This window comes from Nocardia sp. NPDC050630 (assembly GCF_044457245.1).
In the GTDB taxonomy this organism is placed as follows: domain Bacteria; phylum Actinomycetota; class Actinomycetes; order Mycobacteriales; family Mycobacteriaceae; genus Nocardia.
In genome coordinates this window covers 1-57,671 of sequence record NZ_JBITGN010000020.1, presented here as the reverse complement: position 1 = coordinate 57,671, position 57,671 = coordinate 1, and the positions used below count along the sequence as shown (strand labels likewise).

The following is a 57,671-nucleotide window of genomic DNA, read 5'->3' as shown; positions in this document are numbered from 1 at the left end:
TGAACCCCTCGGACCGCAGTCGCGCCGCCACCGATTCGGCGATGGTCACCTCGTCGTCGACCACCAGAATCCGTCGCGCCGCCTGCCCGAAGCCCGCCGCCTGCTGTTCCATGAACCGAAACCCTAGCCACCGGCTGTGGAGAGAACCCGCATCAATTGTGGAGATTCCGTGTGCACCGCCGACGGCCGCAGCTCGACAGGGCCGCGTCGACGACATCAAACCGTGTCCCACCTGCAACTCCAGCGCATACCGAGAAGCGGCGACCACGGCGGAAAGTTAGCGACATGGTTGCCATGGGAAGGATCGGGATACGCTTGCTCGTCGCCGCGGTCATCGCGGTCATCGCCCCCTCTGTACTCTCCGGTACCGCGATGGCCGCACAGATGGCGACAATGGGCGGCGGCTCGGGCATTGTGCTCGACGGCCGCGCGGTATGCACCCTCACTACGGTCGGCTACGACAGCGCCGATCGGATGGTCGGACTCACCGCCGGACACTGCGCCGAGATCGGTATGCCTGTCCAGTCCGAGACACAGCAAGCGGGCGTCATCGGCACCGTCGCCGCGGTCGACCACAACAACGACTTCGCCGTTATCGAATTCGACCGCACCAAGGTCACGCCGGTTCGCCAAGTGGCGCAGACCTATATCGGTGGCATCGGCGTACCGCCGCGACCGGGCGATATCGTCTGCAAGAACGGCCGCACCTCCGGCTTCGACTGCGGCGTGGTGTGGGATACGCGCGAGTGGTGGTTCCAGAGCCAGCTCTGCTCCAGACCGGGCGATTCGGGCGGTCCGGTCACGCTCGGCGACCGCCTGGTCGGGATGAATATCGGGCATATCGGGGTCATGGTGCTCGGCGTGACCCTCTTCGACATGGCCTGCGGCACGGCGGCGGTGCACGATCCGGCCGTGGCGATCGAGATCGGCGTCATCCTGGGTGAGATGGATCGGTCGGGTGGCGTCGGCGCCGGTTTCCGGACGCTGTGAGATCACGGCTGCAATTCCGGCCCGTCCGTTCCTGCACTCGATGCCGAAATGCGCCGACTGTCAAGCGAATACGGAATCACCCTGATCGGCTCGAACCCGTTGTCGCCACCACACCTGCGCGCGTATCGGCAGGCGTTATCCGTTCAGCTCGGCAAGTAGGAAGTCGCGGGCAACGCTGGATGCTCGTTCGAACTGCTCCTCGTAGACGGCGAAGTGAGGGCCGGGGACAAGCGCCAGTCGTTTGGGCTCCAGAGCTTCGGCGTAGCTCTGCAGCGCGATATCGCTGGGGGTCAGAGTGTCTTGATCGGCGATCACCATCAGCAGTGGTGTCGGAGAAACGCGCTGCAGGAACGCTTCTGGGGCGTAGGACTGGAATTTGTCGACGCTGGAAAGTGTGACCTCGTTGCGCCACGTGGGTATCTGCGGGCCGTTGGCCATCAACCAGTTGTAGACCTCGAGACCGGGCATGGCGACGAGTTCGGTGGGGTCATCGGATGCCGCCTTGATCATCTGATGTGGTTTGCCCGACGCGCGGGCCTGGCGGTCAGCGGCGATGGCCGCATGGACCGCCGGCAGCATGATGGATGGCACCAAACTGCGGAAGTTGGCCCAGCCGTTGGTCAATGGCACCTGCGACACGACCGCTCGCACGCGTCGATCGGTCGCCGCGACGACCAACACGTGTCCGCCCGCGAAACTGGTCCCCCAGATGCCGATGCGTTCCGGATCGATGCCCTCGAGGGTCTGGGCGAAGGTGATCGCATCGCGGTAGCCCTCGATCTGGGCGAACGGATCGACTTCGTAGCGAGGTTCACCATCGGAAGTCCCGAATCCAGGATGGTCGTACACCAGACACGCCAGGCCTGCTCTGCTGAACACCTCGGCGAAGGGGGCCACCCATTCCTTGACGCCCGCGAAGCCGTGCGTCATCACCACCAGCGGGACAGGACCCGACGCCGCTTCCGGCCGGTAGAGCCATCCACGTAACGTCACTGCGCCACTGGTGAATTCGATATCGACCCGCATGCGATGCCCTCCATTACTTCCGTCCTGTAACGAAGGTACGGCGCGAGTGGCACAATGTCGAAGGCCCAGTCGATGATCTCCGGATACCGCGCGGCAGGCTGGCTACCATGACGAGGATGCTGAGCAACGCACACATCGAAGCCCGCATACCCACCCAGGATCTGGCCCGAGCCCGCCGCTGGTACGCCGAGAAACTGGGCCTCGAACCGGTCGAAGAACGCGAGGGCGGCCTGCGCTACGAAGGTGCGTCGGGCGTCTTCTGCCTGTTCGCCTCCGCCGGGGCGTCCGACGGCTCGTTCACCCAGCTGGGTTTCTACGTCGATGACATCGAGGCAACCGTCGCGAGCCTACGGGCCCGCGGCGTGGTTTTCGAGGAATACGACGGCACGGTGAACGGGATCATGGATATCGAAGGCAACTATCCGAGCAAGGGGCGAGCCGAGCGGGGCGCATGGTTCCGCGACAGTGAAGGCAATATGCTCGGTATCGGTCAGGTCATTCCCTAGCGCACCGATCCGCCTCCGAGGCGAAGGTCATCAAGGCAGCGCAGGTAGGAGCCACCGGCGAAATCCGGTTCCCACCCGGTCCGGTGTAGCGGCTCAGCCAGTCCTGCGGCAGGGCGACCACGCGGAGAACGCGTCCCCGCGTGCGGCATGCTGCGCGGTCATGCCCATCATCGCGAAAACATAAGTCCCCCACCGGAATACGCCTGCGGTCGCCGCGGAGCGCAACGCCGCGGGAACTCGAAATATCTCAGATTCGAGCGAGCTTGCGCGCATCCTTGCGGACACCGAAAGAGGTGACGATCTCCATGATGCCGAGGATGATCAGCCACCACCCGGCGACCAAGGCGAGCGTCGCCACCGATGCGACCGGCCATGCGATCAGCACCACACCGCCGATCGCGGTGATGATTCCGAAGAGACCCTCCCAGCCCCGACCGGGCAGCGTCGGCTCGGAGATCGCCGCCATCAGCAGCGCGACACCACGGAACAGCCAGCCGATACCGATCCACAGGCCGAGCAACAGAATCGATTCCAACTCGTCACGAAAGCAGAAGACACCGATGATGATCGACAACACACCACTGATGAACGCGAGAACCCGGATTCCGGGGCTGGTGTGTGTGCCGAATGCGGCCACCAACTGCAGGAAGCCACTCACCACCAGGTAGATGCCGAAGATGATGCCCGCGGCGAGCAGCGTCACACCGGGCCATACCAGGATCATTACACCGAGGATCACCGACAGGATGCCGGTGACCAGAACCGTTTGCCACGCACTGCGCGCAAGCGACTGCAGAGGACCCTCTAGCACGCTGTTTGTCGTCATGACGTGATGTTAGGCCGCGAAACAGCAGTTTTCTGGGAATTTGCTAGACGAACGCAATGAGGGCCGTCAGGCGGGTGTCGCGATGTTCACCATCCACGCGATACCGAAACGATCCAGGCACATGCCGAATTCGTCGCCCCACATCTGCTTCTCCAACGGCACGGTCACCGTGCCACCGGCGCACAGCTTGTCCCAGTAGCCGCGCAGTTCGTCGGCGTCGTCACCGGAGAGACTGATCGAAATACTGCTTCCGGGTTTGTACTCCATACCTGGCGGGGTATCCGAGGCCATCAGCGTGAATCCACTCGGCGTCTCCAGCATGCCGTGCATGATCAGCTGCGCGCCGGGCGCGTCCTTATCCCCCATATCCCCGAAAGTCTGCATCGTCAGCGTGCCGTCGAACACATCGCGATAGAACTCCAACGCCGTGCGCGCCGAGTCGGAAAAACTGATGTACGGGTTCAGCCTGGAGGTCATAGGAACGCTCCTTGGTGGTAGTTGGCCGCCATCGCCGAGGTTAGTCCTCCGACTCGGACAGTGGGCTCGATAACGGGGTACTCGCTCACGTTTATCGCCGAGAGGGCTCGGGTAGTCATCCCTAAGTGGCTCTCGTCGTGTGCACCCATGGGGTGAAGCGGGTGGGTCGGGTTCGCGATCTCGGGTGGCTAGGAGAAGAGGGTGGCGGTTGTTCTCGTGCTGCAGGCACGTGGCCTCGGTGATCTGCTCACCGCGGTTCCCGCGTTGCGCGCGCTGCGACGGGCGAAACCGCGTGATCAGATCGTCCTCGCCGCTCCGCACCGTCTGAAGCCCATCGTCGACCTGATCGCCTCCGTCGACTCCATGATCCCGACCGCCGACCTGAGCGACCTGCGCTGGGATGCACCCCAACCCACGCTTGCGGTGAATCTGCACGGACCGAGCGCCGAAAGCATCGTCGCGCTCACCAAGACCGATCCCGGACGCATCCTCTCCTATCGCAATCCGGCGTTTCCGGAGCTGGAGGGCCCGGAATGGCATGCGGATATGCATCACGTCGAGCGCTGGTGTCATCTGCTCGAATCCGACGGCATCGTCGCCGATCGCCGCAATCTCGGACTCGTCCCCCCGGTCGCCACCACTAGTCGCCGCGATTGCGTCGTGGTCCATGTGGGAGCCGGGGCACCGGCTCGCCGTTGGCCGCCGGACCGATTCGCCGCGGTCGTGCGGCATCTGCTCGTGCTCGGTCGCGAAGTGGTGCTCACCGGTGACCCGTCCGAGCGCGACACCGCGCTGAATATTGCCGCACGCGCGGGCCTACCCGTGGGCCGGGTGCTCGCGGGTGAGCAGAACCTCATCGAACTCGCTGCCACGGTCGCCGAGGCCGCACTCGTCATCTGCGGTGATACCGGCGTCGCGCATCTGGCCACCGCCTTCGGAACCCGCACCGTGTTGTTGTTCGGTCCGACACCGCCGCGCTGGGGTGGGCCGCCACCGCATCTTCTCGGTAGGCACGCGGTGCTGTGGGCCGGCCAGCTCGGCGATCCGATGGCCGATACCCCCGACCCCGGATTACTGCGGATCGGTGTCACCGAGGTGATCAGCGCGATCGACAAGCAGCTCGCCAAGCGGGCGTGGCCGGGCGGCGGAAACAATCGCGGACGCACGACGTATCGCCGCGTGGGTTGACCACCATTCAGGCGTTGCCCTCGGCGCGGGCGTTGCTCAAGGCTGCGGCATAGGCCGCTAGCGCGCTGGGCCAGAACTGCTCCAGATAGTCACGCGCGTCGCCCAGTCCGCGGGGGTCGAGGAAGTACAGCCGCCGATTACCGTCCGGGCGCATCATCACCAGTCGGGCCGCGCGCAGTACACGCAGATGCTGCGATGCTGCCGAGCTGGTTACGCCGACGAGTTTCGCGAGATCACCGACCGACATCGGCGCGGTCGGCAGTGCTTCGAAAATGGCCCGACGGGTCGGGTCAGCGAGCGCCTCGATGGCCAGAACTCCATTAGTCGGCACTGAAACAGTGTGGGCGACTTACCTCGGGTTGGTCAATTTCGCGCAATACGGGTTTCTCCAGGTAGATAACACAGTAACGCCATATCGTTACCTAGCCGTAACCAGCCAACTGGGCTTTCCCGAGCCTGTGGCGGTTGCCACAGGATTACGAAACCCCAATGCCGGTCCCGTACGTTCGATCCATGCCCGTGACCGTACCGTTACCTTATCGTCTCGGCTCGACCCGTTCACGCCGCAACCGCGCCGCAACCAGGGTGGTTGCCGCGGCGGCGGCCGTCAGCGCCTCGCTCGGCGTTTCGGCCGCCGTTGAGCCCGACGCACTGGCCGGAAAGACCGAGCTGTCGGCCGACCGAACCAGTGATGCCGTCGCCTTCACCGCATTCACCCCGCGCGAGGCCCAGATGCCACAGACCGTACCCGAGGCCGTGAGCTGGGAGCAGCACCGCATCGCCGCCGAGGCGGCCCGGCCGCGCACCGTTCGTCCCATCGCGGGCGTGCTGACCTCCAACTTCGGCATGCGCTGGGGTGCGCTGCACGCGGGTCTCGATTTCGCCGATCCGATCGGGACCCCGATCGGTGCGGTCACCGACGGCACCGTCATCGAGGCGGGTCCGGCCTCCGGCTTCGGCATGTGGGTTCGGGTGCAGCAGGATGACGGCACCATCGGCATCTACGGCCACGTGAACGATATTCTGGCCACCGTCGGTCAGCAGGTGCGCGCTGGCGATGTCATCGCCACCGTCGGCAACCGCGGCTTCTCCACCGGCCCGCACCTGCACTACGAAGTCCACCCGGGCGAGGGCACCCCGATCGATCCGATGCCCTGGCTCGGCGCGCGCGGTATCGCCGTCGGCTTGGCCGCAGAGTAAGCGCTCCCTATCCGATTCGGCCACCGGCGCATTCGCGATTCGATGAGGGGATGGCGAATGCATCCGGTGGTCGATTTCTAGTACCGCGGTATCACCCCCGAATGGCGCTGCAGCGTGACGTGGTCGTGCGTCGTCGATTCCTACCGTCGGCTCATGTCGACGATCGATAGTGTTTCCGCCCCTGGCGATTCCGCGCGCGACCATCGCCCCGCCGTCGGCGCGGACCTGCCGCGTGACCCTCGCCTGCATCGCCCGCTGCTGTGGATGGCGGCCGCGATGGCTGCGCTGGTCCTGTTCTCGGCCGGTGGCATGGCATTCGACGACCGGATGCTGCTCGATGAATCCGTATGGCTCAAACCGCTCGAGTTCGGGCTCGCATTCGTGCTCTACGGGATCACGCTGGCATGGCTGCTGTCGTTGCCGCACAAGGGAAGTCGGGTTACCTGGTGGATGGGGGCAGTCTTCGCGGTCACCGGATTCGTGGACGTCGGGTTCATCGTGGTGCAGGCCGCGCGCGGCACCTACAGCCATTTCAACAGCGAGACCGATGCGGTGAACTCGGTCGGTCAGATGGTGTTCGCGTCCGGTGTTCCCGGCTTGTTCTTCGCCAATCTCGTAATCGTGCTGATCCTTTCGTGGCAGCGTTTGGTGGACCGGCCGACCGCGCGGGCCGTTCACGCCGGACTCGGCCTCGCTGTCGTGGGGATGGCGCTCGGGTACCTGATGGGGTTCACCGGAAAACAGTTGGTGCGCGATACCAACGGCAATGTGGTCGAGTTGGTGGCCGGCCATACCGTGCTGGAGAACCCGTCATTGGACGCACGTGACGGTGTCGCAGGTATGCCGATCACGCATTGGAGCACCACCGGCGGCGATCTGCGGATCCCGCATTTCCTCGGACTGCACGCCATTCAGGTCTTGCTACTCGCGGTCGTCGTGCTGGCCTGGTTGGCGCCGCGTTATCCGTGGCTGCGGGCCGAACGCACGCGCGCCGCGCTGATCAGTGTCCTCGCATCGGGTTATACCGGCCTACTCGCGATCGTGTTTTGGCAGGCGATGCGAGCCCAATCGCTCGTGCATCCGGACGGTCCGACGCTGTTCGCCGCCGGTGTATTGATCTGGATGGTTGCTTTGCTGACTTTCGGCGTCTACTGGCGGGCCCGCGCCGCGGCGAATCACAGCCGCAACGCTCCGAGTGCCGTGCGAATGTTCGCCGCGGGGAGGCACACCCGCGGATAGTAGCAACAGCGCTCGCTGCGTTCCTGCTCCTATGGCCCTCAGGCGGCGACATCTCCAGTACGGTGGTCGAGCGCGCTGAGTGTGACCAGACCCGGAACACTCGTTCGGAAGAGCCGAGAAAGGTTGTTCAATGGCCCTGACGAATACCTTCGCCGTCATCCAGACTGTCGTACTGGCAGCATGGTTCGGCGCCATGGTCTATTCGATCGTCGTGGTGCAGCAGTTCCAACTGCGCGCCGCCGATCCGGATGAGTTCGAGGACATCGGCCAACTGATGGCCAGCGGCTCGCGGCGCAGGATTTTACGGCTGGCTGTACTGATCGCGATCTCCGGAACCGGCCTCGCCATCAGCCGCGCCACCGACACCCCCCGACCGAGCACCGAGTGGATCGTCTTGATGTGTATCAAGCTGGTGCTGTTCGTTATCGCGTGCGGTGCGTTCGCGTATCAGTCGTGGTGGGTGTGGCCGAAGCGGATCTTCGCGCTCCCCGCGGAGATGCCTGGCGTGCGGCGGACGTTTCTGATCACGTCGCTGGTGATGACGGTGACACTCGGCTTGATACTCGCCATCGACGTGATCGCGGCGACCGCGTAGGGTCAGGCGCCGCCCGCCATCGCGGACAGAATGGTCACCGACGAGCCGTCCCGCACCGCCGTCGCCAGCCCCTGCTCGGTCCGCACGTCGTTGTCGTCGACGTAGACGTTCACGAACCGGTGCAACTTGCCGTCGGTGACGATGCGGCCCTGCAGACTGTCGTACCTGGATTCCAGGTCGGCGATGATCGCGCCCACCGTCTCCCCCGACGCCTCGACTCGCTTCTCGCCGCCGGTGTGCCGTCGCAACACCGCTGGAATACTGACCGTGACCGTCATCGGAACGCATCCTTCCTGCACCATTCGCAGATTCGCCTCGGATAGTACGCGGGCCCGCAATAATTCGGCATGGACTGCACGGTCGGCATAGAGTCGAGAAAGTGGCGTCGACCGGAGAGGAGCCGCTCGTGATCGACGAGTACGACGTTGTGATCGTCGGCGGCAGCCTCGCCGGATGCGCGGCCGCAATCAACTTCGGACGCAGGGGCTTTCGCGTCGCCGTACTCGAGGCGCATCGTGACCCCGCCTTCTATAAACGATTGTGCACGCACCTCATCCAGCCGACCTCATTACCTGCGGTTCAGCGCCTAGGGCTCGATAGCCCCATCGAGGCCGCGGGCGGCGTTCGGATGCACACATCGTTCTGGACGCCGGTCGGCTGGGCGCACGAGCACAGCGTCGCTGATCTCGATCGGCACGGATACATTCTTCGTCGATCGGTGCTCGATCCACTCATCCGTGAAATGGCTTCCGCGACAGCTGGTGTGGATCTCGTGCTCGGCGCCAAGGTGCGAGCACTACACCGGACAGGCAGCCGGATCGACGGCGTGGTGGCACACGTCGATGGTGCTGAGCGGACGGTGCGCGGACGTATGGTAATCGGTGCCGACGGTGTGAATTCCCGGATCGCCGAGGCGGCGGCGCTTCCCGCGCGCTTGTCCCCCAACCGGCGGGCGAGCTATTTCGCGTACTTCCGGAACGTGCCGATCCCGGAGGGCAACTTCCGGGTCTGGTTAATGCCCCCGGATGCGCTCGGCCTGATCAACTCCGATGACGGACTTACGCTCGTCTCGATGTTGGTGGACAAACAGCGCGTCCCCGACCTGTTGGAGGGCAAGGAGGACTATTTTCGGCGCCGCTTCGCCGAACTTCCCGATCCACCGGATCTGTCTCGGGCAGAACGGGTTTCCGACATCATCGGAACGAAAGACCGGCCGAATGTGACGCGGTTGCGGATCGTTCGCCCCGGCTTGGCGCTCCTCGGCGACGCCGCGCTCTCCGCGGATCCGCTGCGCGGGGTCGGCTGCGGCTGGGCGATCGAGAGCGCCGAGTGGTTGGCCGAGACCACCGCCGACGCATTGGCCACCGGTGATCCGGACCGTCTGGATTCGGCATTGCGGCGGTATCAGCGCACGCACCGACGCCAGTTGTGGCCGCAGCAACTGGTGTTCAACCGCAATAGCCGCCAGGCGGCGCCACCACCACCGGTGCGGAAGCTGCTGGCGACCGCGGCCGCGGATCCCTATGTGGCCGAGCGGTTCTGGCCCGTCATCCAGCGAACCGCGTCCGCCAAGACATTGCTGTCGCGGCGGGTGCTCGCGTCGGTGCGCCGCGTCGGGGGCGGCCGACTCGATGGCTGGCGCATCCCCGAGCCCATCGCGTCATCGCGTCCCGAACTCTTCATCGACCAGGTCGAATAGTTCGTCGTCGGTGACGGAGTCCAGTTCGGACCGCGATTGGTCGGTCTGAGGCGCGCGCATCCCGCTTTCGAGGCGAGTCAGCGTGCGGCGGACCGACTCTCGTTCCGTCTCGTCCGACAGGGATTCGAGCAGTGCTTCGATCTGCTGGAGCGCGCCGCTGATCTGGGTCATCGGCGACGGCGCCGACCGGGGCACCAGGTTGGCCGAAATGTACTGCGCCACTGCCTTCGGCGTGGGGTAGTCGAAGACGAGTGTGGACGGCAGGCGCAACCCGGTGGCCTGCGCGAGCCGGTTGCGCAGTTCGACGGCGGCGAGCGAGTCCAATCCGAGTCCGGTGAATGTTGTTGCCGGATCCACCCGGTTCGTACCGGCGACGATCGCAACATGTTCACCGACCACCGCCAGCACGGCGGCCGCACGCGCGGCGTCGGCCAAGCCCGCCACACGCGCTGCGAGTCCCGAACCGAGTTGCGGCGCTCGGGCTGTCAAGCTTCGGAGCATCTCGTGGCTCGATCCGGCCCGCAGCGCGGCCGGATTGATACGTGCTGCCACCAGTGCTGGTTGCTGCGCCGTCAGTGCGGTGTCGAATAGTGCGAGGGCAGCGTCGGTGTCGAGTGGGGTGATGCCGAGGCGCTGCCAACGCGCGTGATCTGCCGGAGACAGGCGAGCAGCCATACCCGCATCCGCCCACGGCCCCCACGCCAACGACAACGCGGGCAATCCCGCCGCATGCCGCTCCCGCGCCAACGCATCCAACTCCGCATTCGCCGCCGCGTAGTTGGCCTGCCCCGGCGTGCCGAGAGTCCCCGCGATCGAGGAAAACAACACGAACACCGACAAATTCAATCCGCGGGTCAGCTCGTCGAGAATCCTGGCACCATCAACCTTCGGTGCCCACACCCGCTCGAACCGCTCAACCGTCAACGATGCGACAGTCGCGTCATCGAGCACACCAGCAGCATGGATCACCGCCGTCACCGGCGGCTCCATACCAGCCAAAACCGCCGCCACCGCATCCCGATCAGTCACATCACAGACCACCACACGACCAACACCACCGACACCGACACCGACACCGACACCGACACCGACACCATCGACATCGACATCGACATCGACATCGACATCGACATCGACATCGCTACCACCACTACGACTCAGCAACACCAAATGCCGCACACCATGTGAGCGCACCAGATGCCGCGCCAACACCGCACCCACACCACCAGTACCACCGGTAATCAACACCGTGCCCCCACCCCAACCCGGCATCTCTCGTGTCGCTGCGGGCACACGCTGCAACTGTGGCACCGACGCCGCACCATGACGCCACTGCACCTGTGAATACCCGGACGCCACAATCGCATCCCAATCCGTACCCTCCGGATCATCGGTATCCACCAAAACAATCCGACCCGGAAACTCCGCCTGCACCGACCGCACCAAACCCCACACACCCCCGACACCGTCCCGCGTCCACACCACCAGAGACGCATCCGAGTCTCCCGCAACGAACTCGCGCACCTCACCCAACACCGCAATAACACCTGTACCGCCATCCAGCCGCCGCACCGGCGACGAGACCACCCCCGGCGGCAGATCCACACCGACCCAACCCAACTCGAACAGCGCGTCGTTGCGGGTGATACGGCGGCCGGTGAGCTGTGACGCGTCGACGGGGCGATAGACGAGTTTGTCGATCGACAGCACCGGAGCACCGAATTCGTCGACCGCAGTGATGGTCCATGCGGACTCGCCGGCCGCGGCGGCCCGTACCCGCAGCGCGGTCACTGCGCTGCGATAGCGGCGGACCCCGCTCCAGCTGAACAACATTCGGCCACTGCCGGTGCCGTCGATCGAGACCATCGCACCGCCGTGCAGTACGGCGTCGAAGAGGCCCGGATGCAGTCCGTATGCGGTGGCGTCGCTGTGTGTCCCGGGGTCGAGGGCGACCTCGACGTACAGGTCGCCATCCCGGAGCCATGCCGCTTGCACACATAGGAAGGTGGTGCCGTAGTCGAACCCGACTTGGGCTAATCGAGCATAGATCTCGTCTACGCCGATCGGTTGCGCGCCAGGCGGCGGCCAAGTGGTGAGGGCGCCGAACGCGGCAAGATCGGAATCGCGGGCGGGAGCGATCGAACCAGCGGCGTGGCGCGTCCAGTCGGCATCGCCGGCCTCGGGCCGAGAGTACACCGCGATCGGGCGTGCACCGGATTCCGCTGCGGCACCGACGGTAACCTGGATTTGCACCGCCTCACCAGCTTCGAAGGTCAGCGGCACCTCGAGCGTGAGCTCGTCCAGGTATTCGCACTCGACCTGTTCGCCAGCGCGCAGCACCATTTCCACGAACGCTGTTCCGGGCACGACTACTGTGTCGAGCAATACGTGATCGGCAATCCACGGATGGGTTTGTACAGACATCCGTCCGCCGAATATCTGCTCGGCCGTTCCCGCAACCACCAACGCGCTGGTGAGGATCGGGTGGTTGAGCGGATTGGCGGCTGCGGCGGGTTGTGGGTCGAGCCAGTAGCGTTGATGTTCGAACGGATAGCCGGGCAGATCGACCCGTTTCCCACCCTGACCAGCGAAGAACCGCGACCAATCCACATCGACACCCCCACAATGCGCGTCAGCAACAGCACGCACAAGAGTCTCGACCTGACCACGCCCACGACGCTGAACCGCGACCACCGCCTCCGCATCAATCAACCCCGCCAACACCGCATCCGGCCCCACCTCGACAAACCGAGTACCACCCACCCGCCGGACCGCGGCGACACCGTCAGCGAACCGCACCGGCTCACGCACCTGGCGCACCCAATAGCCCGGATTCGCCAACAACTCCGACTCCAGCCGACCCGTTACGTTCGACGCAATCGGGATAAGGGGCCGCTGCCACACGAGCCCCGCACACACTGCGGCGAATTCATCGAGCATGGGGTCCATCAACACCGAGTGGAAGGCGTGACTGACCGTCAGACGGCGGGTACGCCGGTCTGCCCAGCGTGCCTCGAGTTCGGCAATGCCCGCCTCCGGACCCGAGACCACCACCGCCCCTGGCGCATTGATCGCCGCGACCGAAACCCCCTCCGGCAAGTCACCGAGCACACCGACCACGCCGCTCTCGACCACCACGCCGACTTTGCCGACCACAGCGCTCTCATCGACCTTCCCTACCTCACCGGCCCTCCCAACCTCACCGGCCTTACCTGCCCTCCCGACCTCACCGACCTCACCGACCTGACCGGCCTTACTGACCTCACCGGCCCCACCGGCCCCACCGATCGCGTCGACTTCGCCGATCGCGCCGACCTCACCGATCTGGATTGCCAGCATCGCACCACCAGCCGGGAGTGCCGCCATCAAACGCCCACGAGCAGACACCAAACGCACCGCATCCGCGAGCGACAACACCCCCGCCACGTGTGCGGCGGTGATCTCACCAACCGAATGCCCGATTACTAAATCCGGTGTCACACCCCAGGATTCGAGCAGACGCACCAGTGCGACCTCGATCGCGAACACACCCAACTGCGTATTATCCGTACGATCCAGGTCTGTTTCCGGCGCGAAAAGCCATGCCGGATCGCAAATCTCACGCACCGCCTCGGCGAACACCGGGAATGTGTCAAACAGTTCGCGACCCATTCCCGTGTACTGCGCACCCTGCCCCGAGAACACGAACACTGTCTTCCCATCCACCACCCACCGCGCGACAACGTCATCGACACCGGTATCGGAGTCGGAGTTGGAAACCAAGACCGCTGCGCGCCAATTCAAGTGCGCCCGCGCGGTCGCCAGCTCGAACCCCACATCGACAGCCGACGCCCCCACCGCGCGCACCCGCTCCAACAATGTGCGCGCCGCCGCCTCGGACTTACCCGACACCAACCACGGCACCACCGGCAACGGATTCCCCCCGACATCAGGTGAATCCGGCGCCTCCTCCACGATGAGATGCGCATTCGTCCCACTGATCCCGAACGACGACACCCCAGCCCGCCGCCGCCCCCTCCGCCTCCACGGGCGCGATTCCATCAGTAGTTCGACTCGGCCTGAAGTCCAATCGACATGCGGGCTCGGCGCATCCACATGCAACGTCGCAGGCATCACCCCACGCCGCATCGCCTCCACCACCTTGATCACACCAGCTACACCCGCGGCGCCGACCGTATGGCCGATATTGGACTTGATCGACCCCAACCACACCGGCTCACTCCGACCCTGCCCATAGGTCGCCAACAACGCCTGCGCCTCGATCGGATCACCCAACCGCGTACCAGTCCCATGCCCTTCGACCACATCGACATCGGCCGCGGTCAAACCGGCGTTCGCCAATGCCGCCCGAATCACCCGCTCCTGCGACGGACCATTCGGCGCCGTCAAACCATTCGACGCACCATCCTGATTCACCGCACTCCCACGAACCACCCCAAGAATCCGATGACCCCTAGCCCGAGCATCCGAAAGACGCTCCAACACAACCAAACCCGCCCCCTCGGCAAACCCCACACCGTCGGCCGTCGCGCTGAACGACTTGCTTCGACCATCCGGTGACAATCCCCGCTGCCGCGCGAAATCCACGAATAGATACGGCGACCCCCATACCGATACGCCACCGGCCAGTGCCATGGAGCAGTCGCCGGCGCGCAGAGCTTGGCAGGCGAGGTGTAGGGCCACGAGCGACGACGAGCACGCCGTATCCACCGTCACCGCGGGACCTTCGAAGCCGAAGATGTAGGCGAGCCGTCCGGACAGGACGCTCTGGGTGGTACCGGTGAGCCGGAAGCCCTCGAAGTCGCCGGATATGCGTGCGTGGTAGTCAGAGATGCTTGATCCGGCGAAAACTCCGACGTCCGTGCCGCGCAGAGCTTTCGGGTCGAGTCCGGCGTCCTGCATCGCATCCCAGGCGACTTCGAGCAGGACCCGCTGCTGCGGATCCATCGCCGCCGCCTCACCCGGACCGATCCCGAAGAAACCCGCATCGAATCCAGCGGCATCGTCGAGGAACGCGCTTTCACGAATGTAGACGGTGCCCGCCACGTCCGGGTCCGGGTCGTAGAGTCGTTCGAGGTCCCAGCCTCGGTCGGTCGGGAATCCGGACACCGCGTCGACGCCCCGGAATACGATGTCCCACAAGTCGTCCCGCGACCCTACAGCGCCCGGGAAGCGGCATCCGATGCCGACAATCGCGAGCGGCTCGTCGGCGCGGATCTCTTTCGGTCGTTCGACGGGTGCGGTGCGGGCCGTGCCCTTTCGCACATTCCCGAGTACGTACCGGGCCAGCGCCGTCGGCGTCGGGTAGTCGAAGACGACGGTCGAGGGCAGCCGCACGCCGGTCTCCTCGGTGAGCCGGTTGCGCAGTTCGACCGCGCCGAGGGAGTCCAGCCCGAGTTCGGCGAAGCTGCTCGAGGGGTCGATTCTGGCGCGCTTGTTGGTGACCACACCGACGTGCCCACAGACCAGATCGACGATCGCGGCTTCGCGTTCGGCCTCGTCGAGCCCGGTCAGCCGCGCACGCGTACCGGAGCCACGCTCAGTGCGCGGCACCAAGCCGCTGAACACCTCGTGCTGTGCACGGTGCGGGCTGATTTGCGCGGCGATCAGCGCTGGTCTGTCCGTCGCCAGTGCGGTGTCGAATAGTGCGAGGGCAGCGTCGGTGTCCAATGGGGTGATACCGAGGCGCTGCCAACGCGCGTGATCCGCCGGAGACAGGCGAGCAGCCATACCGGCCTGAGCCCACGGCCCCCACGCGAGTGACACCGCGGGCAATCCCGCCGCATGCCGCTCCCGCGCCAACGCATCCAACTCCGCATTCGCCGCCGCGTAGTTGGCTTGTCCAGGTGTGCCGAAGGTTCCGGCGATCGAGGAGAACAACACAAATGTCGACAGGTTCAACCCACGGGTCAACTCGTCGAGAATCCTGGCACCATCAACCTTCGGTGCCCACACCCGCTCGAACCGCTCAACCGTCAACGATGCGACAGTCGCGTCATCGAGCACACCAGCAGCATGGATCACCGCCGTCACCGGCGGCTCCATACCAGCCAAAACCGCCGCCACCGCATCCCGATCAGTCACATCACAGACCACCACACGACCAACACCACCGACACCGACACCATCGACATCGACATCGACATCGACATCGCTACCACCACTACGACTCAGCAACACCAAATGCCGCACACCATGTGAGCGCACCAGATGCCGCGCCAACACCGCACCCACACCACCAGTACCACCGGTAATCAACACCGTGCCCCCACCCCAACCCGGCATCTCTCGCGAGGGAACCGGCACCCGCGCCAGCCGCGGCACCGACGCACCACCATTACGCCACTGCACCTGTGAATACCCGGACGCGACAATCGCATCCCAATCCGTACTCTCGGGATCGTCGGTGTCGACCAACACGATCCGGCCCGGAAACTCCGCCTGCACCGACCGCACCAAACCCCACACACCCCCGATACGGTTTCGGGTCCACACCAGCAAAGGCGACTCCGACTCCCCCGCGACAAACTCCCGGACCTCGTCCAACACCGCACCAACACCCGCACTACCATCCAACCGCCGCACCACAGCCGAGCTCGACCGAGTCGGCAACTCCACACCGACCCAACCCAACTCGAACAATGGAGTACGTGCGCGGGAATCGACATCGAAGGTGCGGAAGATGATTTCGTCGATCGATAGCACCGGCCGACCCGAATCATCGACCGCGGCGATCGAGAAGCCTTCCGAGCCCGTCGGCGTCGAGCGAACTCGCAGCCGGGTCGCCCCGGTGGCGTAACAGCGGACGCCTGACCAGCTGAATAGCAGTCGGCCCTTACCCGGCGGCAGATCCTCGGCGAGTGCGTACTGTGCGAATCCCGCGTGCAACGCGAGGTCGAAAAGGGCTGGGTGGATACCGTAACCGCTGGCGTCACCGTGGAATTCGTCGGCGAGCGCCACTTCAGAGAAGATCTCGCCATCACGGCGCCAGGCCTTCTCGATACCGAGGAACGCCGGTCCGTAATCGAGGCCCGAGGCGTCGCTGATCCGTTGGACGATCCATTCCGGCGCGACGGTCTCGGAGTCGGTGGGGGGCCAGTGGGGTTCGCTGATAAGGCGCTGGAGTAGGTGATCATTGTCCGGGGCCGGGGTGGCTCCTGAGTAGGTTCCGCTGGCCGAGCGTATCCATTCGTCGTGGTCGGTGAGCCTGAACGCGACGCTGAACGAGCGCCGACCGGTCTCGTCGGGTGCGTCGGCCAGCAGTTGCAGTTCGATAGCGCCGGTGTCGGGCGGCAGAATGGGCGCCTCGTGAGTCAGCTCTTCGATTACGCCGCAGCCGATCTCGCTGGCGGCACGGGTGAGGAGTTCGACCGTCGCGGTCCCGGGCAGCACCGGGGTGCCCAAGGAGATGTGGTCGCCGACCCATCGGTGCGTCGACAGCGCGAAACGGCCGGTGAACAGCCATTCGTCTGCTCGTGCAAGCGAAACGGCGGCCGTGAGGATCGGGTGGTCGAACGCGCTGTCGGCGGATTGTGGGGCCAACCAGTAACGTTGATGCTCGAACGGATAGCCGGGCAGATCGACCCGTTTCCCACCCTGACCAGCGAAGAACCGCGACCAATCCACATCGACACCCACACAATGCGCGTCAGCAACAGCACGCACAAGAGTCTCGACCTGACCACGCCCACGACGCTGAACCGCGACCACTGCCTCCGCATCAATCAACCCCGCTAGCACCGCATCCGGCCCTACCTCGAGGAACCGGGTGCCACCGGCCTGCCGGAGCGCGGCGATGCCGTCAGCAAACCGCACCGGTTCGCGCACCTGGCGCACCCAATAGCCCGGATCCGCCAACAGGTCCGACTCCAGCCGACCCGTTACGTTCGACGCAATCGGGATACGGGGCCGCTGCCACACGAGCCCCGCACACACCACAGCGAATTCATCGAGCATCGGCTCCATCAACACCGAGTGGAAGGCGTGACTGACCGTCAAACGGCGGGTGCGCCGGTCCGCCCAGCGCGCCTCGAGTTCGGCAATACCCGCCTCCGGCCCCGACACCACCACCGACCCCGGCGCATTGACCGCCGCAACCGAAACCCCATCCGGCAAGTCACCAACCGCGCCAACCTCACCGATCCCCCCAAACTCACCGACCTTCCCCACCTCACCAGCCATCCCTACCTCACCGACCCTCCCAACCTCACCGGCCTTCCCTATCTCACGGGCCTCACTGGCCCTCCCGACCTCACCGGCCTTACCCAGCTCACCGGGCCTACCGATCGCGTCGGCACTACCGATCTGGACTGCCAGCATCGCCCCACCAGCCGGCAACGCCGCCATCAAACGCCCACGAGCAGACACCAAACGCACCGCATCCTCGAGCGACAACACACCCGCCACATACGCAGCGGTGATCTCACCAACCGAATGCCCAACCACCAAATCCGGCACCACACCCCACGACTCGAGCAGACGCACCAGTGCAACCTCGACCGCAAAAACACCCAACTGCGTATTATCCGTACGATCCAAATCAGTGCCGGACGCGAAAAGCCATGCCGGATCACAAATCTCACGCACCGCCTCCGCAAACACCGGAAATGTATCGAACAGTTCGCGACCCATCCCCGTGTACTGCGCACCCTGGCCGGGGAAAACGAATACCGTCTTACCCGGGACCACCTGTCGCGCGACCACGTGATCGCTATCGACATCGGAGTCGGAAACCAATATCGCTGCGCGCCAATCCAGATGCGCCCGCGCAGTCGCCAGCTCGAACCCAACGTCGACAGCCGACGCTTCCACTGCGCGTACCCGCTCCAACATCGTCCGGACCGCCGCCTCGGATTTACCGGACACCACCCACGGCACCACCGGCAACGGATCCACCGCCACTTCAGGGGTATGCGATGCCGGTGCTTCCTCCACGATCAGATGCGCATTCGTCCCACTGATCCCAAACGACGACACCCCAGCACGCCGCGGCCGACCCACCGATGTCCACAACCGCGATTCAGTCAACAACCGCACATCCCCCACCGACCAATCCACATGCGACGACGGCACATCCACATGCAACGTCGCAGGCATCACCCCACGCCGCATCGCCTCCACCACCTTGATCACCCCCGCCACACCAGCAGCCGCCTGAGTGTGCCCCATATTCGACTTGATCGACCCCAACCACACCGGCTCACTCCGACCCTGACCATACGTCGCCAACAACGCCTGCGCCTCAATCGGATCACCCAACCGCGTACCAGTCCCATGCCCTTCAACCAGATCCACATCAACAGCCGTCAAACCCGCACTCGCCAACGCCGCCCGAACCACCCGCTCCTGCGACGGACCATTCGGCGCCGTCAAACCATTCGACGCACCATCCTGATTCACCGCACTCCCACGAACCACCCCAAGAATCCGATGACCCCTAGCCCGAGCATCCGACAAACGCTCCAACACAAGAAGGCTCGCCCCTTCCGACCAACCGACACCGTCGGCGGCCGCACTGAACGATTTGCACCGGCCGTCCGGTGCCAGACCGCGCTGCCGCGCGAACTCGACGAACAGGAACGGCGATGCGAGAACCGACACTCCGCCCGCCAAGGCGACCGAGCATTCCCCCGCACGAACGGCGGCGCACGCCAGATGCAATGCCACCAGTGACGACGAACACGCCGTATCCACCGTGACCGCGGGACCTTCGAACCCGAAGACATAGGCCGCTCGACCGGAGATCACACTCTGATGGCGGCCGGTGAGTCGGAGCCCTTCCGCGGCGGCCGAGTTCCCCTGGTAGTCCGAGTCGCTTGCGCCGACGAACACACCGACCTCGGTGCCACGCAAGGCATTCGGGTCGAGTCCGGCGTCCTGCATCGCATCCCAGGCGACTTCGAGCAGCACCCGCTGCTGCGGATCCATCGCCGCCGCCTCACCCGGACCGATCCCGAAGAAACCCGCATCGAATCCAGCGACATCATCGAGGAATCCGCCACCCGACGAGTACACCGTTCCGGGCTTGTCTGTATCGGGGTCCAATAACCGATCGAGCTCCCACCCGCGATCGGTCGGCCATCCCGACACCACGTCGACGCCACCGGCAACCATGTTCCACAGCGCATCCCGCGAGGACACTCCGCCCGGGAATCGACAGCCGACACCGACGATCGCGACGGGCTCGTCGGAGCGGGTGGTGACAGGTGCGTCGGGCGTGCGCGGCGCGACGCCGGTGATGCGATCCCGCACGAATGCGGTGACCGCGGTTGGCGTTGGGTGGTCGTAGATCAAAGTGGCTGGGAGTGCCACCTGAGTTACCCGGACAAGTCTGCTGTGGAGTTCGATCGCGCCCGCCGAGTCGAGCCCGAGATCCTTGAATGAGCGGCGGGGATCGAGGTCGCCGCCCGAGGGGTAGCCGAGGACGGCGGCGGTCTGTTCGGCGACGATGGCACCGATGTCGGTATCGCGCTCGGTGCGCTCCCTGATCGGTGTGTCCGGCACGGGGGTCGCGAAGTCCGTGAAGGCCGTGTCCCCGGTCGGAGTGTCGAGCCAGTGGCGGCGGCGCTGGAATGCGTAGGTCGGGAGGTCGGTGCGGTGCGCATGATATGGACGCCACCACGTCTGCCAATCCACCGGTAGCCCGTTGGTATGCGCGGCGGCGAAGGCGGCGGTCAGCCGGTCGGTGCCGCCGTCTCCGCGCCGCAGCGTGTCGATGATCGCCGCGGGCGTGTCCGCGGCGAGCTGCCGCATCGCCATGACGAGTCCCGGATTCGGGGATACCTCGATAAGCGTTCCAGCACCCGAATTCAGCACGGCGGCAATCGCTTCGGCGAAGCGAACTGGCTCGCGCAGGCCCCGATACCAGTAGTCGCCGTCCAGCATCGTGGTGTCGATCGCCGCGCCGGTAATCGTCGATACCATCGCCACACGACCAGACTGCGGCGTGATGCCCGCGAGGTCCGTGTGGATGCGCTCGCGCAGTGCCGCCACCTGGGGTGAATGTGACGCATAGTCCACCGGGATCCGGCGTGCCCAGATGCCATCGCGCTCGCATTCGTCGACGAGAGTCCGGACCCGTTCCGCGTCACCCGATACCACGACCGACCCGGGCGCATTCACCGCCGCGACAACGACGTCATCCGGCAGTAGTCGCCGGATCTCGTTCTCGCCCAATGCGATCGCGGCCATCGCACCGCGGCCCGCCAATTGCTGCGCGATGGCTCGGGAACGGAGCACGATGACGCGCGCGGCGTCGGCGACGGTCAGTCCACCGGCAACCGTTACCGCGGCGATCTCACCCTGCGAATGCCCGACCACGATGTCCGGCGTGACGCCGAACTCATGCCAAGTGGCCGCCAGCGACACCATGACCGCCCACAACGCGGGCTGCACCACGTCGACACGGGCCAGCAGCGCCTCGTCGCCGAGTGCCGCGCGCAACGACCAGTCCACACCTTCCACGGCAGCCAGCGCTGCGGCGCATTCGTCCATCGCGGCACCGAATCCGCCGACCGTGGCCCATAATTCGAGCCCCATCCCGACCCATTGGGCACCCTGCCCCGGGAATACGAAGACCGTCGGTCCCGGCACAGCCCGCCCGTAGACCGGGCCGGGCATACCGGCGGCCACCGCATCCAGTCCACTCAGGAGCGCGGCGCGATCGGCCGCGAGTACGGCGGCCCGCTCGGGTAGCGCGGTCCGTGTGGTCACCAGGGAGTATCCGATATCGGCGAGATCCACCGCGGGATTCGCTTCCAGCCAGGCCCGTAGCCGGCGCGCTTGTCCGGCCAAACCTGCGGCCCCGACCGCAGACAGCACGAACGGCATTGTGCCGCCGGAGATTTCGCTGCTCGACTGGGCGGCCGATGGGGGTGCCTCCGCCAGGATCAGGTGGACATTCGAACCACCCATGCCGAACGACGACACACCCGCGCGGCGCATGCGCGGGCCGCGCGGCCACGGTTCGGCCGCATCGACAACGCGAATACCGAGCTCCGCCAATGGAATCCGTGGGTTCGGCGTAGCGTAGTTGAGACTCGGTGCGAGCGTGCCACGATCGAGACACAGCGCGGCTTTCACCAGGCCCGCGATGCCCGCGGCACCCTCGAGATGGCCGATATTGGTTTTGATCGACCCCACCCGCAAGGCATCGGCGCGGTGTTTGCCGTAACCGGCGCCGAGGGCGGCGGCCTCGATCGGATCGCCGACCGGTGTGCCGGTCCCGTGCAGTTCGACGTAGTCGATGTCGGCGGGATCGAGTGCGGACCGTGTGAGTGCCCGCCGGATGACATCGGCTTGGGCGTCGCTGCTCGGTGAGGTCAGCCCGTGTTCTCCGGTGCCGGTGTTGATCGCACTGCCCTCGACGACCGCGTAGATCCGCCGGCCGTTGGCGAGTGCGTCGGACAGACGCTCGAGGACGACGATCGCGCCGCCCTCGCCACGCACGTGACCGTTGGCGCGGGCATCGAAGGCGTAGCAGCGGCCATCGGGCGATAGCGCGCCGAATTCGGCCGCCATCGCGTTGCCGAACGGCGAGAGTATGAGATTGACGCCGCCGGCGAGTGCGAGCTGCGATTCACCATTGCCCAGGCTTTCACAGGCCAGATGCACGGCGGTGAGCGACGAAGACTGCCCGGTGTCGACGGCGAGACTGGGCGCGCTGAGGCCGAGGGTCCGGGAGATCCGATTCGCGATGATCGAACGGCCCAGCCCCGCGAACGTATGCCGGGTGACAGCCTCGGGTCCGCGCCGAGCGACGAGGTCGGCGTAGTCGCCGCCCATCACGCCGATGTAGACGGCGGTACCGACGGGCGCGGTGTCCGGTGCAATGCGGGCGTCTTCCAGTGCCTCCCAAGCCAATTCGAGGGCCAGGCGCTGCTGCGGGTCGATCGCGTCCGCTTCCTTCGGTGAGATGCCGAAGAACGCGTGATCGAACTGGTCCGCACCGTCGACGAAGCCGCCGCGGGCAATGCCCGCGGGGCGGTCCGCGGGGACCTCGCCGATCGTCTCGCGGCCGTCGCGCAATACCGACCACAGCTCGTCCGGGCCGTATGCGCCGGGAAACCGACAGGCAATACCGACGATGGCAATGCCGGTGCGGGACTCGACCATCGAGTTCGACCTCCGTTCCAATCTCTAACCGAGGTCGAGCGCGTGCCGGACCACTGCCTCAGACAACTTCGTTCACGCCGGATTCGGTGGCGTTGATACGGACGGCCATATTCCCGCTCGGATGCGCGTTCTCGTGCAGCAACTGGTGGAAGCGCCCGACATCCTCGATGTCGCCGCACGCCGACAGGCACGGCTGCAGCAGCCCGGCGTCGATCAAGTTGATGACCTCGCGGTACTCACGAAAGTTCGCCGCATGCGAACCCTGGAGCCGTTTCGACCGCATCCACAGGTGACGCAGGTCCACGTCTCCGTTGTATCCGGTCGAACCGCCGCAGATGACAACCATGCCGCCGTTGTCGCACACATACATCGAGGTGGGCAGCGTGTCCTGTCCGCTGTGTTCGAGTACGACGCTCGGCAGCTGCCTGGTCCCGAGAATGTCCCAGATCGCTTTGCCGAATTTCCTTGCGCCGCGCAGGAAGTGGTCCATCGCGGCGGTATCGGTGGTATCCGGGAGTCGGCCCCAGTGGTCGTATTCCGTCCGGTCGATGACGCCTGCCGCACCGAGCTCGAGGCAGAACTTCGCGCGTTCGTCCGACGATGCGACGGCGATCGGGATGGCACCGACGATCCGAGACATCTGGATCGCCATCGAGCCGAGTCCGCCCGCGCCACCCCAGATCAAGACTACGTCGCCGGGGCGCACGGCATTGCCCGGCCATCCGAACAGCTGCCGGTAGGCCGTCGGCCCGGTGACCATGAAACACGCGGCTTCGGCCCAGGTGAGCCGTTTCGGTTTGGGGTGACACTGGAAATCCGAGACGAGGCAGAACTGGGCGAACGCCCCGTGGTTGGTCTCATATCCCCAGGCGCGCATGCTCTTGGACACCGGGTGGTCGGTGCCGGTGCGCACATCCTCGGCGAGTTCGTCCCACTGCGCGCCGGCGAGCACGACGTGGTCACCCACCGTGACGTTCGTGACGCCCGCGCCGACCGCCCAGACGATGCCCGAGCCCTCGGATCCGCCGACGTGGTAGTCCTCGGTGTGTCCGAGCTTCTGCCGCATCGAGATGACGTCGACCGGATAACCGAGCGAGGCCCAAACATTGTTGTAGTTGATGCCCGCGGCCATTACCCAGATCAGGACCTGGCGGGGGCCGACAGCGGGTGTCTCAACGACCTCGGTAACGAAAGCCTGCTCGGGCTCGCCGTACCGTTCCCGCCGAATCACCGACGCGTACATGTACTTCGGCACTTCCCCAGCCGGAGGTACTTCACCGATCTCGTACAGATCCTTCACTCACACTCCATTCGGTTGGCGGACAAGGTAATCCACGTCAGGCGATCTGCGCAGCGAGGTGACCGGCGAGTTCTTCCGGCGTCGGGTGCTCCAGGATCATGCGGATCGGCATTTCCAGCCCCGTTGCCGCGACGATTCGCTTGCGAATCTGCAGCCCCGAGATCGAGTCCATACCGAGTTCGAGGAACGGGGTGGTCGCCTCGATCTCGTCGGCGGATTCGTAGCGCAGCACCGTCGCGATCTCGTTGCGGATCAGCTCGACGAGCAGCCGTTGCTGCTCTTCCCTCGACAGCCCGGACAGTTCCGAGAGCATCGGGCTCTGGTCCGGCACGGTCTGTTCGCGGTGGGAGCGCAAGCGGCGGAATTCGGGCAGGTCCGCGAAGATCGCGCCGGCACGGGTATGTGCGAATACGGATTCGGGCTGTTCCCAGTCGATCTCGGCGACCAATGCTTCGGCGGCGCCGGATTCGACGGCGTGCCGGATGGCGGTGACCGCGGTGTCGGGATCCATAGGTTTGGTGCCGATCACGTTGCCTGGCCATGCGTCCCAGCCGATCGCCGTCGCGGCGAGCCCGCGCGAACGACGCCGGTGCGCCACCGCCGCCCCGTAGGCGCTGGTGACCGCGGCAGCGGCACCACCCGATTCCCCCCATGCACCTGCGGCGGGCCCGAGTAGTACGAAGGCGTCGAGGTCGCGATCACCGAGAAGTTCGTCCAAGTCCGCGATCGCGGACGTATCGCCGGCCTCGGTATCATCGAGTGCCGCAACCGAATTCGGATTCCCGATGTGAACAACGGCAGTGAGTTCGTCGCCGACGTCATCGATCACCCGGCGCAGGTCGGCTCCTGATGCGAGCAGGACACGCTGTGCGCCCGCATCGGTGAGCCGGCACGCGACGTGCTCGGCGAGTTCGCCGACCGCGCCCGTCACGAGGACGGTTCCGGCAGGATGCCAGGGGCGCGACGGTTCGCCAGCGGAGGTCCGGATGCGGTGCACCCGCCGGGCGAACACACCATCGGAGCGCACCGCGACCTGGTCGTCGTCGCCGTGACTGACGATGGTGCACAGCGATCCCAGCACGTCGGCATCGAGCGACTCCGGCAGGTCGACCGATCCGCCCCAGCGCTGTGCGAATTCGATCGCGGCGACCCGGCCCATACCCCACAGCCGCGCTTGCTGCGGATCGGTCGCCGCATCGTCCGGTCCGATCGCGACGGCTGCGGTGGTCACACACCAGAGCGGTCTATCGAATCCGAGCTCGTCGAGGCCACGCAGGAGCCGGACCGTCGCTGGCACGCGGCCGAGCAGCGACAGCATTCCGGCGGGCCGTTCGGCCGTCAGCGAATCACGCAGGCACGCGGTGATATCCGGTCCGGTTGCGTCGACGGGCAGCTCGATCGGCCGGGCGTCACCCAGGTGCTCGCGCACTGCCGCGACGACAGTGGCCACCCGATCGTTGTCGGCGCCCGCCGGCACGGCGATATACCAGGTGCCGCGCTTCGGTACGAGTGGACGCCGGGTAAGTCGCTCGAATGTGATTCGGTAGCAACACTTGTCGGCACTGGAGTCACGGTTCGCGCGCTGCCACCAGGATGCCAGTTGCGGCAACACCCGCGCGAGCGCATCGGTGTCCGCGCTGCCGAGCAGCGCGGCCAACTCGTTCGCATCGCCACGCTCGACGAGGTTCCAGAACTTGCTGTCGGTCGACCCGGCGCGCCGGCGCTCGGCGCCGAATTCGTCGGGCAGCCAGTACCGCTGGCGCTGGAACGGGTAGGTGGGCAGATCCGGGCGGTAGTGCGCGCCGCCGGATGCGAACGCGGCGCGCCAGTCGACGGCCACGCCTTCCACATACAGTTCGGCGGCCGAGGTGTAGAACCGTGTCAGGCCGTCCTGCCCGCGCTGTAGTGTCCCGCCGGTCAGCACCTGGACCGACATATCGCTGGCAACCTGATCGACGGCGGGCAGCAGTACCGGGTGCGGACCCGGTTCGACGAATGTGCGCCACCCGGCACGGATCGCCGAACGCATCGCCGAATCGAAGCGAACGGTGCTGCGCATATTGCGGAACCAGTACTGCGCGTCGAGGGTCGAGGTGTCGAGTTCGTCGCCGACGACCGTCGAGTAGAAGGGCACTTCGGCCGAGCGCGGGGTCATCCCGGCGAACTGCTCCAGCACCTCGTCGCGGAACTTGTCGACGGCCGCGGAATGCCCGGCCCCCGTCGCACCACGCACGTAGCGGACCCGGGATCCGAGTGCGGTGAGTTCCTCGGCAAGTTCCGCGAGTGCCGTCGGCACCCCCGAAAGGGTCACGGACTCGGGCGAATTGACGACGGCGACAGCGACGTCGTCGCCGAAGCGGCCGATCCGTTCCTCGAGCTCGGCACCGGTCGAGCCGACGACGGCCATCATCGTGCCGTTGGTCAACGTGGCAAGCAATTTGCTGCGGATCGCCACGATCTTCGCGGCGTCCTCGAGCGATAACGCCCCGGCGACATACGCGGCCGCGACTTCGCCCTGTGAGTGTCCGACGACCGCCGCGGGCACCACGCCGAACGACTTCCACAACTCGGTGAGCGCTACCATGATCGCGAACAGCGCGGGCTGGACGACGTCGACCGTTTCCAGCGCCGGAGCACCCGGATCCTCGCGCAGCACGGCGCTGACCGACCAGCCCGTCCATGGTTGCAGTGCCACTTCGCATTCGGCGATCGACCTGGCGAATACCTCGGAGCTCGCCAGCAATTCACGACCCATACCGATCCACTGGCCCCCGTGCCCGGGATAGATGAATACGGCCGGACCCCGATTCCGGGTAACTCCCAGCGCCACCCGGGGATCCGGTGCCCTGGTCCGGATCGCGTCGAGGCCTGCCGTCAGATCCTCCGTCGCGCTGCCGATGATTACCGCGCGGTTCTTGAACGACGCCCGCGAGGCGAGCGAGTATCCGACGTCTACCGGGTCGGCCTTCGTCGTCGATATCCAGTCCTGCAGCCGGACCGCCTGCGTCTCGAGTGCGGTCGCGGTCCTGGCCGACACCACCCACGCAACGACACCGTCCTTGCCGCGCGTCGGCTCCGGCATATCCGCTGGCGGCGGCGAGGAGACGATGACGTGGGCGTTCGTGCCGCTCACACCGAAGGACGACACCGCACCGACGCGCGGCCGATCCTCCTGCCACGCGATCGGTTCCGTCAGTAGCCGCATCGCGCCCGACGCCCAGTCGATCTGCGACGACGGCTCTTGGGCGTGCAGGGTCGGCGGCAGGACGCCGTGGTTGATCGCCATCACGAGCTTGATCAGACCCGCGATGCCCGCGGCGGGACCGGCATGGCCGATATTCGACTTGATGGAACCCAGGAACAGCGGCCGGTTCGGTTCGCGGGCCGGACCGTAGGCGGCCAGCAGTGCCCCCGCTTCGATCGGATCACCGAGGGCCGTGCCGGTGCCGTGCGCCTCGACGACGTCGACAGCGGCGGCGGACAGCTGTGCGTTGGCCAGCGCGGCGCGAATAACCTGTTGTTGGGCAACGCCGTTCGGCGCCGCCATACCGTTCGAGGCGCCGTCCTGGTTGATCGCGCTGCCGCGAATCACGGCGGCGACCGGATGGCCGTTGCGCCGAGCATCGGACAGGCGCTCGAGTAGCACGATGCCGATACCCTCGCCCCAGCCGGTGCCGTCCGCGGCTTCGGCGAATGCCTTACATCGGCCGTCCGGCGCCGCGGCGAGCCGGGTCATGCCCAGGAGCATCGGCGTGGACATCACCATGGTCCCGCCCGCGATGGCGAGGTTCGATTCCCCGCTCCGAAGCGACTGGCACGCTTGATGAATCGCCACGAGCGAGGAGGAGCACGCGGTATCGACGGTGATCGCCGGGCCTTCCATGCCGAATGCGTAGGCCAGCCGACCGGACAGCACGCTCGACATGCTGCCGGTCATCATGTGGGTCGCGTCGCTGTCGTCGGGGATGTACCGGATCGCCGCTTGGTCGTCGCCGTGGATGTGGCCGAGATCGTCGGCGGCCGCGTGCTCGCGATCCGGGCCGGTCAGGATGTCGTTGTCGGTCTGCACAATCGAGGCCAGATAGTCGAGACCGGTCGCGCCCATGAAGACACCGGTTCGCGAGGCGCGGATATCGCTCGCGCGGATGCCCGCGCGTTCGAACGCCTCCCAGGTCACCTCGAGCAGCATGCGCTGCTGCGGATCCATCAGCAGCGCCTCCCTGGGGGAGATGCCGAAGAAGTTCGAATCGAACCCCGCGATATCGGCGATGAATCCACCCGACTGCGCATAGCCCTGCTCGAGATCGCTCGACTTGGTCGAGATGACCTCGTGCATCGACTCCCAGCCGCGATCGCTCGGGTACGGGCCGATCGCGTCGACCCCGGACGAGACCAGTTCCCACATGTCGTCCGGTGTCTGCACCCCGCCCGGATACCGGCAACCCATGGCGATAACGGCGATCGGCTCACGCAATCGTTCTTCGACTTCGGCGAGACGGCGACGAGACTCCTGCAAGTCCACAGTGACTTTCCTGAGGTAATGCCGCAGCCTGTCCTCGCTCGCAGTCATGATTTCCTTTCGGAGCGGTCGATCGACGGTGAATCATGCAATTCGGTTCACCACTTTTGTCATACTGCACGACCCCGACCTGCGCGTCCAGGCCGAATGCCGCCATCGGTGACGACTACGAAAAGCCGTGCAGCCTCGGTATTCCAGCCGATTTCAGCCCATAGCGTCCCGCCCTTCGTCACCGAGTCCGAGATCGCTATCGATGAATGCGAACAGTTCGTCGTCGCTGGACGGAACGGTCGCCGTTCGCGCGCTGTCGAATCGTGCGGTCAACTGCCGTATTCGCTTGATCGCCTCGATATGCTCGCGGCTGTCGCTGTCGAATTCGGCGAGTGCGCTTTCGATTTCGTCGATCCGCGCCGCGAAGTCGAACTCGGCGGTTTCCCAAATCGGCAGCGACATGTGGAAATGCCGCGCCACCGAGATCGGTGTCGGATGGTCGAAGGCGACGGTCGCCGGGAGGGTGATACCGGTTGCCTGGGACAGGCGGTTGCGAAGTTCTACCGCGGCAAGGGAATCGAAGCCGAGATCCTGGAAGCTGAGGTCCGGATCGACCGCCTCGGGGCCGGGGTGGCCGAGCACCGCGGCAACATGTGTGCGCACCAGTTCCGACAGAACCCGCAACCGCTCGTCGTCGGACAGACCCGCCAACCGCGCCGCCAGCGCGCTTGCCGCCTCGGCTGCCGCCGCGCCGTCCACCGCACCCGATGCGGGCGCGCGCACCAGCGTCCGCAGGATCGGCGGTACGAAACCCATGGCCGCCGCCTGCGCTTGCATGCCGGGCCGGTCCAGTTGCGCCACCGCGACGGCCGCGCGGTCCGCGGTCAGTGCTGCGTCCCATTGGGCGAGCGCCTGCGCCGACGTCATCGCGACGAGCCCGCCCCGCCGCAGCCGCGCACGGTCGCTTGTCGCCAGGTCCCCGCCCATCCCACCGGCTAGATCCCAGAGTCCCCACGCCACCGATGTCGCGGCCAGTCCCTGCGCCTGCCGATGGGCGGCGAGCGCGTCCAGGAATACGTTGCCCGCCGCGTAGTTCGCCTGTCCTGGGGCGCCGATGAGGCCCGCGACCGACGAGAACATCACGAAACCGGCCAGGCGCATGTCCTGGGTCAGCTCGTGCAGATGCCAGGCGCCTGCCACCTTGGGTGCCAGCACCGCGTCCAGGCGTTCCGGCGTCAGCGATGTGAGGACGCCGTCGTCGAGCACACCGGCCGCGTGCACGACAGCGGTCAGCGGATGCTGCGCGGGGACGGCGGCGAGCGCGCTCGCGACCGACGCCCGGTCAGTCACATCGCATGCCACCCACTCCACGCGCGCACCCCCCGCGGTCAATTCGGCGGTCAATTCGACCGCGCCGTCGACCGCGGCACCGCGGCGCCCGACCATTACTACGCAACGTATTCCGCGCTCGCTGACCAGGTAGCGCGCCACCTCCGCACCGAGTGCGCCGCCACCGCCGGTGATCAGTACCGAGCCCATGCGATCCCAGGCAGATGCTCTCTCGCTCGGCTCGATGGGTATCAGCCGTGGCGCGAGCACTCGTCCGTCCCGGACCGCGAGTTGGGACTCCGCACCTGCGGCCGCGACCGGCCACACCCGCCCGACGTCGTCGTTGCCGTCGAGGTCCACCAGCACGAACCGGCCGGGAAACTCGAGTTGCGCGCTGCGCACCATGCCCCACACCGGGGCCTCGGCGAGACCCGGCACCATCTCATCGGCGCCCGTCGCGATCGCACCCTGGGTCACGATCACCAACGGCGCTCTCGGCCCGGTTGCCACCCACTCTTGAAGCATCAGCAGCACTGTCGCCGCCAGCGCACGTGCCCGATCGGCCACCGTTGGGGCATCGGCGAGCCCAGCACACGACACCACCACCGCCGACGGTGCGCGAGCGCCCTCGGCCAACGCGGTCACCACCGCCTGCACATCGTCGAACCACCGCACGCCGACGCCGAGTTCGACCGGACCGCCGATCCCCCATACCGTGCCGGACACCCCGACGCCACCGACCACGGGTACCCAGTCGACGCCGTATATCGACTCGCGGCCGCCGACAGTGGACGCCAACTGCTGGCGGGTCACTCCGACGATCGTGACGGCGTCGATGGTGAGGATCGGCCTGCCCGCAGCGTCGGCGACAGCCACCGCCAGCCGATCCTCCACTCGACGCAGCCGCACCCGGAGCCGGGATGACGTGGCTTCGCCCCACACCGATACGCCTTCGAACGAGAAAGGCAACCAGACCAAGCCACCATCGGACGCTTCCGGCGACTTCGCCGCCTCGGTAACCGCCCACGCGTGCAGTGCCGCATCGAGCAACGCCGGATGCACGCCGAACCCGGACAGTTCGACACCCGCACCGGACGGGGTCTCGACCTCCGCATACAGCTCATCCTCGTCCGTGCGCCAAACTCGCTGCACGCCACGGAAAGCTGGACCATACCCGTAGCCGAGCGCGGCCAGTCGCGCATACCCATCGGCCACATCCATCGGTTCGGCGCCGACCGGCGGCCACACGTCCGGCTCCCCCGGCGGCGGAGCCGGTGCCGTCGTCACCACGCCCCTCGCATGTCGCACCCATCCCGCGAGCTCGCGATCGTCCGGGCGTGAGTACACCGCGACCGACCGTTGCCCCGATTCGGGACCGACAACCACCCGCACCACTACGCCCTGCTCGACCAGCAACGGCTCTTCGAGCACGATTTCCGGTACCCGCGTACCGCCCGCCGCCCGCGCCGCCGCCGACACCAGTTCGACCAGACCGGCACCGGGCAGCAGTACCGACCCGAATACCGCGTGATCACGCAGCCACGGTTGCTCGGCAGCAGACAGGCGGCCCGTGAAAACCATCTCGCCGCTGGGCATCTCCACCGTGGCCCGTAGGATCGGATGAGGGATCCGCCCGAGGCCGAAGCTACGGGCGTCCGCGATTGTCGCAGCGGGAGAAAGCCAATAGCGTTGCCGCTGAAACGGATACGTTGGCAGGTCCACTGTGCGGGCGCCGGTTCCGGCGTAGAAGCGTGACCAGTCGACATCGACACCAGCGCAATGCGCTTCGGCGACCGCACGAACGAGGGTTTCGACTTGATCGCGCCCGCGACGCTGAGTCGCGACGACGCAGTCCGCATCGATGAGTCCTGCGAGGACCGCATCCGGACCGACCTCGAGGAACCGCGCCCCACCGGCCGCCCGACTCGCGGCGATGCCGTCGGCGAACCGGACCGGCTCACGCACGTGGCGCACCCAATACCCTGGGTCCGCCAACAACTCCGACTCGAGCTCGCCGGTCACATTCGACGCGACCGGGATCCGCGGCCGCTGAAATCTCAAATCCGCGATAATTCGACGGAATTCGTCGAGCATCGGTTCCATCAACACCGAATGGAATGCGTGACTCACGATCAGGCGGCGGGTGCGGCGATCCGACCAGCGCGCCTGTAGTTCGGCGATGCCCGCCTCCGGACCTGATACCACGACCGAACCCGGCGCGTTGATGGCGGCAATCGAAACCCCATCCGGCAAGCCGCCGACCTCGCCGAAATTTCCAACCGCGTCGATTTCGTCGTATTTCTCGACCGCATCAATCTCAACTGCCAGCATCGCCCCACCCGCCGGCAACGCCGCCATCAACCGGCCACGAGCAGTCACCAAATGCACCGCATCCCCCAGCGACAACACCCCGGCCACATGTGCGGCGGTGATCTCACCGACCGAATGCCCGATTACCAAATCCGGCACCACACCCCATGACTCGAGCAACCTCGCCAACGCCACCTCGACCGCGAACACACCCAACTGCGTGTTGTCCGTACGATCTAAGTCAGTATCGGACGCGAAAAGCCATGCCGGATCACAAATCTCACGCACCGCCTCCGCGAACACCGGGAATGTGTCGAACAGCTCGCGGCCCATCCCCGCGTACTGTGCACCCTGCCCCGGAAACACGAACACCGTCTTCCCGCCGACTATCCGTCGCGGTGTCACCCCACCCAACTCGGTGCGCTCCAGTACCGCCGCCCGCCACGGCAAATGCGCCCGCGTCGTCGCCAACGAAAACCCGACATCCAACGCTGAGATCTCCCCCAACACCGACAGCCGATCCGCCTGCGCCACAACAGCTTCAGCAGAACGCCCAGAAATCAACCACGGCACCACCGCCACCCCAGCCCGCAACGACGATCCAGCATCCGCTCGCGACGACACCAACCCCGTCCCGACCTCCAGCAACAGCGACTCCGTCCCCGATTCCAGCAGCGGCGATTCGGTCCCCGATTCCAGCAGCGGCGATTCCGTCCCCGCCCCCCGAGTCCCTGCCTGCGACGCTGTGCTCCCCCCAGCTTCCGGCGAAGCCAACCCGTCTCCAGCTGCTGGCGGCGCCAACCCGTCTCCAGCTGCTGGCGGCGCCAACCCGTCTCCAACTACCGGCGACACCAAGCTGTCTCCAACTACCGGCGACACCAACTCCGCAGGGGCTTCCTCAACAATCACATGCGCATTCGTCCCACTGATCCCAAACGACGACACCCCAGCACGCCGCGGCCGACCCACCGATGTCCACAACCGCGATTCAGTCAACAACCGCACATCCCCCACCGACCAATCCACATGCGACGACGGCACATCCACATGCAACGTCGCAGGCATCACCCCACGCCGCATCGCCTCCACCACCTTGATCACCCCCGCCACACCAGCAGCCGCCTGAGTGTGCCCCAAATTCGACTTGATCGACCCCAACCACACCGGCTCACTCCGACCCTGCCCATACGTCGCCAACAACGCCTGCGCCTCAATCGGATCACCCAACCGCGTACCAGTCCCATGCCCTTCAACCAGATCCACATCAACAGCCGTCAAACCCGCACTCGCCAACGCCGCCCGAACCACCCGCTCCTGCGACGGACCATTCGGCGCCGTCAAACCATTCGACGCACCATCCTGATTCACCGCACTCCCACGAACCACACCCAAAACCCGATGACCCCTAGCCCGAGCATCCGACAAACGCTCCAACACCAACACACCCGCACCCTCACCCCAACCCACACCATCAGCCCCCGCAGCAAACGACTTACACCGACCATCCCGCGACAAACCACGCTGACGCGAAAACTCCACAAACACAGCCGGTGTCGCCAATACGGTCACGCCGCCCGCGAGAGCCATGCCGCAGTCGCGCGCCCGCAGGGACTGACACGCTTGATGGATCGCGACCAGCGAGGAGGAGCAGGCGGTGTCCACCGAGACCGCCGGACCGACCAACCCCAGCGAATACGCGACCCGCCCGGAGACGACGCTCGCCATCCCGCCCGAACTCAGATACCCCTCGAGCTCGTCGCGGTGGTCGCTGGTCGCGGCGGCGAACCCGTAATCGTGGTACATAACACCCGCGAATACACCGGTTTCGCTGCCGCGCAACGACATCGGATCGATTCGCGCGTCCTCGAGCGCCGACCAAGCGACCTCCAGCAGCACGCGCTGCTGCGGATCCATCGCCAAGGCCTCACGCGGTCCGATGCCGAAGAATCCGGCGTCGAAGCCGCCGGGCTCGTCCAGGAATGCGCCGAAGCGGGTGTAGGACCTGCCGCGCGATTCCGGGTCCGGATCGAACAATCGCGCGTCCCAGCCGCGGTCGATCGGGAACTCGCCGACGACGTCGCGGCCTTCGGCCACCAATTCCCACAGTGCGTCCCGCGACTCGACGCCGCCCGGAAAACGACACCCGATACCGACGATCGCGATCGGTTCACTCAACGCCGCGGCGAGTTCACGATTCTCGGCGCGGAGCCGTTCGGCTTCGGTGATCGACTTCCTGAGCGCTTCGACAAGCGGATCCTGTGCGTTCATCACGGTCAGCTTCCGTATCGAGAGGCGAGTTCGATCAATTGCGCGGCGTCCATATCGGCGATCGCGGCGGCATCGGCCTGCGACTCATCGGCGGTGTCGGCCGACGCCGCGGTATCGGCAGCGAGCTCGGCGATGAGGTCGGCGAGCCCGGCCTTGCGTATCCGATCGAGCGGAACAGTGCGCAGCGCCCGCCGGAGCTCGTCGTCGCTCACGGTGGTATCGGCGCTGTTCGGTTCCGTGACCAGCTGATCCAGCAGATACGTCGCGATCGCGGCTGGCGTCGGGTAGTCGAAGACAACCGTGGCGGACAAGGTGATCCCGGTGGCATGGGCGAGGCTGTTGCGGAGTTCTATGCCTGCCAGCGAGTCGAACCCGAGGTCCTGGAACGATAATTCGGGATCGACCGCCTCGGGACCGGGATGGCCGAGGGCAGTGGCGGTCCGCGACCGGACCAGGTCGAGGACATACGCGTGCCGCTGCTCGCCGGTCAGTGGCGCCAAGTCCTTTGTGAGCGAAGCCGTTGCCAAGAGGTCGCCGGCCGCGGTCGACGAGACGTTGATCAGCCGGTGCAACATGGAATGCAACCGACCCGCACGCGCGCTCGCGCGCAGCCCGGGAAAATCGAGCTTCACCGGCGCGACCACCGGCTCGCCGGTCGCGATTGCGGCGTCGAACAAAGCCAGCCCCTCGGCAACGGTCATGGCGTGCAGTCCGAGCCGATCCCGGATCACCCTAGCGAGCCGCGTGAATGTCGCCGCGTCGGCCGCCCCGGCCATGCCCACGGTTCGGTCCCACAGCCCCCATGCGAGCGAAATGCCCGGCAGCCCTTGTGCGTGGCGGCTGCGCGCGAGCTCGTCGAGAACCGAGTTCGCCGCCGCGTAATTGCCCTGTCCCGCGCCGCCGAGCAGCGGTGCCGCGGATGAGAAGAGGACGAACGCCGACAACCCGCATTCTCTGGTTGCCTCGTGCAGGTGCAGCGCCGCATCCACTTTGGGCCGCATGACCCGGTCGAGCTGATCGACGGTGAGCGATTCGATCGTCGCATCGGCCAGGACACCCGCGGCATGCACGACCGCGGTCAGCCGGGGTATCGATCCGATCAACTCCTCGACAGCGGCTCGTTCCGCAACGTCGGCTGCGACGACATCGACAGTGGCACCGCGGTTTTCGAGTTCGGTCCGCAGGTCGGCGACACCGTCGGCAGCCGGTCCCCGGCGCGATACCAGCACCAAGCTCCGCACGCCGTGCTCGGCGACGAGGTGCCGAGCCAGGACCGCACCCAACCCACCGGTACCGCCGGTGATCAGGACCGTGCCGTCGCCGAACGATGCCGGAGCGTCTCGTGTGGCGGTCTTGGTCAACCGCTGGGCATAAACCGTATCGCCGCGCACCGCGAGCCGTGGCTCGACGGTCGCGAGCAGCGCGGGCCAATCGACACGATCGGGCCCGGTCAGGTCGACGCTCAGGAACCTGCCTGGATACTCAGCCTGCGCGCTGCGTAGCAGACCCGACACCGCCGCGCCGACGAGATCGGCAGATTCGTTCTCGTCGACGCCCGCCGCACCCCGAGTTGTCACCACCAATCGCGAACTCGCCGTATGTGGTTCGGCGAGCCAGGTATGCAGAAGTCGCAGCATCGACGCGGCGCCCGCGCGCACGCCTTCGGGATGAGCGTCGGTGCCACCGCGTGGCGCGGCGCACACTACCACCGGTGGCCATGCGGCGCCGCCGTCGACCGCGGCCACAAGCTCGGCGAGCCCGGCGTACTTGCCTTGCACCTCGATGGCGCCTTCGACAACCGCGTCACCGAGAAGTGCCACCACCGGAGTCGGCCGATCGGATTCCGCCGGAAGCGATATCTGCTCCCATGTGGGTGTCAAAAGGATGTCGGCGGCACCGGCAGAGCGCAGCGCACCGGCGTCCGCCGGGCGAGAGTCGAGCGCACCCATCGTCCACACCAGGCGGTTGTGCTCGTCGGTGGCGGTCAGCTCACGCATGCCTTCCGCGCCGACGCGCATGGTCACACGAACCGCAGCCAGTCCGGCGCGGTGCGCTTCGATATTCCGAAATACGAACGGCAGCAGTACCTTTCCCGGCTGAATCCGATCCCCGGCGCGTGCGATCGCGACGTGGAACGCCGCGTCGAACAACGCGGGATGGATGGCGAACCCCGACACATCGACCCCTGACGGCAGCGCGACTTCGAGCATGATCTCGTCGTCGCGGTGCCATGCGGCTCGCACGCCCTGGAAGGCGGGACCGTACTCGTATCCGAGGTCGGCCAGCTCGGCGTATAGATTCGAGATCGGCACCGGTTTCGCATCCGCCGCAGGCCACTGCGCTTCCGGCAGTGGCATTCCCACGGGATCAGCCGGTGCGATAGAGCCGACGGCGTGCCGGGTCCAGGAGGTTGGTTCGCCGTCGATATCGGGCCTCGAATGGACCACGACGGCGCAGTGGCCGCGCTCGTCGGGTGCGGCGATCTCGACCTGGACCGCTACCGCCACCCCGGCATCGAAGACCAGCGGCGATTCGAGCACCAACTCCTCGATGCCAGGACAGCCCACCAACCGGCCCGCCGCCAACACCAACTCCACCAGACCCGTACCAGGCAACAGTACCGAACCGAACACCACATGATCAGCAAGCCAAGGCTGCGACACCACCGACAAACGACCGGTCACGACACGCTCGCCGGACCCGACCAACGACACCGCAGCCGACAACAGCGGGTGATCGACACGTTCCAGGCCAAGGCCCCCGACGTCGCCGATGGTCGACGACGGAGACAGCCAGTAGCGTTGGCGTTGAAAGGCATACGTAGGCAAGTCAACCTGCCTGGCACCGGTTCCGGCATAGAACTTCGCCCAATCGACATCGACGCCATGGCAGTGCGCATCCGCCACAAAGCGCACAAGCGTCGCTACCTGCGCGCGGCCACGCCGCTGGGCGGCCAGTCCGTCGACAGCGGCTGAAAAAACCGCATCCGGCCCTACCTCGAGGAACCGGGTGCCACCGGCCTGCCGGACCGCGGCGATGCCGTCAGCAAACCGCACCGGTTCACGCACGTGGCGCACCCAATAGCCCGGAGCCGCCATCAGGTCCGCCTCGAGCCGACCGGTCACGTTCGACGCGATCGGGATACGGGGCTGCTGCCACGCGAGTTCCCCGCATACCGCGGCGAATTCGTCGAGCATGGGGTCCATCAACGCCGAGTGGAAGGCGTGACTGACCGTCAGGCGGCGGGTGCGCCGGTCCGCCCAGCGCGCCTCGAGTTCGGTGATGCCCGCCTCCGGACCCGACACCACCACCGACCTTGGCGCATTGATCGCCGCAACCGAAACACCATCCGGCAAGTCACCGACCACACCGCTCTCGACCACCACGCCGACTTTGCCGACCACAGCGCTCTCATCGACCACAGCGCTCTCACCTACCACGCCGCTCTCACCTACCACGCCGCTCTCACCTACCACGCCGCTCTCACCTACCACGCTGCTCTCACCTACCACGCTGCTCTCGATGACCACACCGACTTTGCCGACCACGCCGATCTTCTCGACCGAATCCACCTCAACCGCCAGCATCGCCCCACCCGCCGGCAACGCCGCCATCAAACGACCACGAGCAGTCACCAAACGCACCGCATCCCCCAGTGACAACACCCCGGCCACATACGCGGCGGTGATCTCACCAACCGAATGCCCAACCACCAAATCCGGCCTCACACCCCACGACTCGAGCAGACGAACCAGTGCGACCTCGACCGCGAACACACCCAACTGCGTATTATCCGTACGATCCAGGTCTGTTTCCGGTGCGAAAAGCCATGCCGGATCACAAATCTCACGCACCGCCTCCGCGAACACCGGAAAAGTGTCGAACAGCTCGCGGCCCATCCCCGCGTACTGCGCACCCTGCCCCGGAAACACGAACACCGTCTTCCCACCGACTATCCGTCGCGGTGTCACCCCACCCAACTCGGTGCGCTCCACTACCGCAGCCCGCCACGGCAAATGCGCCCGCGTCGTCGCCAACGAAAACCCAACATCCAACACCGAGATCTCCCCCGACGACACCCCGTCCCCCAACACCGATAGCCGGTCCGCTTGCGCCATAACAGCTTCGACAGACCGCCCAGAAATCAACCACGGCACCACCGCCAACCCGGCCCCTGCGTCCGGCACCACCGCCAACCCGGCCCCAAACTCCGGCGACACCGACCCGCCCCCAACTACCGGCGACACCAACCCGTCTCCCGCTTCCGGCGACACGACTTCCGCAGGGGCTTCCTCCACGATCACATGCGCGTTCGTACCGCTGATCCCAAACGACGACACCCCAGCCCGCCGCGGCCGACCCACGGACTCCCACGACCGAGCCTCCGTCAACAACCGCACATCCCCAACCGACCAATCCACATGCGGCGACGGCGCATCCACATGCAACGTCGCAGGCATCACCCCACGCCGCATCGCCTCGATCACCTTGATCACCCCGGCCACACCCGCAGCCGCCTGAGTGTGCCCCATATTCGACTTGATCGACCCCAACCACACCGGCTCACTCCGACCCTGACCGTAGGTGGCGAGCAACGCCTGCGCCTCAATCGGATCACCCAACCGCGTACCAGTCCCATGCCCCTCCACCACATCCACATCAGCCGGAGACAAACCCGCACTCGCCAATGCCGCCCGAACCACCCGCTCCTGCGACGGACCATTCGGCGCCGTCAAACCATTCGACGCACCATCCTGATTCACCGCACTCCCACGAACCACCCCAAGAATCCGATGACCATTAGCCCGAGCATCCGAAAGACGCTCCAGGACCAACATGCCGACACCTTCACCCCAGGACACACCATCGGCCGCCGCCGCGAACGACTTACACCGGCCGTCCGGTGCCAGACCACGCTGACGCGAAAACTCCAGGAACATCGCGGGTGTCGCCAGCACGGTCACGCCACCGGCCAATGCCAGTCCGCACTCCCCCATGCGCAAGGCTGTGCATGCCTGATGCAGGGTCACCAGTGACGACGAACACGCCGTATCCACCGAGATCGCCGGTCCGACCAAGCCGAGGGAATAGGCGATGCGCCCCGACACCACGCTGCCCCCACCGCCCGCGCTCAGGTAGCCCTCCAGCTCGGCGCTGCGGTCGCTGGTGGCGGCGGCGAATACGTAGTCGTGGTACATGACCCCGGCGAACACGCCGGTATCGCTGCCCCGCAACGACATCGGATCGATGCGGGCGTCCTCGAGTGCCTCCCAGGCGACCTCGAGCAGCAACCGTTGTTGCGGATCCATCGCCAGCGCCTCACGCGGCCCGATCCCGAAGAATCCGGCATCGAAATCACCGGCGTCGTAGAGGAACCCACCGGCGCGGGCGTAGGACTTGCCGCGCACCTCCGGATCCGGGTCGAACAGTCCATCGACATCCCAGCCTCGATCGCGCGGGAACTCGCCGATAACGTCGCGACCTTCGGCGACCAACTCCCACAATGCTTTCCGCGACTGAACGCCACCAGGAAAACGGCAGCCCACACCCACGATCGCCACGGGCTCGCGGCCCTGTTGCTCGACCTCTTGGAGTCGCCGCCGCAGATTGCGCAACTCCAGCCCGGAGCGCCTCAGGTAGTCGAGGTACTTGTCGTTGTCCATGGCTTCCTTTTCGGGGCGGCGCTAGCCGAGTTCACCGTCGAGTAGTTCGAAAAGCTCGTCTTCGGTCGCGCTTCGGATGTCGTCGTCACGATCACCGGTCGGTTCGGATCCTCCGTCCTCGAGGTCGGCGAGCAGCCGGCGCAGGCGTTTCGCGGACCGGCGCCGGTCTTCGGTGGTTATCGGCATGGTGTCGAACTGTGTGGCAAGGGCTTCGAGCGCTTGCTCGAAGGAACGCTCGGTGTGGTCGGTCGACAGCTGCGCTGCGAGGTGCGCCGCCAAGGTCGTCGGGGTCGGGTAATCGAACGCTGCGGTCGCGGGCAGGGTGAGACCGGATGCATGCGCGAGCCGGTTGCGCAACTCGACGGCGGCCAGTGAGTCGAATCCGAGGTCTAGGAACGACAATTCGGGATCGATCGCCTCGGGTCCGGGATGGCCGAGTACCGCCGCCGCATGCGTGCACACCAGATCCGACAGCAGGCGCCGGCGCTCATCACCGGACAGCACGGAGAGCCGTTCGGCGAGCCGAGCCGCGGCCTGCGCGCTCGGGGCGCCGTCGAGACTCGACGCTGCGGGCACATGGACAAGCCCGCGCAATATCGGCGGCACCGCCCCCAGCGCCGCTGCCTGGGCTTGCATGCCGGGCCGATCGAATCGTGCCGCCACAACCGCCGCGTGCCCGTCCGTCATCGTCGCATCCCAGAGCGACAGTGCCTCCGATGGCGTCATCGCGGCCAGCCCGCCACGGCGCAGCCGTTCCCGACCGGTCTTGTCGAGGCTGCCCGCCATCCCCTCGGTTAGGTCCCACAGTCCCCAAGCGACCGAACGTCCTGGGAGACCGCGCGCGCGTCGGTATTCGGCGAGTGCATCCAAAAACGCGTTCGCCGCAGCGTAATTCGCCTGTCCCGGTGCCCCGATCGTGCCCGCCACCGACGAGAACAGCACAAATCCGGCCAGCTCGAGATCACGCGTCAGTTCGTGCAGATGCCAGGCGCCCTCGGCCTTCGGTGCCAGCACCTTCTCGATCCGGTCCGGCGTCAGCGTCGCGATCACGCCGTCGTCGAGGACGCCTGCCGCGTGCACGACTGCGGTCAATGGATGTGCCCTGTCGATATTCGCGAGGGCCTGCGCGATCGACGACCGATCCGTCACGTCGCACGCCACCCATCGGACGTGTGCTCCATATTCGGCCAGTTCGGCCGTGACCTGTCCCGCATTGTCGGTCGCACTGCCACGCCTGCTCGCCAGCACCAGATGCCGCATGCCGTGCTGGAGCACCAGGTGACGTGCCACCGCGATGCCGAGCGCGCCGCCACCGCCGGTGATCAACACTGTTCCGCCGGTGTCCCACTGCATGCTCGAATCCGGCTCGATATCGGCGGGCACCAGGCGCGGCGACAGGACTCGTCCGTTCCGTACCGCCAGTTGCGATTCCATGCCCGACATCGCGATCGGCCAGACCTTTTCGGCTCCGGAACCGTCGACGTCGACGATGACGAACCGACCTGGATACTCCAGTTGCGCGCTTCGCAACAGTCCCCACACCGGCGCCTGAGCGATACCGGGCAGCGTATCGGCGGCACCGGTCGCGACCGCGCCCTCGGTGACCACCACCAACGGAATCGAGGCCAGCTCGGCGTGTCGCACCCATTCCTGCAACACCTGCACTGTCGCCACCGCAACGTCCCGTGCCGCTGTCGCGCCGACGCCCTTGCGGCACGGCAGCACGACCGCCCGTGGCCGCGACGCATTCGACACCGCGGCGGCCACGCTCGCGACGTCCGCGAACCATCCCATCGCCACTCCGAGATCCTGGGACGGATCGCCGATGCCCCACACCGGTCCCGACTGCGTGGCCGCGGCCGGGACCGGATGCCACTCCACAGCGAACAGCGCGTCTTGATTCCCGTATGCGGCCAACTGTTTTCGCGATACCGCGGCGACACGCACCGATTCGATCGTCGCCAGCGGCTGCCCGACACCGTCGGTCACTGCCGCGGCCAGGCGATCGCCGTCGCGCCGCAGCCGCACTCGCATTCGCGACCCGCCGGTGCGGGCAACCGATACACCCTGGAAAACGAACGGCAGCAGCACCTTTCCGGGTTCGAGAAGATCGCCTGCGGCGGCTATCGCAACGTGGAATGCCGCATCGAGCAGCGCCGGATGAACCCAGACACCTGTTTCGAGATCTGCCGATGCCGCGTCGAGCTCGACGTAGATCTCGTCGCCGCGCCGCCACGCGGCCTGGACGCTCTGGAAGGCGGGGCCGTACTCATACCCGAGGTCAGCCAGTTCGGCGTAGAGATCGGCCACCGGCACCGGCTCCGCATCGGCCGGAGCCCACTGTGCTTCCGGCGACGGAGGGCGCACGGAACCGGCGGGTGCGACCGAACCGGTGGCGTGGCGTTTCCACGATGGCGGTTCGCGATCGCTATCGGGCCTGGAATAGACGACCACCGCGCGATGACCACGCTCGTCCGGTGCGGCAATCTCGACCTGGACCGCTACCGCCACCTCAGCATCGAAGACCAGCGGCGATTCGAGCACCAACTCCTCGATGCCAGGACAGCCCACCAACCGGCCCGCCGCCAACACCAGTTCGACCAGACCCGTACCAGGCAACAGTACCGAACCGAACACCACATGATCAGCAAGCCAAGGCTGCGACACCACCGACAAACGACCGGTCACGACACGCTCACCGGACCCGACCAACGACACCATCGTCGACAACAGCGGGTGATCGACACATTCCTGCCCGAACCCGACGGCATCACTGGCGGGCTCCGCCGGTGACAACCAATAGCGTTGCCGCTGAAAGGCATACGTCGGCAAATCCACCCGCCGCGCACCCGTCCCGGCATAGAACTCAGCCCAATCGACATCGACACCGGCGCAATGCGCTTCGGCGACGGCGCGGACGAGGGTTTCGACCTGATCCCGCCCGCGACGCTGAGTCGCCACCACCGCCTCGGCATCGATCAGCCCGGCGAGCACGGCATCCGGACCGATTTCGAGGAATCGGGTACCGCCCGCCTGCCGAAGTGTGGTGATGCCGTCGGCGAAGCGGACCGGCTCACGCACCTGTCGCACCCAGTACTTCGGATCCACCAACAGGTCCGACTCGACCGCACCGGTCAAGTTGGATGCGATCGGAATATGCGGCGACCGGAACGTTGAATCCGCCACCACACGGCCGAATTCGTCGAGCATGGGTTCCATCAACACCGAGTGGAACGCGTGACTCACCGTCAGCCGACGGGTGCGGCGGTCTACCCAGCGTGCCTCGAGTTCGGCGATGCCCGCCTCCGGTCCCGACACCACCACCGAACCCGGTGCATTGATCGCCGCAACCGAAACCCCATCCGGCAGGTCAGCGCCCACGCCGATCTCATCGACCTCGATTGCCAGCATGGCCCCACCCGCCGGTAGCGCCGCCATCAAACGACCACGGGCAGCCACCAAACGCACCGCGTCCTCGAGTGACAGCACACCGGCCACGTGTGCGGCAGTGATCTCACCGATCGAATGCCCGATCACCAAATCCGGTGTCACACCCCATGATTCGAGCAACCTCGCCAATGCCACCTCGACCGCGAACACACCCAACTGCGTGTTGTCGGTACGGTCCAGGTCCGTGTCGGGATCGAATAACCAAGCCGGGTCACACACCTGACGAACTGATTCCGCGAACGCCGGGAATGCCTCGAACAGTTCACGCCCCATCCCCGCGTACTGCGCCCCCTGCCCCGAGAACACGAACACCGTCTTCCCCCCGACCACCCGGCGCGGCACCACAGCACCCAACTCGGACCGATCCAATACCGCAGCCCGCCACGGCAGATGCGCCCGCGTCGTCGCCAACGAAAACCCCACATCCAACACCGACGCCGACCCCAATGTGGACAGTCGGTCTGCCTGCGCCACAACAGCCTCCGCCGACCGCGCAGAAATCAGCCACGGCACCACCGCGAACCCGGCCCCGGCCCGCAGCGGCGATCCAGTATCCGCTTGCGGCAGCACCCACTCGGTCCCCGATTCCAGCAGCAGCGACTCCGTCCCCGGTTCCAGCAGCGGCGATTCGGTGCCCACCTGCGATGCCCGCCGAGTTCCCGACTGCGACACCCACCCGCCCGCAGCTACCGGTGACGCCAACCCGTCTCCAACTACCGGCGACACCAACTCCGCAGGAGCTTCCTCAACGATCAGATGCGCGTTCGTCCCACTGATCCCAAACGACGACACCCCAGCCCGCCGCGGCCGACCCACCGATGTCCACAACCGCGATTCAGTCAACAACCGCACATCCCCCACCGACCAATCCACATGAGACGACGGCACATCCACATGCAACGTCGCAGGCATCACCCCACGCCGCATCGCCTCCACCACCTTGATCACCCCAGCCACACCCGCAGCCGCCTGCGTGTGCCCCATATTCGACTTGACCGACCCCAACCACACCGGCTCACTCCGACCCTGCCCATACGTCGCCAACAACGCCTGCGCCTCAATCGGATCACCCAACGCCGTACCGGTGCCATGCCCTTCAACCAGATCCACATCAACAGCCGTCAAACCCGCATTGGCCAACGCCGCCCGAATCACCCGCTCCTGCGACGGACCATTCGGCGCCGTCAAACCATTCGACGCACCATCCTGATTCACCGCACTCCCACGAACCACCCCAAGAATCCGATGACCCCTAGCCCGAGCATCCGACAAACGCTCCAACACCAACACACCCGCACCCTCACCCCAACCCACCCCATCAGCCGACTCCGCAAACGACTTACACCGACCATCCGCAGAAAGGGCTCGCTGCCTGGTGAATTCGACGAAGAGCCAAGGCGTCGCCATGATCGTCACACCCCCGGCCAGTGCGACCGCGCACTCGCCGCGCCGCAGCGCCACACACGCCTGATGGATCGCGACCAATGACGACGAGCAAGCCGTGTCCACCGATACCGCAGGTCCTTCGAGGCCGAGAACATAGGCGAGGCGACCCGATACAAGCGATCCGGCGCCACCGATACCGGCGTAGTCATGATGCATCACGCCGGTGAACACCCCGGTGTCGCTGCCCCGCAACGACACCGGGTCGATGCCCGCGTCCTCGAGCGCCTCCCACGCCACCTCGAGCACAATTCGCTGTTGCGGGTCCATCGCCTCGGCCTCGCGCGGCCCGATCCCGAAAAAGCCGGCATCGAAATCGCCCGCGTTGTAAAGGAATCCGCCCGATCGAGTGAACGACCGCCCCGCACCGCCGGTCGGGTCGTACAGATCCGAACGCCAGCCTCGGTCTCGCGGGAACCCGTCGACGACGTCACGTTTCGTCACGACCAGCTCCCAGAGCGCCGCACGGGAATTCACATCGCCGGGATAGCGACAGCCCATGCCGACGATCGCGATCGGTTCGGCGTCACGGCGGCGCAGCGCTGCGATCTCCTTCTGTAGATGCGCGTTCTCCTTGGCGGCCACGCGCAGCGCGTTCAGCAATTCGTCGGTCGAGGTCATGATTGCTCCCGGTCCGGCCGTTGCTGCGAGGTGAGGACGTGGCGGATCAACTCGGCGGAATCCATCTCATCGATCGCGGGCTCATCGCCGATCTCGGGTTCGGCCGGTTCGCTCGGCGTTGCCAGCCGCAGCAATGCATCGAGGATGCCGCTGCTGCGAAGCGTGGCGACGGGAATCGCTGCGAGCCTGCGGCGGATATCGGCGTCGGTCGAGCGGTCCTCGCGCGGCTCGTCGCCGAAACCGAGGCTCTGTGCCAGCCATCCGGACAGTTTGGTGACCGTCGGGTAGTCGAACACGACCGCGACGCCCGCATTCAGTCCGGTGGCGGCTCTGAGCTTGTTCCTGAGTTCGATGGCGGCCAGTGAGTCGAACCCCAGCTCGTTGAACGCGGTTTCGGGATCGATGTCCGACGGTGCGCCGTGCCCGAGTACGTCGGCGACCATTCGGCGCATCAGCTCGCTCAGGTAGTCGCGGCGCTCGTCGCTCGACAGCGCAGCTAGGTTCGCCCGAACGGCCGCGGGCGCGTCGTCGGATTCTGCCCGTCGCCGGGCCGCGGCGGGCACCAGCCCCCGAAGCAGCGCAGGCAGCTCCCCGGGGCCGCGGCGCAGCGCCGACCGGTCGATGTGCGCGGGCAGCACCATCGGGTCGGATCCGGTGACCGCCGCGTCGAACAGCCGCATCGCGGTCTCGGGTGCGAGCGGCAGAACGCCGCTACGGCGGATGCGCTGCTGCTGTAGGCCGGTGAGCGCCAAACCCATTCGCGCGCCCTCCCATGGACCCCACGCCATCGAAGTCGCGGGCAGGCCGGCCGCCCGACGATGCGCGGCGAGCGCGTCGAGGAATACGTTGGCCGCCGCGTAGCCGCCCTGGCCGATCGGCAGGATCGTCCCACCAACCGACGAGAACAGGACGAACAGCGCGAGATTCGCATCTTTGGTCAGCTCGTGCAGGTGCCAGGCGCCGTCGACCTTGGCCGCGAATACGGTGTCGAGTCGCTCGTCTGTAAGCGAGCCGACGACTCCGTCGTCGAGCACACCGGCCGTATGCACCACACCGACCAGAGGCCGTGTCGCGGGAATGCCGGCAAGCAACGCGCCCACCGCATCTCGATCCGCGATATCGCAGGCGACGATATCCGCCTCGGCGCCGAGTGCGCGCAAACGGGCCAGCAAGTCGTCGGCCCCGGGTGCTGCGGCACCGCGACGGCCGACGAGCAACAGGTGTCGCGCACCGTGTTGTCGCACCAGATGCTCGGCGACCTGTGCGCCAAGCGCGCCGGTGCCACCTGTGACCAGCACGATGCCAGCCGCAAGATCCGGACCCGCTGTTTTCCGGCCACCGACCGACACGAGCCGAGGCACGAGGTATCGCCCTGCGCGAACAGCGATTTCGGATTCGCCCGTGGCGATCAGCGCACCGACTGACACGTCACTATCGACGTCGGCGAGCACGATCCGGCCCGGTTGCTCGGCCTGCGCCGAGCGGATCAGGCCCCAAGCAGCCGCAGCCGCGAGATCCGCGACGTCCTCGCCGGGCAACGCCATCGCGCCGTCGGTCAGCACCAATAGGCGGCTGTCGGCGAATTTGTCCTCGCTCAGAAACGCTTGCAGGACAGTAAGCATCCGCCCGACCGTCGCACGGACCCGCACCGGCATCGCCTCTGATCCGCCTGCGCAATGAGCGACGACCACCGGCGCGACGTGGTCGGATGTCGCGGCCTCTTCCCACGGCTGCCATACGGTGCCCTCGTCGATACCGACATCGACCGGCAGCCATTCGATTCGGAACAGCGAATCATGCTCTGGCGCTTCGCTGCTCAGCTGGTCAACCGAGACGGGACGCGCGACGATCCGGCCAGCGGACAAGACCGGACGCCCGGCTTCGTCGGTGACAACGACCGAGACACCCGCACCGCCGGTCGGATTGATCCGGACCCGAACAGCGCTCGGCCGGGCCGCGTGCAGGGCAATATCCTGCCAGGCGAACGGCAGTGCGGTGATCTCATCGCGCATCGCGAGCAAGCCCGCGTGCAGTACCGCGTCCAGTAGTGCGGGATGGATCCCGAACCCGTCAGGATCACCGGCAGCGGCGGGGAGGACGACGTCGGCACAGATCTCCTCGCCGGATCGCCAAAGCCGTCGCACCCCACGGAAGGCAGGACCGTAGCCGTACCCGCGCTCGGCCAGATGTTGGTAACCGGCCGTGACATCGAGAGCCGTCGCGCCCTCCGGCGGCCAAGCCGACAGATGCGGCACCGGCCCCGCCGTCGAATTCACCAGCGTTCCTTCGGCATGCAGCGTCCAGTCCCGCACCCGGTCACGTCGCGAGTAGACCGCGATCGCGCGATGCCCGTCGGTATCCACGCCGTCGACGACGACCTGCAGCGCAACACCACCCGTCTCTGGAATCGGCAGCGGTGCCCGAATCGTCATGTCCCGCACGGCGGAACAATCGACTTCGTCGCCGGCACGCACCATCAGTTCGACGAATCCGGCACCGGGCAGCAATGCGCGGCCGAAGATGCGGTGCTCGGCCAGCCACGGCTGCGATTGCAGGGAGAGCCGTCCGGTCAGTACGACGCCACCGGAGGCGGGCGATTCCACGACCGCGCCGACCAACGGGTGTCCGGAGGATGCGAGACCGGCGCCCGTCACGTCGCGGCCCGCGGACACCGCCCAGAAGTGTTGCCGCTGGAATGGATACAACGGCAGGTCGACGCGGCGCGCGTCGGTGCCCGCGAAATAGCGGGCCCAGTCCACCGCACCGCCGGTGACGTCGAAGCGGGCGAGCCCGGTTACCAGCGACTCGATCTCGTCGCCGTCGCCGCGCAGCAGCGGCACCGGTACGACCTCAGCATCGACAGCGGCGATCATCGCGGTCAATGCGGCCCCATGGCCCACCTCGACGAACCGTACCGCGCCGTCGGCGGCCGCAGCGGCGACACTGTCCGCGAACAGAACTGGTTGTCGCAGCTGCCGTCGCCAGTACCGTGGCGTACCGAAATCCTCGGGCGCGAATTTGCCGGTCAGGGTCGATACGACCGGCAACTGTTGCGCACCGACGATGATATCCGCGACGACAGCGGTGAACTCATCGAGAATCGAATCCATGGCCGCCGAGTGGAAGGCATGGGAGACCGCGAGCCTGGTGGTCTTCCAGTCGCGACGGGCGAATTCCGCCGCTGTCGTCGCCAATCCGTCGGCATCGCCCGAAAGCACCACGGCAGCTGGTCCGTTCACCGCGGCGATCTCGACACCGCCCGGCAGCAGCGACAGCACTTCGTCCGCGCTCGCCGCGACGGCGAGCATCGCGCCGCCGGTGGGCAGCGCCTGCATCAGCCTGCCGCGCGCGGCGACGACCCTCGCGGCATCTTCCAGCGACAGAACCCCAGCAACGTGAGCGGCGGCAATCTCGCCGACCGAATGACCGAGGACAAGATCCGGCACGACGCCCCACGATTCGAGCAGTGCGGCCAGCGCGACCTCGACAGCGAACAAGCCGCTCTGCGCGAACATCGTCTGCGTCAGCGCCTGTTCGTCCACACCCCAGAGCACGGACCGCAACTCAACGGGCAGGTGCTGCTCGACGGCAGCAACCGCATCGTCGAACACCGTGCGGAATACCGGGAACGCCTCGTGCAGCCTGCGTCCCATTCCCAGCCGCTGTGTGCCTTGGCCTGGGAAAGCGAATACTGTCTTCCCCGATATCGCGTGGCCCACCATCGGATCGGCAAGCGCCGCAAGCAATTGCGCGCGGCTGGCGCCTACCGCGACGGCCCGGTGCTCGAGCCTGGCGCGGTCCGCGAGGGACACACCGATATCGGCCGGAGTGGGCTCCGGTGTGGCCACGACCCGGTCTCGAATCCGGTCCACCTGCGAGGTAAGCGCTGCCGCGGTCTTCCCGGAGATCACCCACGGCACGACAGGCGGTGGCGGCACCTCGCGGGCCGGGATCGGCTCGGCCGGTGGCTCTTCCAGGATCACATGGGCATTGGTGCCGCTGATGCCGAACGACGACACCGCGGCGCGGCGCGGCCGCTCCCCCTTCGGCCACGGCCGCGATTCGGTGAGCAGCCGCACGGTTCCGGCGGACCAGTCGACGTGCGGGCTCGGCGCATCGACGTGCAGTGTCGAAGGCATCGTTTTGTGCCGCATGGCCATCGCCACCTTGATTACGCCGGTGATGCCCGCGGCGGCCTGCGTGTGTCCGACGTTCGACTTGATCGAACCCAGCCAGATCGGCCGATCCCGCTTGCTGCCGTACGCCGCGACGAGCGCGCGCGCTTCGATCGGGTCACCGAGCGTCGTTCCGGTACCGTGGCCCTCGACGACGTCGATATCGTCGGCGTCGAGCCCGGCGTTGGCCAGAGCGGCGCGGATCACCCGTTCCTGCGCTGGTCCGTTCGGTGCGGTCAGCCCGTTGCTGGTGCCGTCCTGATTCACCGCTGACCCTCGCACGACCGCCAGGATGCGCCTGCCGTTGCGCCGGGCGCTCGACAGCCGTTCGACCACAACCATTGCCGCGCCTTCGGACCAGCCGACTCCGTCGGCCGCGGCGGCGTAGGACTTGCAGCGACCGTCCGGTGAAAGCCCGCGCTGCCGCGACATTTCGACGAAGACACCGGGCGTCGCCATGACCGAAACACCACCGACCAGAGCAAGACCGCATTCACCGGCCCGCAACGCCGCCACCGCCTGGTGCAGTGCCACCAGCGACGAGGAGCACGCGGTGTCGACGGTGACCGCCGGACCGGTCAGGCCGAGCGAGTAGGCGGTCCGGCCGGAGACTATCGACCCCAGCTGGTTCATCTGCCCGTAGTCGTGGTACATCACACCCGCGAAAACACCGGTATCGCTGCCCCGCAACGAGGTCGGATCGAGCCGCGCGTCCTCGAGCGCCTCCCACGAAACCTCGAGCAGCAACCGCTGCTGTGGGTCGGCGGCGAGGGCTTCGCGCGGGCTGATGCCGAAGAATCCGGCATCGAAATCGCCCGCGTTGTAGAGGAACCCGCCCTCCCGCACATAGGATCGGCCTACCGCGTCCGGGTCGGGATCGTAGAGGTCGGGGTCCCAGCCGCGGTCGACCGGGAAGGCACCGATCGCGTCGCGGCCGTCGGCGACCAGGTCCCACAGTTGATCTCGCGTCGTCACGCCGCCGGGCAGGCGGCAGGCCGCTCCGACGATCGCGATGGGTTCGGCGAGTGCGGCCGTCAACCGCTGATTCGTTGCCCGCAGTTCGTCGTTTTCCAGGACCGAACGCCGTAGCGCCTCGACCAACCGGGTATCCGAGCCGCTCATGCCGGACCGTCCGGATCACCGAGGACCATGCGGATCAGGCTCTCCTCATCCATATTTCGGATCTGCTCGGCCCGGCGGCCCACCACCTCGACCGGTGCGGTCGCAACACCGGCCAGATCGAGCAACTGGTCGAGCAATCCGGCCGTGCGGAGCCGGTCGAGCGGAATCGCGCCGATCGCCGCACGGATCCGTTCGTCCGTGTCGACGGCCGGATCATCGTCACGCCCGTCGAATTCGGCGGCGAGGTATTCGCCGATCGCCGCAGGCGTCGGATAGTCGAAAACGACCGTGGCGGCAATGTCGACGCCGGTCGCCGCTCGCATCCGGTTGCGCAGCTGCACCGCCGCGAGCGAGTCGAACCCCATCTCCTGGAACGGCCGATCCGGCGCGATCGCGGCGGGGCCCGGATGCCCGAGAACCGCTGCGGTGTGCGTGCGGACGAGTTGGAGGATCTCCGCACGACGTTTCGCGGGTGAAAGATCGCCGAACATGACTGCTGCGCCTGCGATGGGGCGCTGACTCGGCGCCAGCGCCGCGAAGATCGGCGGCAGGTCGGAGCCGGGGTCCGCGGCCGCGAGATCCAGGCCGACGGGCACGACGACCGGCTGCCGCGCGTGCAGCGCCCGGTCGAAGGCGGCCAGCGCGGCCGCGGGGGCCAGATCACGAATACCGATGCGGGCCAAGCGTTTGCGCGCCGCGTCGTCCAGTCGCCCGCTCATACCGCTTTCCCACGGTCCGAATGCCATCGCGACACCGACCGCACCGTGTGCCCGGCGGTATGCCGCGAGCGCGTCGAGATATGCGTTGGCGGCGGCATAGTTACCCTGTCCCGGAGCGCCGAGCACGCCCGCGGCCGAAGAAATGAGCACGAACATCGACAGGTTCGACCGCGCGGTCGCTTCGTGCAGATTCCATGCACCCGCCACCTTCGGCGCCAAAACCGTATCGAGTCGCTCGGGGGTCAGGGATGTGATGACGCCGTCGTCCAGGATGCCTGCGGCGTGGACCACGCCGATGAGCGGCCGTTCGGCGACGATCGCGGACACCAACTGTTCCACCGCATTCCGGTCCGCGAGGTCGCAGCGCTCGACCCGCACGAGCGCGCCCGCCGCGCGGAGTTCATCGGCAACGGTCGTCGCGGCCCCGTGACGGCTCGCCAGCACGATGTCGCGAACTCCGTGCGCTGCGACGAGATGCCGTGCGATCGCAGTACCGACATCTCCTGTGCCACCAGCGATCAGCACCGCCCCATCGGTCAGCGGCTCAGGTGATACCGGGTCGGCCGGTGCCATCCGCACCAGGCGCGCTACCCGGATCACATCGCCGCGCAATATGATCTGCGGTTCTGCTGGGGCGACCACTCGCGCGACAGATTCGTCGTCGATATCGACGTCGATATCGGCGAGCAGGAACCGATCCGGATGCTCCGCCTGCGCCGACCGCACCAGCCCCCACACAGCGGCACCGGCGAGATCGATGACGCCATCGCCGGGAAGGTCGACCGCACCGCAGGTGACCACGAGCAGCCGAGCACGCGCGTACCGATCGTCACTCATGCACTCCTGCAACATCTTCAGGGCGGTCAGCGTTGCGGACTGCACATCGGACGGGAGCGCTGGCGCGGTACGCCGGAAGTCGGCGACAACGACATCGGGTACCGTGTCGCCGCCCCACGCCCCCCAGGTCACCGGAACGGTCGAGGGCGCCTCGACCGGCCGCCAGTCGACCACATGCAGTGTCCGGTCGAGCCGATCGACCGAGGCCCGACGCATCGTCAACGACCGCACCGACAGCACTGGGACATCCGCATCGTCGGTGATATCGATCGCCACGCCGCTCGGCCCCACGGGGGTGAGCCGGGCACGCACGGCACCGCGGCCGAACGATTGCGCCACAACACCGTCCCAGGCGAACGGCACCATCGGTTCGAGCACATCCGTACCGTGCGCGAACGCCTGCGTATGCAGTACCGCATCGAGCAGAGCCGGATGCGTCACGAATTGCGCGGCAGCGGCGCTGATCTCCTCCGCCGCTGCCTCGGCGAACCACACGTCGCCGCGCCGCCACACCCGACGCAGCCCGCGAAACGCGGGGCCGTACTCGAGGCCCGCGTCGGTGAGCCGGTCATAGATCCCGGCCGCGTCGACCTCTACCGCCCCGCCAGGTGGCCAGTCGCCGAATCCCGCGAAGCCCGCTTCGGCTTGTTGCTCCGCGAGTACACCTTCCGCATGGCAGATCCAGGCGCCAGCGGAGTTCGCGTAAACCGCGAATGCCCGCACGCCGGTCCCGTCATCGGCACGCACCGACACCTGCACCGTGACCGAACCCGACTCCGGAATCGCCAGCGGTGTCAGTAGCGTCAGGTCACGCACCACGGGGTACCCGCACGCCGCGCCCGCCCGCAGTGCCAGCTCCACGAAACCCGTTGCCGGATAAAGCACGTGGCCCAGAACGCGATGATCGGCCAGCCACGGCTGCGCCAGTAAGGACAGCTGTCCGGTCAGACGCGCTCCGCCGGTGTCGGGTTCCTCGATCACCGCCGTCAGGACCGGATGTGAGAGTCCGGCATCCGAGCGGCCGTGCGGCGATGGTGTCAGCCAATAGCGTTGCCGATCGAAGGCATACGGCGGCAGGTCCACTCGGCGCGCACCGGTGCCAGCGAAGACGGCCGCCCAATCCACCGCGACGCCCGCGGTGAACAACCGAGCGACCCCGGCCATGATCGACCGCACCTCGGACTGGTCGCGCCGCAGCAACGCGACCGTCACCGCGGCCGCGGGATCGACCGTCTCGGCGACCATCGCCGAGGCCGAACTACCCGGCCCGATCTCGACGAATCGGGTGCCACCGGCGGCCACCGCGGCCGCGACGTCATCGCCGAATCGAACCGACTCCCGAACCTGCCGCACCCAATAGTCCGGATCGGTGAACAGCTCGGACTCGAACCGTCCGGTGATGTTGGACGCGATCGGTATCCGCGGCGGCCGAAACGTCAACTTCCGCACGATAGTGTCGAATTCGGCCAGCATCGGCGCCATCGACTCGGAATGGAACGCATGCGACACGCGCAATCGCCGCGTGCGCCGGTCGGCCCACCGCGACTCGAGTTCGGCGATCGCGGCCGCCGGACCGGACACTACGACCGCCCCGGGCGCATTCACCGCCGCCACCGAAATCCCGCTCGGCAGCGCGCCGACCTCGTCGATGTCGACGGCCAGCATCGCACCGTCCGCAGGCAGGGCCGCCATGAGTCGGCCGCGTGCGGTCACCAATTCCACGGCATCCGCTAGCGACAAGACCCCGGCGACATGCGCCGCGGTGATCTCGCCGATCGAATGCCCGATGAGCAGATCCGGCGTGATGCCCCAGGACTCGAGCAGCCGGAACAAGGCGGTTTCGACGGCGAACAGTGCAAGCTGGGTATGGTCGGTTCGGTCGAGATCGGTGCCCGGGTCGAACAGCCATGCGGGGTCGCAGATCGCACGCACCGCATCCGCGAACACCGGGAAGGTCTCGAACAGCTCCGTGGCCATCCCGGCCCGCTGCGCACCCTGCCCGGGAAAGACGAAAACCGTTTCACCCGAAAGCCCCCGCGCCGCAATGATTTCGGACAATCCCGCGGCCAGTTCCGCGCGATCGGCGCCGACCACGACCGCTCGGCACTCGAACCGCGTCCGTCGGGCCAGGGCCGCGCCGACATCGAGTGCCGACGCTTCGGGATTGTCGGCCAGCCACCGGAGCAGCCGATCGGCTTGCGCGGCAACGGCTCCCGCGGTCCGACCGGACAGCACCCATGGCACGACCGGCAGCGACCGGGTCGATTCGGGTTCGGGTACAGGCGTCGGCGCTTCCTCCACGATCACATGCGCGTTGGTACCGCTGATCCCGAACGACGACACCCCCGCACGCCGCGGTCGACCGTCCACCGGCTCCCACGGTCGCGCTTCGGTCAGCAGCCTGATATTGCCTTCGCGCCAATCCACCTGCGCCGACGGCGCATTCACATGGAGCGTGCGTGGCAGCACCCGATGCCGCATCGCCTCGACCATCTTGATCACACCTGCCATACCGGCCGCGGCCTGGGAGTGCGCGATATTCGATTTCACCGAGCCCAACCACATCGGCCGCTCCCGGCCACGGCCGTAGGTGGCCAGCAACGCCTGCGCCTCGATCGGATCGCCGAGCGTCGTTCCGGTGCCGTGCCCCTCGACAATGTCGACATCCGCCGGCGACAGTCCGGCATTCGCCAGCGCGGCTCGGATCACGCGTTCCTGCGACGGGCCATTGGGCGCGGTCAGTCCGTTACTGCCCCCATCCTGGTTGACCGCACTGCCACGGATAACGCCGAGCACCCGATGCCCATTGGCTTCGGCGTCCGAGAGTCGTTCCAGGACAAGCACTCCGGCGCCCTCGCCCCACGACACGCCGTCGGCGGAATCGGCGAACGACTTACAACGGCCGTCCGGTGCGAGCCCCCGCTGTCGGCCGAAGTCGGTGAACATTGTCGGTGTCGTCAACACGGTCACCCCACCCACCAATGCCAGGCCACATTCGGCCGCCCGCAGTGCGGCGCATGCCTGGTGGATGGCGACCAGCGACGACGAGCATGCGGTGTCGAGGGATACCGCAGGCCCGACCAAGCCCAAGGTGTAGGCCACTCGACCCGACACGATGCTGGGCAGATTGCCGCTGATCCGGTAACCGTCGAGCCCGTCGTCGTCATTATCCAGTCCGTACACGCAGCCGCTGACGCCGGCGAAGACGCCGGTATCGCTGCCCCGCAACGACATCGCGTCGATACCGGCGTCCTCGAGCGCCTCCCAGACGACCTCGAGCAGCACCCGCTGTTGCGGATCCATCGCCAGCGCCTCACGCGGGCTGATCCGGAAGAACTCGGCATCGAATTCCGCGGCGTCATAGAGAAACGCACCGGCCCGCGTGTACGTTTTGCCGTGCGTATCCGGGTCAGGGTCGTACAGGTCGCCCCAGCCGCGGTCGGTCGGGAAATCGCCGACAACGTCGCGTTCGTCGGCAACCAACTGCCACAGCGCCGCCCGCGATCCAACACCACCCGGGAACCGACAGCCGACGCCCACGATCGCGATCGGGCCCTGCAACTGTTCGAACTGCTTGAGGCGCCGCTTCGTGCTCTGCAATTCGAGGGTCAACCGTTTGAGGTAGGCGAGTGTCTTCTCGTCGCGATTGGTCACAGCCGCGCCTCACTAACGGTCGGCGTCGCTGCGACCGTTGGTGCTGTACTGATGGTTCCCTCGCTGCGCTCGGTCACAGCAGCTCCTCATCGATGAGTTCGAACATCTCGTCGAAGCCTGCCTCCTCGATCGCCTCCGCGGAGATCGCGTCTTGCTCTACTGCGGCGTCGAGTTCGTTCAGCGCGCGGGTGAGCCTGGCCGAGATCGCCTTTCGAGTGTCGTCGTCGAGCGATCGGTCACGCAGTAGCGCCAGCGTGCGATCCAGCGTCGACAAGATCTCGGTGTCATCCTCAGCGGCGGCGTGTCCGAGCCGCGCCATCAGATACTCGGCGATGGCGGTCGGCGTCGGCTGATCGAAGACAGTGGTCGCTGGAAGCTGGAGCCCGGTCGCGGCTGCGAGGCGGTTGCGGAGTTCGACCGATGTCAGCGAATCGAACCCGAGTTCACGGAAGTTCACATCGGTGTCGACCTGTTCGGGACCGCGGTGCCCGAGTACGGCCGCGACCTGTGATCGCACCAGCTCCAGCAACCGCTTGGCCTGCTGCTCGGGCGTCAGCCCGGCGAGCTGTACCCCCCGATCCGCGAACGTGCCGGTATCGGCGGGCGGCCGACCGCCCAGCAACGGGCGCACCATCGGATGCAGCGCGGCCATATCCGCCGCTCCGGCCGGACGGAATTCGGCCGCCACGATCGACGGTGCGGGCTGGCTCACGGCCGCATCGAACATCGCCAGCCCGGCTTCGACACTCAGCGGTGCCAGACCCTCTCGGCCGATCCGCGCGGCATCGGCGGTGTCCACTGTGGCGCCCATCCCGGATTCGGTCGTCCACAGGCCCCAATCGATCGACACCGCCGCCAGCCCCGACCGCTGCCGCAACGCCGCCAGCTCGTCCAGAAAGGCATTCGCCGCGGCGTAATTCGCCTGTCCGGGCGAACCGAGCACACCGGCGACCGAGGAGAACAGCACGAACCACGCCAAATCCAGCCCACGCGTCAACTCGTGCAAATGCCACGCAGCATCAGCCTTCGGCGCCAAAACATTCCGCAATCGCTCCGGCGTCAGCGCCGCAACCATGCCGTCGTCGAGCACCCCTGCGGCATGCACCACGCCTGTCAAGGGGTGGGTGGACGGTATCGCGGCCAGCATGCGCGCGCATGCGTCACGATCAGCTACGTCGCATGCCAGCACCTGCACGGTCGCGCCCGACGCGGTAAGTTCCGCCTGCAGTTCCAGCGCTCCGGTCGCTTCCGGCCCTCGGCGGCTGGCCAGCACAAGATTGCGCACCCCATGTGTAGTCACCAGATGCCGCGCCAAAAGCGCACCCAACCCACCCGTACCACCAGTAATCAGCACCGTCCCACCCGGATCCGGCCGCCGCGGCACCCTCAACACGATCTTCCCCACATGACG

21 protein-coding genes and 1 pseudogene (1 of these 22 running past the window's edge) are annotated in these 57,671 nt (G+C 66.7%); 7 read left to right on the top strand and 15 right to left on the bottom strand.

Translation table 11 applies throughout. The annotated features are described in order from the left end of the window. A protein-coding gene (locus tag ACIBG0_RS34160; RefSeq protein WP_397038341.1) for a response regulator crosses the window boundary here: on the bottom strand, positions 1-112 show its beginning. The gene continues 590 nt to the left of window position 1, outside the view; only the first 112 of its 702 coding nucleotides appear in the window; its start codon is at positions 110-112; its stop codon lies beyond the left edge, outside the window. Positions 113-285: 173 nt separating this feature from the next. Between ACIBG0_RS34160 and ACIBG0_RS34155 the strand changes: the two genes are divergently transcribed. Continuing rightward, positions 286-990, top strand: a complete 705-nt coding sequence (locus ACIBG0_RS34155; protein WP_397038339.1) for a S1 family peptidase — start codon at positions 286-288, stop codon at positions 988-990. 135 nt (positions 991-1,125) lie between these two features. Here ACIBG0_RS34155 and ACIBG0_RS34150 read toward each other — a convergent pair whose 3' ends face one another. Further along, positions 1,126-2,016, bottom strand: coding sequence for an alpha/beta hydrolase (locus tag ACIBG0_RS34150; protein ID WP_397038338.1), 891 nt, complete (start codon positions 2,014-2,016; stop codon positions 1,126-1,128). Between the two features lie 116 nt (positions 2,017-2,132). Here ACIBG0_RS34150 and ACIBG0_RS34145 point away from each other — a divergent pair, with 116 nt between their 5' ends. Beyond that, positions 2,133-2,522, top strand: coding sequence for a VOC family protein (locus ACIBG0_RS34145; protein ID WP_397038336.1), 390 nt, complete (start codon positions 2,133-2,135; stop codon positions 2,520-2,522). 247 nt (positions 2,523-2,769) lie between these two features. Here ACIBG0_RS34145 and ACIBG0_RS34140 read toward each other — a convergent pair whose 3' ends face one another. Together ACIBG0_RS34140 and ACIBG0_RS34135 are read right to left on the bottom strand one after the other, a co-directional pair. Beyond that, on the bottom strand, positions 2,770-3,348 hold the full coding sequence (locus tag ACIBG0_RS34140) for an HdeD family acid-resistance protein (protein WP_397038334.1): 579 nt from the start codon (positions 3,346-3,348) through the stop codon (positions 2,770-2,772). Between the two features lie 66 nt (positions 3,349-3,414). Continuing rightward, complete coding sequence (locus ACIBG0_RS34135; protein ID WP_397038332.1) at positions 3,415-3,825, bottom strand: VOC family protein; 411 nt, start codon at positions 3,823-3,825, stop codon at positions 3,415-3,417. 201 nt (positions 3,826-4,026) lie between these two features. Between ACIBG0_RS34135 and ACIBG0_RS34130 the strand changes: the two genes are divergently transcribed. Further along, entirely contained in the window at positions 4,027-5,013 is a 987-nt protein-coding gene (locus tag ACIBG0_RS34130; protein WP_397038330.1) for a glycosyltransferase family 9 protein, read from the top strand. 7 nt (positions 5,014-5,020) lie between these two features. Here the strand turns inward: ACIBG0_RS34130 and ACIBG0_RS34125 are convergent, their stop codons facing one another. Continuing rightward, the gene (locus tag ACIBG0_RS34125) at positions 5,021-5,344 is read right to left on the bottom strand and encodes an ArsR/SmtB family transcription factor (RefSeq protein ID WP_397038328.1); all 324 of its coding nucleotides are present in this window, start codon (positions 5,342-5,344) and stop codon (positions 5,021-5,023) included. Between the two features lie 182 nt (positions 5,345-5,526). Between ACIBG0_RS34125 and ACIBG0_RS34120 the strand changes: the two genes are divergently transcribed. The 3 genes from ACIBG0_RS34120 (at position 5,527) to ACIBG0_RS34110 (ending at position 8,047) form a co-directional block, all read left to right on the top strand. Further along, the gene (locus ACIBG0_RS34120; protein WP_397038326.1) at positions 5,527-6,213 is read left to right on the top strand and encodes a M23 family metallopeptidase; all 687 of its coding nucleotides are present in this window, start codon (positions 5,527-5,529) and stop codon (positions 6,211-6,213) included. 153 nt (positions 6,214-6,366) lie between these two features. Beyond that, positions 6,367-7,452 carry a hypothetical protein gene (locus ACIBG0_RS34115; protein ID WP_397038324.1) on the top strand — a complete coding sequence of 362 codons (1,086 nt, stop codon included), beginning with the start codon at positions 6,367-6,369 and terminating at the stop codon, positions 7,450-7,452. Between the two features lie 130 nt (positions 7,453-7,582). Then, entirely contained in the window at positions 7,583-8,047 is a 465-nt protein-coding gene (locus ACIBG0_RS34110; protein ID WP_397038322.1) for a hypothetical protein, read from the top strand. Positions 8,048-8,049: 2 nt separating this feature from the next. Here the strand turns inward: ACIBG0_RS34110 and ACIBG0_RS34105 are convergent, their stop codons facing one another. Beyond that, complete coding sequence (locus ACIBG0_RS34105) at positions 8,050-8,325, bottom strand: MoaD/ThiS family protein (protein ID WP_397038320.1); 276 nt, start codon at positions 8,323-8,325, stop codon at positions 8,050-8,052. 101 nt (positions 8,326-8,426) lie between these two features. Here ACIBG0_RS34105 and ACIBG0_RS34100 point away from each other — a divergent pair, with 101 nt between their 5' ends. Beyond that, on the top strand, positions 8,427-9,746 hold the full coding sequence (locus ACIBG0_RS34100) for an NAD(P)/FAD-dependent oxidoreductase (RefSeq protein ID WP_397038318.1): 1,320 nt from the start codon (positions 8,427-8,429) through the stop codon (positions 9,744-9,746). On the opposite strand, the pseudogene ACIBG0_RS34095 reads toward ACIBG0_RS34100, so the two are convergent. The 9 genes and pseudogenes from ACIBG0_RS34095 to ACIBG0_RS34055 all read right to left on the bottom strand — a co-directional run. Beyond that, positions 9,708-22,826: pseudogene (locus ACIBG0_RS34095) on the bottom strand (SDR family NAD(P)-dependent oxidoreductase); the annotation flags it as partial. The gene ACIBG0_RS34100 and the pseudogene ACIBG0_RS34095 sit on opposite strands and share 39 nt — an antisense overlap. 91 nt (positions 22,827-22,917) lie before the next feature. Then, positions 22,918-24,159, bottom strand: a complete 1,242-nt coding sequence (gene ccrA, locus ACIBG0_RS34090; protein ID WP_397038316.1) for a crotonyl-CoA carboxylase/reductase — start codon at positions 24,157-24,159, stop codon at positions 22,918-22,920. A gap of 37 nt (positions 24,160-24,196) precedes the next feature. Next, on the bottom strand, positions 24,197-28,729 hold the full coding sequence (locus ACIBG0_RS34085; RefSeq protein ID WP_397038314.1) for a type I polyketide synthase: 4,533 nt from the start codon (positions 28,727-28,729) through the stop codon (positions 24,197-24,199). 153 nt (positions 28,730-28,882) lie between these two features. Beyond that, positions 28,883-34,576, bottom strand: a complete 5,694-nt coding sequence (locus tag ACIBG0_RS34080; protein WP_397038312.1) for a type I polyketide synthase — start codon at positions 34,574-34,576, stop codon at positions 28,883-28,885. 5 nt (positions 34,577-34,581) lie between these two features. Continuing rightward, positions 34,582-40,239: a type I polyketide synthase gene (locus ACIBG0_RS34075; protein WP_397038310.1), complete on the bottom strand. Its 5,658-nt coding sequence runs from the start codon at positions 40,237-40,239 to the stop codon at positions 34,582-34,584. 21 nt (positions 40,240-40,260) lie between these two features. Beyond that, complete coding sequence (locus tag ACIBG0_RS34070; RefSeq protein ID WP_397038308.1) at positions 40,261-45,753, bottom strand: type I polyketide synthase; 5,493 nt, start codon at positions 45,751-45,753, stop codon at positions 40,261-40,263. After that, a complete protein-coding gene (locus ACIBG0_RS34065) occupies positions 45,750-51,050 on the bottom strand; it encodes an SDR family NAD(P)-dependent oxidoreductase (protein ID WP_397038306.1) in 5,301 nt (1,766 codons plus the stop codon). Before ACIBG0_RS34065 ends, ACIBG0_RS34070 begins: the two co-directional genes overlap by 4 nt. Next, positions 51,047-56,260, bottom strand: coding sequence for a type I polyketide synthase (locus tag ACIBG0_RS34060; RefSeq protein WP_397038304.1), 5,214 nt, complete (start codon positions 56,258-56,260; stop codon positions 51,047-51,049). The genes ACIBG0_RS34065 and ACIBG0_RS34060 overlap by 4 nt, the downstream gene beginning before the upstream one ends. Before the next feature lie 73 nt (positions 56,261-56,333). Continuing rightward, a partial coding sequence (locus tag ACIBG0_RS34055; protein ID WP_397038303.1) for a type I polyketide synthase occupies positions 56,334-57,671 on the bottom strand: 1,338 nt, incomplete at its 5' end.

What these genes read in the sequence shown, in the direction of transcription:
- ACIBG0_RS34110 (WP_397038322.1), top strand. Translation starts at nt 7,583, where the DNA reads ATGGCCCTGACGAATACCTTCGCCGTCATCCAGACTGTCGTACTGGCA.
- ACIBG0_RS34115 (WP_397038324.1), top strand. Translation starts at nt 6,367, where the DNA reads ATGTCGACGATCGATAGTGTTTCCGCCCCTGGCGATTCCGCGCGCGAC.
- ACIBG0_RS34070 (WP_397038308.1), bottom strand. Translation starts at nt 45,753, where the DNA reads ATGACCTCGACCGACGAATTGCTGAACGCGCTGCGCGTGGCCGCCAAG.
- ACIBG0_RS34105 (WP_397038320.1), bottom strand. Translation starts at nt 8,325, where the DNA reads ATGACGGTCACGGTCAGTATTCCAGCGGTGTTGCGACGGCACACCGGC.
- ACIBG0_RS34135 (WP_397038332.1), bottom strand. Translation starts at nt 3,825, where the DNA reads ATGACCTCCAGGCTGAACCCGTACATCAGTTTTTCCGACTCGGCGCGC.
- ACIBG0_RS34075 (WP_397038310.1), bottom strand. Translation starts at nt 40,239, where the DNA reads ATGGACAACGACAAGTACCTCGACTACCTGAGGCGCTCCGGGCTGGAG.
- ACIBG0_RS34120 (WP_397038326.1), top strand. Translation starts at nt 5,527, where the DNA reads ATGCCCGTGACCGTACCGTTACCTTATCGTCTCGGCTCGACCCGTTCA.
- ACIBG0_RS34065 (WP_397038306.1), bottom strand. Translation starts at nt 51,050, where the DNA reads ATGAGCGGCTCGGATACCCGGTTGGTCGAGGCGCTACGGCGTTCGGTC.
- ACIBG0_RS34155 (WP_397038339.1), top strand. Translation starts at nt 286, where the DNA reads ATGGTTGCCATGGGAAGGATCGGGATACGCTTGCTCGTCGCCGCGGTC.
- ACIBG0_RS34145 (WP_397038336.1), top strand. Translation starts at nt 2,133, where the DNA reads ATGCTGAGCAACGCACACATCGAAGCCCGCATACCCACCCAGGATCTG.
- ACIBG0_RS34150 (WP_397038338.1), bottom strand. Translation starts at nt 2,016, where the DNA reads ATGCGGGTCGATATCGAATTCACCAGTGGCGCAGTGACGTTACGTGGA.
- ACIBG0_RS34085 (WP_397038314.1), bottom strand. Translation starts at nt 28,729, where the DNA reads ATGACTGCGAGCGAGGACAGGCTGCGGCATTACCTCAGGAAAGTCACT.
- ACIBG0_RS34080 (WP_397038312.1), bottom strand. Translation starts at nt 34,576, where the DNA reads ATGAACGCACAGGATCCGCTTGTCGAAGCGCTCAGGAAGTCGATCACC.
- ACIBG0_RS34140 (WP_397038334.1), bottom strand. Translation starts at nt 3,348, where the DNA reads ATGACGACAAACAGCGTGCTAGAGGGTCCTCTGCAGTCGCTTGCGCGC.